The sequence below is a fragment of the Parapedobacter defluvii genome (assembly GCF_014642075.1).
In the GTDB taxonomy this organism is placed as follows: domain Bacteria; phylum Bacteroidota; class Bacteroidia; order Sphingobacteriales; family Sphingobacteriaceae; genus Parapedobacter; species Parapedobacter defluvii.
In genome coordinates, this window is record NZ_BMIK01000019.1 from 57672 (window position 1) to 101961 (window position 44290).

28 protein-coding genes (1 of these 28 running past the window's edge) are annotated in these 44290 nt (G+C 53.6%); 9 read left to right on the top strand and 19 right to left on the bottom strand.

Annotation, left to right across the window (positions count from 1 at the left end):
• Both IEX60_RS20010 and IEX60_RS20015 read right to left on the bottom strand, forming a co-directional pair.
• Positions 1–1056: the start of an AfsR/SARP family transcriptional regulator gene (locus tag IEX60_RS20010; protein WP_188753187.1), read on the bottom strand. The gene continues 1455 nt to the left of window position 1, outside the view; 1056 of the gene's 2511 nt are visible here — the first part of the coding sequence; it begins with the start codon at positions 1054–1056; the stop codon falls past the left edge of the window.
• A 165-nt stretch (positions 1057–1221) separates the two neighbouring features.
• The gene (locus IEX60_RS20015) at positions 1222–2652 is read right to left on the bottom strand and encodes a Gfo/Idh/MocA family protein (protein ID WP_188753188.1); all 1431 of its coding nucleotides are present in this window, start codon (positions 2650–2652) and stop codon (positions 1222–1224) included.
• Positions 2653–2888: 236 nt separating this feature from the next.
• Here IEX60_RS20015 and IEX60_RS20020 point away from each other — a divergent pair, with 236 nt between their 5' ends.
• The 5 genes from IEX60_RS20020 to IEX60_RS20040 all read left to right on the top strand — a co-directional run bounded on the left by IEX60_RS20020 (position 2889) and on the right by IEX60_RS20040 (position 11792).
• Positions 2889–3506, top strand: a complete 618-nt coding sequence (locus tag IEX60_RS20020; protein WP_188753189.1) for an RNA polymerase sigma factor — start codon at positions 2889–2891, stop codon at positions 3504–3506.
• Between the two features lie 69 nt (positions 3507–3575).
• Entirely contained in the window at positions 3576–4775 is a 1200-nt protein-coding gene (locus IEX60_RS20025) for a FecR family protein (RefSeq protein ID WP_188753190.1), read from the top strand.
• Positions 4776–4892: 117 nt separating this feature from the next.
• A complete protein-coding gene (locus IEX60_RS20030; RefSeq protein WP_188753191.1) occupies positions 4893–8195 on the top strand; it encodes a TonB-dependent receptor in 3303 nt (1100 codons plus the stop codon).
• 29 nt (positions 8196–8224) lie between these two features.
• Complete coding sequence (locus tag IEX60_RS20035; protein WP_188753192.1) at positions 8225–9874, top strand: RagB/SusD family nutrient uptake outer membrane protein; 1650 nt, start codon at positions 8225–8227, stop codon at positions 9872–9874.
• 10 nt (positions 9875–9884) lie between these two features.
• On the top strand, positions 9885–11792 hold the full coding sequence (locus IEX60_RS20040; protein WP_188753193.1) for a glycoside hydrolase family protein: 1908 nt from the start codon (positions 9885–9887) through the stop codon (positions 11790–11792).
• Between the two features lie 82 nt (positions 11793–11874).
• Here IEX60_RS20040 and IEX60_RS20045 read toward each other — a convergent pair whose 3' ends face one another.
• The 8 genes from IEX60_RS20045 to IEX60_RS20080 all read right to left on the bottom strand — a co-directional run bounded on the left by IEX60_RS20045 (position 11875) and on the right by IEX60_RS20080 (position 23290).
• The gene (locus IEX60_RS20045) at positions 11875–12576 is read right to left on the bottom strand and encodes a type 1 glutamine amidotransferase domain-containing protein (RefSeq protein ID WP_188753194.1); all 702 of its coding nucleotides are present in this window, start codon (positions 12574–12576) and stop codon (positions 11875–11877) included.
• A gap of 141 nt (positions 12577–12717) precedes the next feature.
• The gene (locus tag IEX60_RS20050; protein ID WP_229717667.1) at positions 12718–14226 is read right to left on the bottom strand and encodes a glycoside 3-dehydrogenase; all 1509 of its coding nucleotides are present in this window, start codon (positions 14224–14226) and stop codon (positions 12718–12720) included.
• Positions 14227–14229: 3 nt separating this feature from the next.
• Positions 14230–14961: a carbohydrate-binding family 9-like protein gene (locus IEX60_RS20055; protein WP_188753195.1), complete on the bottom strand. Its 732-nt coding sequence runs from the start codon at positions 14959–14961 to the stop codon at positions 14230–14232.
• Positions 14962–14972: 11 nt separating this feature from the next.
• Positions 14973–16061 carry a DUF4838 domain-containing protein gene (locus tag IEX60_RS20060; RefSeq protein ID WP_188753196.1) on the bottom strand — a complete coding sequence of 363 codons (1089 nt, stop codon included), beginning with the start codon at positions 16059–16061 and terminating at the stop codon, positions 14973–14975.
• A 31-nt stretch (positions 16062–16092) separates the two neighbouring features.
• The gene (locus IEX60_RS20065; RefSeq protein WP_188753197.1) at positions 16093–17799 is read right to left on the bottom strand and encodes a RagB/SusD family nutrient uptake outer membrane protein; all 1707 of its coding nucleotides are present in this window, start codon (positions 17797–17799) and stop codon (positions 16093–16095) included.
• Between the two features lie 11 nt (positions 17800–17810).
• The gene (locus tag IEX60_RS20070; protein WP_188753198.1) at positions 17811–21203 is read right to left on the bottom strand and encodes a TonB-dependent receptor; all 3393 of its coding nucleotides are present in this window, start codon (positions 21201–21203) and stop codon (positions 17811–17813) included.
• A gap of 264 nt (positions 21204–21467) precedes the next feature.
• On the bottom strand, positions 21468–22622 hold the full coding sequence (locus tag IEX60_RS20075; protein WP_188753199.1) for a FecR family protein: 1155 nt from the start codon (positions 22620–22622) through the stop codon (positions 21468–21470).
• A 98-nt stretch (positions 22623–22720) separates the two neighbouring features.
• The gene (locus tag IEX60_RS20080; protein WP_188753200.1) at positions 22721–23290 is read right to left on the bottom strand and encodes an RNA polymerase sigma-70 factor; all 570 of its coding nucleotides are present in this window, start codon (positions 23288–23290) and stop codon (positions 22721–22723) included.
• 334 nt (positions 23291–23624) lie between these two features.
• Here IEX60_RS20080 and IEX60_RS20085 point away from each other — a divergent pair, with 334 nt between their 5' ends.
• The 3 genes from IEX60_RS20085 to IEX60_RS20095 all read left to right on the top strand — a co-directional run bounded on the left by IEX60_RS20085 (position 23625) and on the right by IEX60_RS20095 (position 30132).
• Positions 23625–24236, top strand: a complete 612-nt coding sequence (locus IEX60_RS20085; RefSeq protein ID WP_188753201.1) for a TetR/AcrR family transcriptional regulator — start codon at positions 23625–23627, stop codon at positions 24234–24236.
• A gap of 100 nt (positions 24237–24336) precedes the next feature.
• Complete coding sequence (locus IEX60_RS20090; RefSeq protein ID WP_188753202.1) at positions 24337–25527, top strand: efflux RND transporter periplasmic adaptor subunit; 1191 nt, start codon at positions 24337–24339, stop codon at positions 25525–25527.
• A gap of 42 nt (positions 25528–25569) precedes the next feature.
• Positions 25570–30132 carry an efflux RND transporter permease subunit gene (locus IEX60_RS20095; RefSeq protein ID WP_188753203.1) on the top strand — a complete coding sequence of 1521 codons (4563 nt, stop codon included), beginning with the start codon at positions 25570–25572 and terminating at the stop codon, positions 30130–30132.
• 7 nt (positions 30133–30139) lie between these two features.
• Here the strand turns inward: IEX60_RS20095 and IEX60_RS20100 are convergent, their stop codons facing one another.
• A complete protein-coding gene (locus tag IEX60_RS20100; RefSeq protein WP_188753204.1) occupies positions 30140–31396 on the bottom strand; it encodes an alpha/beta hydrolase family protein in 1257 nt (418 codons plus the stop codon).
• A 21-nt stretch (positions 31397–31417) separates the two neighbouring features.
• Positions 31418–31708 (bottom strand): Smr/MutS family protein, encoded by a 291-nt coding sequence (locus IEX60_RS20105; protein WP_188753205.1) that lies wholly within the window; start codon positions 31706–31708, stop codon positions 31418–31420.
• A gap of 217 nt (positions 31709–31925) precedes the next feature.
• On the opposite strand from IEX60_RS20105, the gene IEX60_RS20110 reads away from it, so the two are divergent.
• Positions 31926–33212, top strand: a complete 1287-nt coding sequence (locus tag IEX60_RS20110; RefSeq protein WP_188753206.1) for an ATP-binding protein — start codon at positions 31926–31928, stop codon at positions 33210–33212.
• 59 nt (positions 33213–33271) lie between these two features.
• Here the strand turns inward: IEX60_RS20110 and IEX60_RS20115 are convergent, their stop codons facing one another.
• The 7 genes from IEX60_RS20115 to IEX60_RS20145 form a co-directional block, all read right to left on the bottom strand.
• Positions 33272–34762, bottom strand: a complete 1491-nt coding sequence (locus IEX60_RS20115; protein WP_188753207.1) for a sialate O-acetylesterase — start codon at positions 34760–34762, stop codon at positions 33272–33274.
• Positions 34759–36255: a hypothetical protein gene (locus IEX60_RS20120; protein ID WP_188753208.1), complete on the bottom strand. Its 1497-nt coding sequence runs from the start codon at positions 36253–36255 to the stop codon at positions 34759–34761. Before IEX60_RS20120 ends, IEX60_RS20115 begins: the two co-directional genes overlap by 4 nt.
• Positions 36256–36280: 25 nt before the next feature.
• On the bottom strand, positions 36281–37237 hold the full coding sequence (locus tag IEX60_RS20125; protein WP_188753209.1) for a hypothetical protein: 957 nt from the start codon (positions 37235–37237) through the stop codon (positions 36281–36283).
• Between the two features lie 4 nt (positions 37238–37241).
• Complete coding sequence (locus IEX60_RS20130; RefSeq protein WP_188753210.1) at positions 37242–38744, bottom strand: RagB/SusD family nutrient uptake outer membrane protein; 1503 nt, start codon at positions 38742–38744, stop codon at positions 37242–37244.
• A gap of 14 nt (positions 38745–38758) precedes the next feature.
• Entirely contained in the window at positions 38759–42184 is a 3426-nt protein-coding gene (locus IEX60_RS20135) for a SusC/RagA family TonB-linked outer membrane protein (RefSeq protein WP_229717668.1), read from the bottom strand.
• A gap of 161 nt (positions 42185–42345) precedes the next feature.
• Positions 42346–43482 carry a FecR family protein gene (locus IEX60_RS20140; protein ID WP_188753211.1) on the bottom strand — a complete coding sequence of 379 codons (1137 nt, stop codon included), beginning with the start codon at positions 43480–43482 and terminating at the stop codon, positions 42346–42348.
• 54 nt (positions 43483–43536) lie between these two features.
• Positions 43537–44127, bottom strand: a complete 591-nt coding sequence (locus tag IEX60_RS20145; RefSeq protein WP_188753212.1) for an RNA polymerase sigma factor — start codon at positions 44125–44127, stop codon at positions 43537–43539.
• Positions 44128–44290: the final 163 nt, after the last annotated feature.

Sequence of the window (44290 nt, forward strand, 5' to 3'; positions counted from 1 at the left end):
GTCATTGCCGAACCCGCCGAATAACAAATAGGGGATCCGCACGGTGGGCTGTCCCGTGTGATGATGCAATTGCATCGGGACAAAATCCGTGCTAATCACTGTTGAGCGCAGCGTAGTGAGGTCTACCTCTACAATTGTCGGTGAGTCAATCGGAAGATCGTTAACTTCATAAATATACAGCTTCTCCTGGCGTAAAAAACTAGTGCCAAGTCGGATATCGATAGGCAGGGGTGCCGTGAAACGGTGGTTGGATAGGGTATTAGACTGGAGGTCTAGCTCGAAAAGCTGATAACGATCAAAAAATAACAGGCGTCCGTTCGCCGCATCAAATTGATATCCACCTGCATCGGCCATTTCAATGACACGGCCAGATTGCCAGTAATACGATTCGTTGATCAGCCAAATGGGGTTTTCTACCTTACCAAGCGACTTACCCCCTAACGCATGAATGGTATTTCCGCTGCTTTCCCTAAGCGGGAACGTGAGGTGCTCGTTATCTAACGAGACCTTCAGGTTGCGTATCGAAAAATCTGCAATATCAATGCTGAAATCACTTTTGCCAAAAAAAACATTATTGTAGGTGATGGTTCGGTACGGAAACGGGATGACCAAAATCTTGTCAAGGACATGCCAGGTAATCGCTTGCTGGCCTAAATCAAAATTCAACAGCAGGTGAATCCATTGATCTTTCTCGAAATTTTTAGGGTCGAGGAAGATAGCGCCCAACTGATCGAGCCCTTCCTCGACCAGCTTGATCTCCAAACGTCCGTCATCTAATTTTCGACAGAAAACATTCAGTGTTTTATTGGGCGCTTCGAGCTTAAGCCGCATGAGGTTTCCATACCCTTGGGGCTGGTCTAACCTGAAATCAAATTGAAATGTAAACTGTTCGAGTAGTTTGCGGTGTTGGAACGAGGAACGGAAATGAAAAAGGTCGATGGCAGTACGATCCTCAATCGGGTAGCTATTGCCCTTAATGCGAAGCCCATGGCCAAAGCTACCTATTGCAGACAGCAATAGCAGTGTACATAAGCCGTATGAAAGCAATCTGCACATGAACGGTACAATATTACACTTCCACGGCGCAAATTGCAACTCAGTCGGGAGCTCGTTCAACTCTATACGTTGCCTGCCGTTCAGCGAAACTCATATTCATGATAGCCATCCCTCCCGCATAAAACATTCCCTTGATGCCGGCAGAGATGGCTATCCGCAAAACATTCAGAACTTCCGGTACTCGCCGCTGAGATACTGATTGGCCTTTTCTTCTTTGAACTGGGCCGTTTCAGCATCCCAGTGCAGGGTTTCACCGGGAAAACGCCCGGCAATGGTACCCAAAAGGATGGTCTCCGTAAGCCGTGAAGCATACTCAAAAGGTGCAGAACACTCCCCTTTACCCAAACAGGCATCCACAAACTGGTGGTAGTGCTTCGGCCCTTCGGTATCGTAGTTGCGGATCGGCTCGCCCAAACCATTGGCTTCACTCACCTTGGCTATTTCCTTTGAAATATCAACATACTTACCCTTAACGATTTTGCGGGGCAACTGCATGAAATGGGGCAGCAACAGGCGCCCCTTCGTACCCACAAACATGGCTCCCTGATCCGGCAACTCGTTTTCACCTGCTACCATCGGATCCAGTGAAACTTTCCCCTCGCTGTCTACGCTTGCAACTGACTTCTTCCCGTCTGCCTTGGCGTCCATGCCCGGCAGTACCAAGTCTTCGTGCTTAGCAGGGGCTCCCGGCCCATCGTACCAAATCCATTTCAGGGACTTGGCGGTATATTTCGTGCCCGGAAACTCATAGGTCACCGTATTGTGCTCCGGAAAGCCAAACCCGTTGGTAGGCCGGCACTCGTTGGTGATGGTGCGCGGCACATCCAGTTGCAGCGCATTGTAGGGCGTGTCAAAAATATGCACCCCCATATCGCCCAGGGTACCGCAGCCATAGTCCATCAATTTCCGCCACACTCCCGGGTGATAAAACCCTTCTTTGTAGGGCGGCTTGGGCGAGGTACCCGCCCACAGGTTCCAGTCCAGTTGTGTGGGTACCGGATCTTCGCCCTCCGGGGGAGGACCGTCGTACCCGTGGTTCTTCGGCGACCACGCGTGTACCGTATGTACCTTCCCGATAATGCCGGATTGGATCAACAGCGTGGCAAGCTTGTAGTCATAAAAAGAGTGTACCTGAATGCCCATTTGGGTAACCAACCCTTTTTCAGCCGCCAGCTTTTTCATCGCACGCGATTCAGATACATAGTGGGAGAGCGGCTTCTGGCAATACACGGGTTTATTTTTCTGCATGGCCAGCATGGAAGCCGGAGCATGGGTATGATCCGGCGTGGATACGATAACCGCATCAATTTCATCGGCCATCTCGTCCAGCATGGCACGGTAATCAAAAAACACCCGGGCCTTGGGATGCAGTTTGTGCGCGGTGGACAGATTCAGGGCGTCCACGTCGCAAAGGGCCACCACATCCACATCGGGATGGGAAGAAATGGCCTTCAGGTCTTCGGCCCCCATATTTCCTATGCCGATATGTGCGGTCCGCAAACGTTTCCCGGCCGGGAAAGCTCTCAATAAAGAAGGGGCCAGCATAATCCCCAGCGCGCCTATTGCACTATTTTTTAAGAATTCGCGTTTATTCATAATTTGGTGTTGATTCCATTTAATCGTAGCCGAAAATAGAACTATTGTCTGTTTATTCCAAATATCCGGATATTTTTTACGGGTTCTCATCTGCTGCACGTTGTGCTTGCCGTGCATGGAGCATTTTGTCGATATCACTCTTCACCTTCGTCGGGTATTGTTTCAGCCAATTGGATAGGTGATAAATGACGATGCTGATGGCTAATAAAACACTTGTGCAGAAATAATCGATACATTTGCGACAACGAATTCACAACGTGCCATCCGACACCACATACAACGAACGGGAAACACTCAGTCTGCTGCGTGATGGCAATGCACGGGCATTTGAGGCGATTTACCAGCGCCATAAACGCACGCTCGCCACGAATGTACTCGCCCTGGTCAAATCGGAAATACTGGCAGAGGAAATTCTTCAAGAGGTGTTTTTAAGGGTGTGGCGGCACCGCGAGCGGATTGATATCGATAAGCCTTTTGAACATTATCTGAATACCATCGGCCGGAACCTGGTGTATGATACATTTAGGAAATTAGTAAGGGATAAGCAATTAGCAAACGAACTCCAGACTTCACAGACAGAAAGTTACTTGCACGTGGAAGAAGCACTACTGAAAGCGGAAAATCGCCAGCTCCTGCACGCCGCAATCGAAAAGCTGCCACCGCAACGGAAAAAAGTATACACTCGCTTCGTGATCGATGAGAAAAGCTACAAAGAAATCAGTGAAGAGCTGGGTATATCCAAAGCAACCATCAACGAGCATATCCAACTAGCCAACCGTGCCATTGTGCTGTTCTTCAAGCAATCCGGCAATCACTGGATAGAAATCGTACTCATCACCTTGTTGCTTTCTTAAAAAAAATATTCAGCCCACCCCTTACTTTTTCTTTTCCAATCGTATTCTAATAAAATTGAGGGATACATTTTGGACCAACATATTGCCTATTTACTAGCTCAATACAAGGCAGGACGCTGTACAATGGAGGAACTCAGCGAGCTGCAACAGCTTTTCGAATCGGAAACGCACCGGGAAGTATTGGAATCAGCGCTGATGAAGATGCTGCAGGAGAAAGGGGAAGCCCATCCATCCGTAGAACAAGCGTTAGCCCGTGTGCTACAGCATACGGACCGCCGATTGTATGCACAATCGCCACTCAATGAGCTCAAATCAAAATCACGGAGCATCCAAAAGAGCGTAGTACACATCAATAACCGTTGGATAGCAGTGGCTGCCGCACTGCTACTGTGCGGTACAATAGGGTACTTCATCTGGCAGTATGAAAACCAGCCACAAGATACAGCCACGGTGGCACAGTCAAGTGCGCCTATCCAGCCGGCAAGCGGCAAAGCTACGCTGATGCTTCCCGACGGCCGGGTAATCAACCTCGGTAGCAATGGAAAGATTACGACCTTGGATATGGTCGAAGAAACAAAAGACCGTGTGATTTACCACTTGAATGACCAAGCTAAATCTAACATACCTCAACTGCACACCATCGCCACGCCAAGGGGTGGCACTTACCAGGTGCAGCTGGCCGATGGTACGGAAGTATGGCTGAATGCCGCTTCATCCATTACCTTCCCCACACGGTTTACGGGAGAGACAAGGGAAATCGAGATACAAGGTGAGGTCTTTATACAAGTAACCCCTCATAAAAATAGGCCGTTTTTGGTGCATACTGGCAGCCAGACAATCGAGGTGCTTGGTACGGCTTTCAATATTTCGGCATATGCCGACCAGCGGGAAATAACCACGGCCCTGGTAGAAGGCGGGCTGCGTGTCATCGATGGCGGCAACTCGGTACGGCTTACACCGGGTGAAATGGCCATCAATACACGAGGGAGCAGGCCCACGCTCGTGAAGGAAAAAGCAGATCTGGACCGGATACTGGCCTGGCGGAACGGTATTTTCCGATACAATGGTCAACCGATCGAAGACATTATGGCCGAAGTGGGGAGATGGTATGACGTAGACGTACGGTTTGAGGGCGACGTATTCGCAAAACGCTTTGCCGGCGAAATATCACGGTTCCAAAACGTTACAGACGTGCTGGATATCATCGCGCTTACCGGCTCGGTTAACATTAAATTGGAAGGGAGGGAAATTATAGTAAAACCGCGCTGAAATCTGAAAATTGAGGAGAAAAATACCTGAGGCGATAGCAGCGCCCCAGGTAAGATGTGGGTGCCTTACCCACATTGATCAATAACCGTATTAGAAACTATATTAATCAATTATCAAATGTATAAAAATTTATGTGCATTTAGATGGGGTAGCTATGCCTCAACGAAACTGATCATCATCATGAAATTAATAGCCTTGCTGATTCCCTTGTTCGTCCTCAAATCGTATGGTACTTCGATTGCCCAGCAAGTCTCCATCCAAGTGAAGAATGCGACGCTCGAAGAGGTGATCGCCAGGCTAAGACCGCAAACTCCCTATAAATTCTACTATGACGTAGACATGATCAAAAAGGCTAATCCGCTCACGCTGGATATCGTAAACACAACCCTTGAAAACGCGCTGGAAAAATGCTTCGAAGGACAGCCTCTTTATTACTCCATCCGAAAGGGCATCGTGGTCATTCATCCGCGCGGAAAAGAGGCAACACCAGCGGCGTCCGAACCCGCTCTCCAACAGCAGACCGTGCGCGGTACCGTGCTGGACGAAAACCGCCAGCCACTGGAGGGGGTGAACATAAAGGTAAAAAATACGTCTGCCACCGCATTTACCGGCCGGAATGGCACGTTTGAAATTGCAGCAGATGGCACGCAAAACACGCTCGTCTTTTCTTACCTCGGATACCGCACGCAAGAGCAAGTGATCGTAGGAGACGAGCAGGATTTGCTCGTACGTATGGAACCTGAGGAAAAGGATATAGAAGAAGTGGTGGTGGTTGGATATGGTACACAGCTGAAGCGCGATGTAACAGGTGCAATCACGTCCATCAAGGCGAAAGACCTGCGCGAACGGCCGGTTACCAGTGTGCGCCAGATGTTGCTTGGCAGGGGTGCCGGCGTATATGTAACAAACAACGGCAACAGGCCCGGAAACGAAGCAACGGTGCTCATCCGTGGCAGAAGGTCTTTCAATGCGGGTAACGATCCGCTCTACGTCATAGACGGCATACCGATAAACGGCGGATTCAACGATATCAATCCGGATGATGTCGCGTCTATCGAAATCCTTAAAGATGCTTCAGCGGTTGCCATCTACGGATCGCGGGGCGCTAACGGCGTGGTATTGATCACCACGAAACGCGGCGTATCCGGAGAGCCGTCCATCCGCTACAATGCATACTTCGGGCTGTCCAATCCCGTGCGCTATATCGACGTGATGGACGGTAATGCTTTTGCCGAGTACAAACGCGAATCACGCAGGGCATACGGACGGTACGATGACAGCGACCCCGAAGCGGACACCAAACTTTTTGAGCCTATTGAACTCGAAATGCTCCAACGCGGGCAATATACCGACTGGCAGCGTCTATTGGTGCAAAATGGCCAGCGGCAAAACCACGAGCTGAATATATCCGGTGGCAGTGATAAAACCAATTATTCCGTATCATTGGGTTACTTCAATGAAAAGGGATACCTGCCGGGGCAGTATTTTACGCGCTATACATCGCGTATTAACCTGGATCAGGAAATCGGCCGGCGCATTAAATTTGGTCTCTCCACCTTAGGGTCTTTCAGCCAGCAGAGCTCGGCAAACTCCTTTGGGTTGTCGCTGTTTTCCAACCCCTTATCAAAACCCTACGACGAAGCCGGCAACGTATTATTTTACCCTACAAACGATGTGACCATGCCAAACCCCATGGCAGATCTGGTAGATGGGGCGGTCATCAACCGGGCGAAGCGCTTCCGGTTGCTGACAAGCCTATACGGGCAGGTGAATTTTACCGATGACCTCTCCTACCGGATCAATGTAGGGCCAGACCTGATCTATGCAGGTGGAGGCGATTTCAGGGCTTCCAATACCTCGGCACGCAACCAAGGGCTGTCGTCTGCGGGCGTAAATGGCGACCTTACACTGCTTTACACCATTGAAAATTTACTTAACTATAAGAAAACTGTTGCCAATAAGCACCGGTTTGACGTCACTGCTCTCTACAGCATATCGGCACGCACCAACGAAGGGATGACAGCCGCTGTACAGGATCTTCCCGTAGACCAGTTTGAGTACTACAACCTAGGGGCTGCGTCACAGATAAACGGCGTGGGCAGCAGCTATGAGAAATGGAGCATCCTTTCCTACATGGGCCGGATAAATTATTCGTTTGCCGATCGCTTGTCGCTCACGCTGACGGGGCGCGCAGACGGTTCTTCGCGTTTTTCAACCGAGGAAAAGTGGGGCTTCTTCCCTTCCGCAGCCATTGCTTACAACCTGCACGAAGAGGCATTCCTGCGGCGACTGCCTGCACTCGATCAATTCAAAATAAGGCTGAGCTACGGCAAGGTGGGTAATACGGGTATCAGTCCGTATGCCACGCAGGGTTTATTGGGTCGTACGGTGTACGAATTCGGTGGCTCGGAGGCTTATGGGTATCGCCCCATATCCATACGAAACGACCAACTGCGATGGGAATCTACAGCGTCTGCCAACTTAGGGATAGATTTTGCCTGGTTTGACAACCGCCTGAGCGGTACGCTGGAATTCTACCGTTCCAAAACGACCGACCTGTTGCTGCCCCGCGTGCTGCCCATCTCAGGTGGATTCGGTGAGGTATTGGAAAATGTGGGAGCTACGCGCAATACGGGTGTGGAAATTACCCTGTCTTCTACCAACATCCGCCGGGAGAACAGGGGTAACTTCACATGGATGACGGACTTCAATATCGCCACCAATAAGGAGGAGATACTCGAACTATCGCAGGGCAAGGTAGACGACGTGGGCAACCTGCGGTTCATCGGTAGGCCGATATCGGTCTATTACGACTATAATAAAATAGGGATCTGGCAACTCGGGGAAGAGGAAGAGGCTGCAAAATTCAACTCATCAGTGGGCCAGGTACGGGTATTGGATCGCAATGGCAATGGCGCGGTAGACCAGGATGACCGCATGTATCTCGGCACAAGTGTGCCCAAATGGACGGGCGGGATGAACAACCGTTTCCAATATCGGGGTTTCGAACTTTCGATTTTCGTGCAGGGACGCTGGGGGAACAAGTTCCGGAGCGAACCGCACCAAGGGAATACATTTGCCCTTCAGGGGCGGTATAACAACCTCGATGTGGATTACTGGACCGAGAGCAACCCTACAAATGCCTATCCCCGGCCTAACTTTAACCAGGCACGTCAGTACGCATCTACACTCAACCTCTTTGATGCATCGTTCCTGCGGGTGCGGAATATCTATTTGGGATATGACTTCGCTCCCGGTATCGTCCGGCGTATTGCGGCACGTGCGCTCAATGTATATGCCAGCGTACAGGACCCATTCATTGTATCGCCTTATGTGCAACAGCACAACGGTACCGACCCCGAAATATCGGGTAGCCCGTCACTGGTAACTTACACCTTGGGGATTAGGGCTAATTTTTAATACCTGCTTTATTATCAAATATGAATATCATGCAAAAAAAAGTTATATACTTCGTCGGAATCGCCGTCATTTGCCTTTCTTGCCACAAGGAACTCAACGAAGATGCGCGCAGCCAAGTCACCGACAACTACCTCAGCACACCGGAAGGGTTTGAAAGCGGGGTAAACGCCGCTTACAGCTTCTTAAGAAACTACTACGGTAACGCTGCAGGTACCTTTCTAACCGAGGCAGGCACTGATACGTATACCATCGCTATAGGTGGCGACCGCGATTTTAATAATTACTCGCCAAATCTGGGTCCCACAAAAAGCCTGATCACGTCAACGTGGAATAATTTCTATATCGCTATAAACGCTTGCAATGCGGTCATCAGCCGGGGCCCCGGGATTCCGGGGCTGGATGAGGAGCTCCGGAACAGGCGGGTGGCCGAAGCCCGATTTCTGCGTGGGCTGTACTATTTCATACTGGTGCAAACATTTGGTCCTGTACATCTCTCGCTGGAGGAAACGCAGGGCGTGGTTACCACCGCTCAACGGGCGCCGTTGGCAACTATTTACGAAGCCATCGTGGCCGATTTGTCCTATGCGGTAGACAACTTGCTGCCGGTAGCCGACCAGTACGGCCGGGCGACTAAGCCTGCGGCACAGCATCTGCTGGCGAAAGTGTACCTCACCCGTGGCTGGAGCGAAGCAAAAGCTCCGAATGACTTTGCCAATGCGGCCCTACTGGCCGAGCAGGTAATCAACGACAGCAAACATCAACTCTTGGAAGATTTTGCTAGTGTATTTGCTATCGGTACCGGCGAGCAAAACGATGAGGTGATTTTTTCCGTGCAATACGGACAAAATGTGCTCACGAATGGTGCCGGCAACCAAACTCACCTGCATTTCGTTCCAAAATACGATATTTTGCCCGGCATGAAGCGCGATGTGGAACTCGGCAGGCCGTTTTCTTACCTTCGCCCCACTGATTTTTCGCTGAACGAATTATATAAGCTCGGACCCGATGCCCGCGAAGAAAAGACGTTTATCCGGCTGTACCGCGCTAACAATCCGGGCACCTATACCATCCACGGCAGGCAGGTAGCGCTCCAGATGGGAGATACGGCAATATTTTTCCCGAAAACCGAATTGACACCCGAAGAAGTGCTGGCAACAAATTACTCGGTATTCCCGCCGAGTAAGGTGGATGAGGGAAATTTCCCGACTTTGCGCAAACACTTGGATCCAAACCGCCCCGACCTGAATTACGAAGCGGGTTCACGGGATTTTATTGTGATGCGCCTCGCCGAGACGTACCTGATTGCTGCCGAAGCGTACCTAATGGCAGGGCAGCCCGAGAAGGCATTGCCCTTTGTAAACGCGGTGCGCAGACGCGCAGCAGCATGGGGTAAGAATCCCGATGAAACCGCCAGCAATAAAGTGGCTATGGAAGTTGGGGTGAGCGACCTTTCCATCGATTTCATCCTGGATGAACGGGGGCGCGAGCTTTCAGGCGAGTGCTTGCGCTGGTTTGATCTTACGCGCGCCGGTAAACTGCTGGAACGGGTGAAAGCACACAATGAACTGGCAGCGGCCAACATAAAAGAGTACCATGTGCTACGCCCCATCCCTCAATCGCAAATTGACCGTACCGACGGTGGCAACGCTGCCTTTCCACAAAACGAAGGTTACCAATAAACAGAGCAGCATGTCAATATCAAACAATAACTACCACAGGGCTTTCCTTGCGATAGGGCTATGCCTACTCCTTGTGGTAACCGCGCATAGTCAACAACGGCGGCAGTCTGCTGCTACCGATTTATTCAGTCCCTGGGGTGTTTCAGCACACCCCTTGGCTGACCGCGAGTGGAATAAGATCGATTTTGCACTTACCAAAGTACGCGAGGCTGGAATCCGGTGGTTGCGTGAAGACTTCCGCTTTTCACGGATTTGCCGCGACGCTGTGGATACATACTATTTTGAGGACTACGATAAATTGCTGGAAAAGGCCGAAAAAAACGGAATCCATGTGCTGCCCATATTGCAGGCATACGACAATGAACTGGCGCAGCATAGGCCCGACTTGGTGTCCATTTACGAGCACCCGGAGGAGTGGCGGCGGTTTGTGCGGGCCACAGTAGCCCACTATAGGGGAAAGCTGCGTCATTGGGAAATCTGGAATGAACCCGATGGCGGATTCTGGAAGCCCGCGCCGGATGCATCGCAATATGTACGGTTATTGAAGATCGCTTATGAAGAAATCAAAAAAATAGACACGGCAAACCGCGTGATCATCGGTGGGCTTATCTCCTGGAACGCCGAATATATGCAATCGCTGTACAATGCCGGGGCAAAGGGTTATTTTGATGCAGTGGCGGTGCATCCCTACCATCTTGGCCCCGATGCGAACCCCCAAGTGGCTTGGGAATACACTGATTTCCGGAAAGTATTGGCATCCAACGGCCAGCAGGATATCGAAATCTGGATAACCGAATCGGGAGGGACTTCGTTCAAAGGTCAGCTTATCAGCCAAAACCCCCGATTCATGCTGGATGCAATCGGGTTTGCCTTGAACAAATTGGACAGCCAACGTGCCGAGCCTGCTTCCATCGGGCTGGTTGTGTCTCCGCGTATTCCGAAAGGTAGCGTGCTAACACGCAAGCGGCCCTGGCTGCCCGGAGTTACCTTGAAACCGCTAACGCTAGTAGAACTTGCTGACATACCCCTTGCAGAATGCCCGGTGGTACTTGGCGCAGAGGGCCTCAACATTGATGAACCGGTACTCCAGGCATTGACGGCCTATGTAAAACGGGGCGGATTGCTGTTAGCAGTCAACAAGGTGCCCCTGCATACGGTTCACTTCCAGATAAGTGACGGCACCTGGCAGCGGGCAGACCGTTACAAACAGACCTATGCAGCCCTCCGTATGGGACTCGATGCGTTTTGGACGGCCCCGCATGTTCCTCCGTACACATCGGACGTAACGCTCGGACCGGATGCGCGCGCGGCCGGTCTGCCATCCGTAGAAAACCTATATGTGGATCGGTTCCTGCATGGACGGAATATGCAAAAGGGAGATACGTATTTCCCGATTGTCAAAGCATTTCATGCGGGCAACTATATCGGTGATGGGATGGCTTTGTATACGTACGGCGACTGGAAAGGCGGTATTTTGATTAGTACGCTCGCTGTGGAAACTGGTTATTCGGAACGCGAGCAGGCTAACCTGCTCCAGCGGATGTATCTGACCTACCTTGCCGAGGGTATCCAAAAGATTTTTTGGTACGACCTTCACAACGATGGGGCCAACGAAGCGGAACGGGAACATAATTTTGGCTTGCTGCAATGGGATTGGACAGAAAAAGAGGCTTATCGTGCCTACCGCGAGATGACCGAACAACTGGGAGCCAATCCGAAATTCCTGCAATCAGTGCCCACAGGCAACGAGGCCGTCCGCGCGCTGTTGTTTCAACGGGGGGAGGACGATGCCATGGTGTTAACATCGTGGGCCAATGAAGATAACCTCCCGTATCAGTTTGAATTGGGTGGTTACCGGATTGAGGGCAAAGGGAACGAGGTGCGTTTTCAAGTGATCAGCAACCTTGGGTTTGATTAGCTGATTGCGTAACGCCAAGAGAAAACGCAAAGACGAACCGAATATAGGAATTGGCACGCTGAGCTTTCATCTTCAAACGGGCTTAATCGCAGCAAAGCTGCTCCACTGCCATTCGCGCTACCAGTGCCTGTGCGGCCATTGCTGTCGACGCAGGGTTCTGCCCGGTGATAAAAATGCCGTCTGTCTCGACATGCGGCGTAAACGGTATAATGGCATGGCCGAATTGGGCGCCGGATGCCTTAAGCCGATCCGTCAGACTGAACGGCAGATAGGGATGCCTTTTTAACAGGGCTTCTTCCGTAGGGGTAAATCCCGTGATGCGCACACCGTTCAATACGGCCGGGCGAAGCTTGGATAACGACAATACAGCTGCTACGCCGTGCCCTACCATCGCTACGGGGGTATCATTCAACAAGCATTCATACAACAGCTTTCCTACCTGCCGGTTGTCTGCCAAATCCCACAGCGCGCCGTGTCCATCGGCAATATACACGGCATCATAAACCGTTGATCCGACCTCTTCGAGGCTCCAGGTATTGCCCATCTCCATCTGCGCCATGAAATCGTCCCGATAGGTTCTCACTTCGTCCGTGGTATGTTCGTCTTGTTCACTCAACGGATCTAAGGGTGGTCTGCCGCCCTTGGGACTGGCAACGGTAACTTCAAATCCAGCTCTAATAAACACATAGTAGGCATCGGTAAATGTACTCAACCATGCACCGGTCTGTTCTTTTTCGTCCGCCAGATCCGCATGGGACGTCAGGATCATCAAAAGTTTCTTCATACGCCTTGTTAACGGCAAAATCAATGCAGTGTTTATGCCTTGGCACAAGTTTTAGCATTTTTTAACAATTCCATGAAGAAACGTTAATCCGGCCGAAAAAATGGCAGGGTTGTACCGTCAATTTTGCACCCCGCCGATTTTTTAGTCCTTGGGCATGGCCGGCAGGGTAAAACCATTGTGATACGTATGGTTGATCCATTCCCTAGCAGCATCCGCGGCATCCAGTTCGGTAAACTGCCGGTCGAAGCGGGGATCTCCGTCGATCACCTCAAACTTATCCACGGAAACTACCTGAATTTTCTCCCCGGGGCTGATGTTGGTAAACTCCATGCGCGCACCGTCCCATTGGAGTTCCCGGTTCAGCCCCTGCAGCCTCACGGCTAGTACACCCATGACGACGGTCTCATTGAAGGGGCCGGAGAATCCGAAATGCGAAGTGGCTTCTTTCCGGTGCCGTGGCGATTCCTTAGCAGCCCGTATCCAATCCTGCTCGTGGGCGTTGGTGTCCCAGATGTCTCCGCTACCGCCCGGTATGCGGGGAATCCACGGGGTCGGCTCCTCAAAATGATCCATCTCCGTCGCCGGCAGCAACGTCGGATTCATACCGAAGCAGCCGGTCATGATTTTACCTTTGGTGCCGACGAAGATGATGCCCCCATTGGGATCGCCCATCATTTGGCCCGGCGCTAGCTCTGCCGGACGTTCGGGCAGCAGGCCGCCATCGTACCAGGTAACCTTCACCTCAGGCATGCCTACCTTATCCGTTGCCGGCCGGGCGGGAAAGGTGTAATGTACTTTCTGCGCATGGGGTGGCGAATACAGGTTGGCGAGGGTGGAACTGCCGCTTACCTTTGTGGGATATTGCAGTTCAAGCGCCCAATAAATCGGATCCATGATGTGGCAGGCCATATCGCCTAAGGCACCGGTGCCAAAATCCCACCATCCGCGCCAATTCCAGGGAGTATACACCGAATGGTAGGGCCGTTTAACCGCTGGCCCTATAAACAGGTCCCAGTCAAGCGTGGGGGGTACAGGTTCACCAGCGGCAGGTGCGATAAGTCCTTGCGGCCAGATAGGGCGGTCTGTCCAGCAGTGCACTTCATACACGTCGCCGATTACCCCGGATTGGATCCACTCGGTGACCCGCCGGCACCAGTCGAAGGAATTTCCCTGATTGCCCATCTGCGTGGCTACCCGGTACCTCTTGGCCAGTTTGGTCAGCAACCGCGATTCATAGACGGAGTGGGTGAGTGGTTTTTGTGTATACGTGTGCTTGCCTAGCGTGATGGCATGTGCCGTGACACCGGCATGGGTGTGATCCGGTGTAGCTACCATCACGGCATCGATGGATTTGCCGAACTCATCAAACATCACGCGCCAGTCCTTGAATCGGCGGGCCTTGGGGTAGTCGTCAAACGTCTTGGCGGCATACCGCCAGTCGACATCGCAGAGTGCCACAATGTTTTCAGTAGCCATGCTGGCGAGGTTGCGGCGGCCCACGCCGCCTACACCGATGCCGGCGATGTTGAGCTTGTCACTGGGTGCCACATGGCCGGTTACCTTGCCCAGTACGTGGCTGGAAACGATCGAAAAACCAGCGACGGCTGAGGCATTGCGAATAAATTTTCTTCTGGACAACATAGCGTTCATAATTTATCTGTTTAAGGGTTCTTGGATTTCAATGGGATGGAAAGAGGTCGGTACATGGAAGTCGGGGTCGGCAGTGTTCGGATCAATCCAGGTAAGCCACTGCACGGGGTCAGCTTCGGTATGGGCTTTGTGGTATTCGGCACGGTACAATCCCATGTGTACGGTGAAATTTCCGGTAGTCAGCGTATCGCCGGACAACCCGCGGAGGAAACCGAGGGGAATCCGGCCTTCTACCGCGTATCCACCGGGGATGGCCTGTGCAACGACAGCAAGATCCGGCAAATCCCACGTGTCGTCGAACTGCCGATAATAGGTTGCACGGTAATCCAGTACATCCCCGTATGGACCCATTTCCAGGCAATAATACGTGTTTAATGTGCTGTCGCCCGAAAGGAAAATCTCCACCCGGTCGCCCGAAGCGACATCCGATTCCTGAACAAAAGGACGTGCTACAAGCAAGCTGTCCGTTGCCTCAAAGGCGAAGTAAAACCAGGCGGAGTCCGCAATGGCGCAGAACCGGGTTAGACCGAATGGCAAGTCGCTCCAGGGCGAATGGAAATCGCTGACTTCAAAGACTGCATCGAGCGCATCCCAGTCCTGCAGGTGCCCGTCTATGGCAACGGGAGCGTGCACAATCGCAGCAACGGATGGCAAGCGCGCTGATTGCTGCTGTGAACAGGCCAGCATGGCTGCCAGAAGAAGCACCGCTAACAGGTATCGCGTCTGTTTTTGCATTTGAGGCCAGTTTATTGACGTAAACGGTAGTATTCCAGTCCCTTCCCATATTCATTAACAAATGTCAGGTCGGGATGGTTCTTGATATATTGATCGTCGATATATACGCCAAAGCTGGTGATGTGCCGGATACCGCGCTTGGCATAAACATCTATATCTTCCAAAAACACCTCCGGATGCCACGGCAGGGCAACCGCCGGCTTCTTCCAGCCGCTGAACAGCGATACATCCAGCCAGTACTCGAGCACCTGTGCCGTTTCTGCGGGAAATACCTTTAGGTTTTCATCCAGTAGCCTCAGATGCTCACCATGGGTGATCGTTTGCGTGTCATTCCAGCCGGTAGCGCCCGTGTCAAGCAGGGATTTGTCCCACCTGCGGTAGATGGGGGCAAATTCAAGGAAGATGCCCGGCGCCGGTTTCACCTTCACGGGCGCTTCGAGGGTATTGACGTATGCCAGGTGTGCCAGCATGGCCTCGGGATCTACTTCCTTCCGCAACGCGTTTACGATGGCATTTTCGAGTAGCAGGGCCTGCTCGCTGTCGGAATAGGGGCTGCATTCCGGACATCGGCACATCGGTACGGCATCGTCAATCCAATAAAAGTACCTGCCGGTGGTAGGGGTAAGGATTTTGGCGTATTTCACCGCGTTGTCGCACACGGTCTTGACGGCCTTCTCGGAATGCACACAGAGGTTATAGTCAGCAACCCGCTTTCCTTCCTCATTCATACGGAACATCGTGGAATCTTCTTCAAACAGGCTTCTCGGCAACAGGTCGCCCATGGAATGCAGCTCGTGCTCAACCTCGATGCCGTGTGTTTTGCATTCCTGAAGAAACTGCCGGCCGCGCTCGGACTGGATAAATTCGGCGACCTGGCTGGGGGTAATGTGCGTGGCCAGGGTGGTAAGGCCCGCCTCCTTGGCTCGTCTTGGCCAGTCTACGGTACTCAGGTCGTGGACGTCAAGTACCAAACCGCGGGTCTTGAAATGACTTGCTTCCTGCTTTTCTGCCTGCGTGGAGCAGGAAACCAGTAAGACAAGGATCAACAGTAAGGGTGCAAAAGATTTCCAAGGGAAACAGATTCGATTTGTAGGGTTCATTGTAGGGTTATTTGAGGGTATCATGTTCGTGTTACTGATTTGGCCAACCGGGATTTTGGACGAGGTTCTTATTGATGAGCAGCTCATTCACCGGCAGCGGATCAAGATAGTCCCGATCGGCCTTAAACTGGTATCCGTTGGGCAAAATCTCCCGGTAATAGTCAATATACCCGTTTTCATCCAGGTCAATATTGGTAAAACCCGGATAGTCCGAGGGGTTGAATTTCGCGCCTTTGGGCCGCTTGTTCACAAAAAGGTCGTGCGCCCGCCAACGCATCAGATCGGCGAGGCGGTATCCCTCACAGGCCAGCTCTACACGGCGTTCACGGCGTATCTCGTTCAACACCGGTGTCAGCGTGGGGAAGTCCCATGCTGGATCCACCGTAATTGAACCCATCACCAGATCCGGCATCTGCACACGGCGGCGCAGCAGGTTTACGGATTTATTGATGTCGTCCTGGTTCAGCGATCCTAGCTCGGCCTTGGCCTCGGCGTAGTTGAGCAATACCTCGGCATAACGGAAGATGATGGCGGCCGTGGTCGAGCCGAAATCGGCCTGCTGCAATTGCTTGTTGGGCAACGCTCCTTTTTGGATCTGGTACCCGGTGGTGGTATTCGCTTCCCCGCCGAGGTGCACAGGTGCCCGCTCAAAAACCAGGTCTTCATTGATCGGATCGCCCGGGGCAAAGACAATGGCGTCCAAACGGGGGTCCCGATGGGTGAACTCAGTGGTCAGGTCCGCATCGCCTTCATACAGGGAACTGACTGCAATGGGCTTCCCGTCGGTACAGAGATAGGCCTCCACCAGCGACTTGCTGACCCCGGTGGCACCACCGATGATGGAAAGAAACCGCTGCCCGTTGTGCGCATTGAAACCCAAGACGTAACGCTTCCAGAATATCACCTCAGGGTTGGCGCTGAGATCGCTCTGGTTGAACAGTGAAACGTAATCGGCCACGCCGTTTCCGGCCACTTGGTACCTTCCGGCATTCATAACCTGCAGCGATGCGGCTACAGCCTGCTCGAAATACGTCTCGGGGGTGGCATTCTGCACCCCGAATGGGGTGCCGGCATGGTATTTCTGCCACGTACCTTCATACAGGGCAACGCGTGATTTCAGTGCCAACGCTACGTATTTGTTGATCCGGAAGGCCGGTGCATCCGGCTTCAGGTATTGGATGGCCTGGTCCAGGTCTGCCAGTATCCGGTCGGCAATGACATTGCGGGGTTCGCGCGGACTGTACAATGCCTCGTCGTCCGTGCCCAACGGCCGATCATACCATGGCAAGCCGCCGAAGCGCTGCAGCAGATCGAAATAAATGTAAGCCCGGAAAAAGAACCCTTCGCCTATGTACTGGTCAACATCCGCGGTCCGCCCGCCCAGATTATCGATAACCCGCTGGTAGTTGGCATGGAATACGTTGATGTCACGGACAGCGTTCCAAGCCCATCCCCCGCCCGTCTGCGGCAGGGCACGGACTCCCCCCAGGCGCGTATTGTAGACGCTCGGCACCATGTTGTCGCTGTTATTGTCCCGCCAGAAGGGACCGCCATCGTGGGAGAACCATCCCGGAAACAGTTCGTAAAAGGGGTTGAGAAACAGCTCCAAATCTTGGTTGGTTTTCCAGAAATTGGCCTCGGTAATCGCGTCAAGCGGCGTTTTATTCAAAAATTCACTTTTTTCACACGATAGCGCCGTGGCGAAAAAAGCAAAAAGTACGATGTATTTTGTGTTCATAATCCTTTTCTTTAAAAATTAATATTCAACCCGAGTGAGAGCGTTTTCTGGATGGGATAAACCTTGCCCCTGCCGAAATTGCCGTCGGTACCTTCTGGATCAAGAAACCGCTCGATACCCGAAAAGGTGAGCAGGTTTTCGGCATTGAAGAAAATCCGGGTGTTTGAAATGGATAGCCGGTTGGTCAGCTGTTGCGGAAGCGTGTAGCCGAGCGACAGGTTCTTCAGCCGGGCATACGCGGCATTCTGTAGGTAGCGTGTCGAAGTTTGCCGATTCTTATGCGTTTCGGCGCTGATATAGGGATTGGGCCAATAGGCTCCGGGATTATCTGCCCGGTAATAATCCATATGCTGCTCAAATACACTGGTACCCCACACGTTGTCTGCATGCCCCCAGAAAACCCAATCGCCGCCGCCTGAAAAATCGACATCCCGTTTTCCCACGCCGTTCCAGAACATATTGAAGTCAAACCGCTTATAACGCATGCCCAGAGTAAGGCTGTATAAATACCGGGGGTTGGAATTGCCGATGATGCGCAGGTCTCCCGGATTGTCAACCGTATTCAGACCGGGGCCTATTTCACCGTTCCCGTCCACATCTTCATACCGCACATCGCCGGGCTTCCATACCCCGAAAAAGCGCGACTGATCGGGCGCTGAAGCAATTTCTTCTTCCGATTGGAACAGCCCGTTGGAATGATACCCCCATATTTCGCCCAGTACGCGACCCTCGTAATTTTGGGAAAGTACACGGTTGGGATTGTTCCACCGGGTGATGACCGTCTTGTAGTCGGTGAGACCAACCGTGAGATCGTACTGGAAGTCTTCCTGTATCTTTCCCTTATAAGTGACGCTGAGCTCCCATCCCGTGTTCTTCTGCGCCGCATTGTTTTCCTGCGGCACGCTGGTACCCAGCGTGGCGGGCAACGGATTGGGGGTGCCGATCATATCCGAAATCTCCCGCTTGAACAGATCGAACGTAACCAAGACCCGATTGTTCATCAGTCCTGCATCGAAACCCACATTCGTGGTGCTGATCGTTTCCCAGGTGAGCGACGAACTCACGATGCCGGGGGCATTGATTCCGATCACCGGCGTATTGCCCGCTACCCACGATACCTGCGGCTTTACCGGCATGACCGGAAGGTAGAGGAAGTTGGCAACGTTGTGATTGCCCAATGAACCATAGGAAGCCCGTAGCTTAAATTCGTTGAGGGTATTTTTCAACGGGGCCCAATAGTTTTCTTCCGAAAGGCGGTATGCCACGGAAAGCGACGGGAAAAATCCGAACCGCGATGCTTCATCGAAACGGGAACTGCCCTGGTAACGGCCGTTGAACTCCAGCAGGTATTTGCCGCGGTAATCGTAATTGAGCCGCGCAAATGTACCCATGGTAGACCACTCGTTCATATGGTCAAACAACCGGGTCGACCCGGTGGCCAGCAAAATAGCGGGAACATAGTCCGTCAGCAGGTTATCGCGATAGCCCGATAGGTCTTCAAATCTGCCGAACTCACGCTGATGGCCCACGAGCAGCTTGAAATTATGATCCGAAACATGGGTTTCGTACGAGGAGTAAATATTGGCATTCCAATAGTTGTTGCGCGCATACGTCTTGGTCAGGCTATTGATGGGCGTGGTATCGAAATGGGTGTACAACGTTCCGTCGGGGCCAACCGCATCTACTTTGGCACGGTGGAGCGAAGACATCGAAGCCTTGTTGTTCCAACCGTAATCGCCCTTGATCAGCCAACCCTTAATGGGTTCGAATTCGGCTTCAATCTTCGTCCAGAAATCGTTGGTGATGTGCTTTTCCCTACCGCCATCTTCGAACACCTGGAAGCGGGACATTTCGCTCCAGGTACCGTTAGGGTATCTTACCGGGTCTGTAGGAAACCGCCGCGGGAAATCGTGCCACATAACCGAACGGTCCAGGCCGTATCCGTCGTTGGGATAATCGATATCACTGTTGGAAAACTTGGTCAGGAAATTCACCCGCATCCAATCGGTAATCGTGGCGCTCATCTTCGCATCGATGTTATACCGTTTGTAGCCTTCGTTGGCGTGGCGCATTTGCCCGCGGTGATCGAAGAGTCCCAACGACACGTAGTAGTTGAAATGCTGCCCGCCCCCGTTCATGCTAAGGTCGTGCTTCTGGCGCAACGCCCACGGCTTGAGGAGTTCCTCATACCAATTGGTATTGCCGTTCGCGTTCTCGCGCTTTGCCCACTTGGAGGGGTCCAATGGGTCCGGCCCCACGGCGGGAACGCTCGTCGGGTCCTGCATGTACTGCTTGATCCGGGCAATTACCTCATCGGAAAACAGGGGTGCACTGCCGGCATTGACGGTAGCGGCATTGAGGTAGGTAGAGAAATCCAGCGAGTTTACCGGATGCGGTAACCGCGTCGGTGCACCCATGGTTAGGGTGTTGTTGTAGTTAAACCGAGGCTTCCCTTCACTGAATTGGCCCTTTTTTGTCGTGATAAGGATGACCCCGTAAGGTGCGTTCGCACCGTAGATGGCCGCCGATGAAGCATCTTTGATGACCGAAATGTTCTCAATGTCTTCGGGGTTCACCAGGTTGATGTCTACCGGCAGCCCATCAACCAACACCAGCGGATTGCCCATCCCCCGGATATTGAAGTTCATGGTGGCATCCGGCTGCCCTCCGGAATTATTCGTAAACACATTGAGGCCGGGGCTTATGCCCTGCAAGGCTTGGCTCACATTGCCGATCGGGCGGTCTGCAAGCCGCTTGCCGTCCACCATTTCCACCGCCCCGGAGAGGTTGGCCTTTCGCTGCGTACCGTACCCCACCACGATTACCTCATCCAGGTCGCTGATGGAATTTGCCAGCGTAACCTGCACCGAACGTTGATTGGAAACGGTTACCTCCCGGGATTCAAAGCCGACGTTGCTGAACACCAGGGTCTGATCGCCCGGTGGCAGCGCAAGCCTGAAACTGCCCTGGGTGTCTGTGGTGGTAACGGAGTTGCTGCCCTTTACCGACACCGTAACACCGGGAAGCGGGGCTCCCTCTGCGTCGACCACCCTGCCGGCGATTTCACGTTGCAGGGCTTCCGCCGGCACAGGCACAACGGCCCTGCGTTCCGTGGCTTTCGGCTTGATGACGATGGTCCCGTCTTTCAATGCCCACTCCAGGGGTTCATCCGCTAAAATTGCGGCCATCGCCTCTTCCAGGTTTGCGCGTTCTACATGCACGCTTACCCGGGTTTGTGCAATGCGGTCTCCCCGGAAAAAAAAGGAATACCCTTGTTGCAGCTGGATCTGCTTCATCACGTCACGCAGCGTTTTGCTTTCTACATTCAACGTAATGTGTTGTGCTTTTACGTCTGCAGAGGTCTGTAGAACGAACCCCAGGATTAAAAAAGCCACTAGCTTCATGATGATGAATATTCGAATTGCCAAAGGCAATGTCATGCCTTTAACAGATGGTATAAAAATCATATATTTGTATGGTTTGAATGGTTACAATTCAGTTTGCTGACGCAGTTGCAATAACTGCCGGAGCCATATCAGACAGCTTTCCGGATGGTGTGACCGCACCGTCCGGCTTTCTTTTTCTGTTGCTCCTGTTTGGGGTGTTATGTTTCTCTTTTCATACGTTAGGATTTTGGTTCAACATGTTTGGTTATTACTGAAATGCGTTTACTCATTAATGACCAGCAGCTTCCTTTTGCCGCCCTGTTGGGTGATTTTAAAATCCAACCCACTTTCTTTTAACATGGCCAATACCGAAGATAGCGGTTTACCACGCTTGAACACGCCAAAAAACCGCATCGTGGGAACTTTCCCCTGGTAAACCACTTCGATATCATACCAGCGCTCAAGTTGTGTAAATGCGGCGGCGGGCGTAAGACCATCGAAATTGAAATATCCATTTTTCCACGCGGTATAGCTATCGGTGTCAACTGTATGCAATGCCAGAACCGAACCGGATTTCGTAGCCTGCTGACCGGGTGCCAGGATACGCGAAGAGCCTGCGTCACGATCGGAATCCGGGTTGAGCAACGTCACTTTCACCCGGCCTTCCACCAACGTCGTTTTCGTTTCGGGTTGACTGGAGTAGGCAGAAATGTTGAAGGCGGTACCCAGTACTTCTACTTCCTGACCCAAGGTCTTTACTTTGAATGGCACCGTCGATTTGGCCACTTCAAAATAACCTTCTCCCTCCAGCTCCACGATCCGTTCATCTCCAATGAATCTGCTCGGATAAGTTAAGGTGGAAGCCGCGTTTAACCATACGACCGTACCATCCGACAAGGTCAACTGATAGGTGCCGCCCCTCGGTGTGGACAATGCCAGCGGATTGACAACGCCTGCCTTTAGATTGACGATTTCTTCAGGCTGATTTTGATAGGTAATACCGTTGTCGCCCACCACGATTCCGGATTGGGCTTCGCTGAGGCTGATCGTACGTCCATCCGCCAGGGTGAGGGTGGCCTTGTTGCCGCCCGGTCTGACGTCCTGAACGTCTAAGGTTACCCATTCGTCATTCGGTGTTGGTGCCAGGAAACTCCAGGTTACGGCAATACCGGCGAGCACAATGGCTGCGGCATACGGAAGCCAACGGGTAATTTTCCGCTTGGGCGCTTCACCGTCAATACGGCTCAGAATCCGGGTATAGAGCCGTTGCTTGTGCTCGTCTTCACTTTGGGCATGGAAGGACGGAACGTCGATGGGTGCGTCGCTGACCTCGTTGAACCAGTGCTCAAATTCCTGCTGTTCTTCTTTACTGAGGGTGCCGGTAAGCCATTTATTGGCCAACTCCTGCAGCCTGACCGTATCTACTTGTTTTGCCATATGCCGTTGGGCCCTTTTTTCAATAGGTACCCCGCAGACAGGAAATGACACACCACTTTCAAAAAAAAATCACAACTTATTGCACAACAGCGAGATAATTACAGCAAAAATCCCGTAAGAAAGGTGTCTAATCCGGTGCGCAGCTGCTTTTTTATCCGGACCAAGCGGGCGTTGACCGCTTTTTCCGATATCCCCAGTTTCTCGGCAATCTCGTGGTGGCTCCGGCCTTCTTCTTTCCGCATCAGGTAGATCAGCCTGCTCTGCTCCGGTAACGTGCCAATGAATGCTTCGAGCTGCTGCCGGAGTTCTTCGAAATTCAGGTACTCCTGCGTCGAATCGTCGAGCACGTCCCCGCTCACTGCTTGGGCTTCTGCATGGAGACGCCGCGTGCGCTGACTGTCGAGTAACTTGATGATGCGGTATTTAACAGACACATAAAGGTAGTTGTTCAGCGTCGAGGTAAGTTGCAGCGTGGCACGTTTTTCCCACAACGACACAAAAATGTCCTGCACGATATTCTCGGCGTCTGCGAGCGTTGCGGTACGCTGCGCCGCAAAATACAGCAGCTTTTTCCAATACCGTTCATAAAGCGCTGAAAATGCAGGCTGATTATCGGTTCGTAATAGCGCAATCAATTCGAGATCTGTAAGGTTTTTGAGTGCTTCCATAGCTTTATCTGACGTAAACAAACAACCCGCTAATTACGATGCAACGAACTCCGAATGGTTAGTAAAATGCATCACCTATGATAGGTGCATATGCCTATAAAAAGACAATAATGGGGAAAAATTTTGAATCGATCAAGGGGAATCGGCATGCAAACGGTTGCTCTGCTTTCTCGGCCTACCCGGAAAGATGCTTGTCTTCCTTCGCTTCGCTGATTGCAGCCGGCCTCCCATTACCGAGCGCCCCGTGTCATCTAATCTTCAGGTTTTGAAAAATCCCTTGCACCGTTAACCAAACCCTGTTACTTTTGCTAACACTGTTAGGTAAAGGAAGCAGATGAGTATTACCGCTGAACGGAGAATTCGGGAAAAAGAGGCCATGCGCACCAACATCCTCACCACGGCATGGCATATCGTGAAGGAGGAAGGGTGGCAGTCGCTGTCCATCCGCAAGATTGCCGATGCAATCCAATACAGTGTGCCCGTTATCTACGACTACTTTGAAAACAAGGAGGCCATCCTGCTCGAGTTTGGCAAACAGGGGTTCGAGCGGGTCATCGCGGAACTGAAGGCGGCAAAGGCCAGCTCCTCAGATCCAGCGGAACAACTCAAGGCGATAGCCGATGCCTACTGGGCGTTTGCCTTTGCCAACAAGGAATACTACCAACTGATGTGGGGAATGAGTGCCCCCTCCTGCGAAATGGACAAATGCATGCCCGAACGTTCGGTATTCAGGGATCTGGTGATGGCATCCATCATCGAAATCATCGAAAAAGCAAACCCGGGCGATGCCGAAAACAATGCATGCCTTAAGTACCACACCTTTTGGTCCATACTGCACGGATTGATTTCCATTAAGATGGTGGCACCGGCGGACGATACCGAGCAGCTTAATAAACTGGTGCTCGACGATGCCATCACCGGATTTATCAAAAATCTGAAGTCCTGATTTTTTTTGGCCCTATGTCCTAACAGTGTTAGGAAATATAATAGCGATAGGAAATAGAAGAACAATAACCATTTACATCATTAATAATAAGTAACAGACCATGAACAGTATCTTTTCAACGCGCGCGAAATATAATCCGACCCGGTACCTGCTGCCACTCATCGGACTATCCGTGCTGATCATTGCCCAGGCATGCAGCACTTCTTCCGGAAACGAACAGGTGGCTGACGCGCCGCAGCGCCTGCCGGTATTGACGCTGCATCCGCAATCCGCGACTACCTACAACGAGTATCCGGCAGCCTTGGAGGGCAGCAAAGACATCGAAATACGGCCACAGGTAGATGGCCAACTCGAACATATTTATGTAGACGAAGGGGCCTACGTACAGCAGGGGCAACCGCTCTTCCGCATCAATGCACGGGTATACACCGAGCAGCTCAACAACGCCAAAGCATCCCTGGCAGCAGCCGAGGCAAACCTGACCAACGCACGCATCGACGTGGGTAAACTGACCCCGCTGGTGAAAAACCAGGTGCTCTCAAATGTGCAGCTGAATGCTGCCCTGGCAGCCGAACGGGCGGCCGAAGCCAATGTGGAGCAGGCGAAAGCCCTGGTGGAGAGCGCACAGATAAACCTCGGCTATACCGTGATATCGGCCCCGGTAGCGGGCTACATCGGCCGCATCCCCTTCAAAATGGGCAGCCTGGTCGGTACCACGACGCCCGAGCCGCTGACCGTGCTTTCGGAAATCCGCAACGTATTTGCCTATTTCTCCCTGAGCGAGAACGACTTCATCGGGTTTAAAAACCGGGTGGCGGGCACCACGATCGCCGACAAGATCAGCCATCTGCCGCCGGTGGAACTGGTGCTGTCCGATGGAAGTACCTACCCCGAAAAAGGAAAAGTGGAGATTGCCTTGGGGCAGTTTGACGACCGCACGGGCACCATCACGTTCCGGGCCGCATTTCCCAACGAGGATGGCCTGCTGCGCTCCGGCAATACGGGGAAAATCCGCATTCCGAACGTCTCATCTTCGGTGATCCTCATCCCGCAGGAAGCCACTTTCGAGCTGCAGGATAAGGTATTCGTGTTTGCCCTGGCCGATAGCAACCGCGTGGAAAGCCGACCGATACCCATTGCGGGAAGGAGCGGAACGTATTACCTCGTCGAACAGGGTGTGAAGCCAGGCGACCGCATCGTGTACGCCGGATTGGACCGACTGCAGGACGGCACGCGCATCATACCGGAGCCAGTTGCCCCGGACAGCCTCATCGCCCGAGCGACGCTGTAAAGCAGGCATAGTCATTTTTCTTAGTTAAAACAACGCGATTCGATGTTACAAAAATTTATCGAACGGCCGGTACTGTCGACCGTTATATCCATCCTATTGATTATACTCGGCGCTATTTCAGCGCTTACACTGCCCATCTCCCAATTCCCGGATATCGCACCGCCCACGGTCGTGGTAACGGCATCCTACCCCGGGGCCAATGCCGAAGCCGTGGCCCGCTCGGTGGCCACGCCCATCGAGGAGGCGGTAAACGGCGTGGAAAACATGACCTACATGACCTCCAACTCCAGCAACGACGGGAGCATGACACTGACCGTGTTTTTCAAACAGGGAACCGACCCGGATATCGCGGCCGTAAACGTGCAGAACCGGGTGTCCAAAGCGAGCAACAAAATTCCGCAGGAGGTGATCCAGGCGGGCATATCGACACAGAAGCAGCAAAACAGTTTCCTGATGTTCGTGGCGCTCACCAGCAAGGACAGCCAGTATGACGAGGCATTCATCCAGAATTACCTCAAGATCAATGTTATCCCGCAGATGCAGCGGATACCGGGCGTGGCGGAGGTACAGCCCTTCGGCGGGCGGGAATACGCGATGCGCATCTGGCTGAAGCCAGACCGGCTCGTGGCGTACAACCTGTCGCCTCAGGACGTCATGCGCGCCATTACCGACCAGAACGTGGAAGCATCACCCGGAAGGCTGGGACAAAGCAGCCCCGAAATGTTTGAATACGTGCTGAAATACAAGGGCAAGCTCAGCCAGAACGAAGACTACGAGAACATCATCATCACGGCAACAAACGAGGGGCAGCTCATCCACCTGAAAGACGTGGCCCGGGTGTCGTTCGGTTCGTTCTCCTATGCGGCCAACAGCCGCCTGAACGGGGGCGCCACCTCGGGCATCGCCCTCCTGCAAACCGCCGGCTCCAACGCCAACGAGATCCTCATCGAAGCGAAACGGCAGATCGATGTGCTCTCGGAAACGCTGCCAAAGGGCATCGAGCCGGTCGTCATGTTCAACGCGAAGGATTTCCTGGATGAATCCATCAGCCAGGTAAACCATACGCTCATCGAGGCTTTTCTCCTGGTTTTCCTGGTGGTGTTCATTTTCCTGCAGGACTTCCGCTCCACGCTCATCCCGGCCATCGCGGTGCCCGTCGCCATCATCGGCACGTTTTTCTTCATGCAGCTTTTCGGATTCAGCATCAACCTGCTTACGCTGTTTGCCCTGGTGCTGGCCATTGGCATCGTGGTAGACGACGCAATCGTGGTGGTGGAGGCCGTCCATTCGAAAATGGAACGGACGGGCCTCTCCCCCGGGGACGCCACCCGGGAGTCGATGAAAGAAATATCGGGGGCCATTGTATCCATCACGCTGGTGATGGTGGCCGTATTCGTACCGGTCACCTTCATGCAGGGGCCGGCCGGCGTGTTTTATACACAGTTTGCCTTTACACTGGCCGTGGCCATCGGCATTTCGGCACTAAACGCGCTCACACTCAGCCCGGCATTATGTGCCCTATTCCTGAAAAACCCGCATGCGGAGGGTGCGGAATCCGGCAGCAACGGCGGGTTCCTGAAACGGTTCTTCAAGGCGTTCAACGTGGCCTTTACGGCCATCACCAACAAGTACCTGAAATCCCTGCAACTGCTGATGCGCCGCAAATGGGTGGTGGTATCGGGCCTGGCGCTGGTAACCGCCGTGACCGTGCTGATGATCCAGCGCACCCCCACGGGATTCATCCCCACGGAAGACCAGGGTTTCGTGCTGTACGCGGTCAATACGCCGCCGGGCAGCTCCCTGGCCCGGACGGAACGGGCGATGAAACAGATCGAGGAAATCGTGGCCAACGAGCCTTTTACGCTGAACCACTACCAAGTGGATGGCCTGAACTTCATCTCAAACGCCAATGCAGCTCCCTATGGCGCGGGATTCATCCGCACGAAGCCGAAAGACCAGCGCGGCCCAGTCAAAGACTATGAGGCCATCGCGGCAAGCCTTACCCAAAAGGTGGCGGCCGAGGTAAAGGGTGCACAGGCCGTGTTCTTTACCTTCCCCACGGTATCCGGATTCGGCAACGTGGACGGCTTCGAATTCATGCTGCAGGATCGCGGCAACGGATCGCTGGAAAAGCTGGACGCCACGGCAAAGGAGTTTATCGGCGCACTATTCAAAAGGAAGGAAATTGCCTTTGCCTTTACGACGTTTGCGGCCAACAACCCGCAGTACGAACTGGTGGTCGACGAAGAAAAGGCCAAGCAGCTGGGCGTCAACGTAAGCGACCTGCTGCAAACCGTGCAGATCTATTTCGGGAGCAGCTTCGTCTCGGACTTCAACCGCTTCGGGAAATTCTACCGGGTGATTGCACAAGCCGATGCCCCCTACCGCGCCAGCGCTTCGTCCCTCAACGAGATTTATGTCAAAAATACCGAAGGCGGCATGGTGGCGGCCAATACGATGGTGACACTGAACCGCGTATACGGCCCCGAAACGGTAACCCGGAATAACCTGTACAACGCGGTGACCATCAACGGCAAGCCCAATGTGGGATACAGCACGGGCGACGCCATCATAGCCATCGAAGAGACGGCCCGCGAAGTGCTGCCGCGCAACTTCGCCTACGAATGGACGGGCATGACCCGCGAAGAGAAAAGTGCAGGCTCCCAGCTCACCCTCATCTTCATCATGAGCCTGGTATTCGTCTTCTTCCTGCTGGCGGCGCAGTACGAAAGTTACATCCTCCCGCTGGCGGTGGTCATTACCATACCCCTGGGGATATTCGGCGTCATGCTGTTCATCAACCTGATGGGCATCGAAAATAACATCTATGTGCAGGTGGCCATGATCATGCTGATCGGGTTGCTGGCGAAAAATGCCATCCTCATCGTGGAGTATGCCCTGCAGCGGCGAAAGTCAGGCATGGGGCTTATCGAATCGGCACTGGAAGCTTCCCGCCTGCGGCTCCGTCCCATACTGATGACTTCCTTCGCTTTCATCGTGGGGATGATCCCGTTGTTGCGTGCCACCGGCGGATCTGCCCAGGGCAACCATTCCATCGGCGCAGGCGCCGTGGGAGGCATGCTGACGGGCGTGGCACTGGGCATATTCGTCATCCCCGTGCTCTTCGTGATTTTCCAATACCTGCAGGAACGGGTGAGTGCCAAGCGGGAAGGCAAATTGGCCATCCAACCGGCCGTACTCCTGCTGGCGGTATCGGCTTTTGCCTACGCTTGCAGCACCGGCAGGGAAACCACGCGCCCCGATGGGGCTTTGCCGGCATTCCGGACGGTGGCCACTCCGTCTGCCGATGCTCAGGCGGATGACTCCACCAGCATCGCCCAGCTGGAATGGAAACAGTTTTTTACCGACCCGGCCCTGCAGGAAATCGTCGACAGCGTATTGACCCGCAACTACGATATGCAGGTGGCCTTGAATACGATTACGCTGAACGAGGCATACCTCAAACAGGCCAAAGCCGCCTGGCTGCCCACGGTGCAGGCCGACCTATCGGCCAATACGTCGCGGCCATCGGAAAACAGCCTGAATGGCCTAAGCCTCGGCAGTTTTATAAGGACCAACCACATCGAAGACTACACGGCAGCCCTGGGAGTGAGCTGGGAGGTGGATGTATGGGGCAAAATACGGCAGCAGAAACAGGCTTCCCTCGCGGCTTACCTGCAAAGCACCGAAGCGGTAAAGTCCCTCCAGACCCGCTTGATTACCGCGTCGGCCTCTGCCTACTACACGCTGCTGATGCTGCACGAGCAACTGGGGATTACCCGGCGCAATATCGCGCTGAGTGATAGCACGCTGCGTGCCATCCGCCTCCAATACAATGCAGGCCAGGCCTCCATCCTGGCGGTGCAGCAGGCCGAGGTGCAGCTGGAGAAAACGAAAGCATGGATCCCCAAACTTGAGCAGGCGCTCCTCATGCAGGAAAATGCCCTGAGCATCCTGATGGCCGCCGAACCGCGGGATATCAAGACCGGAACCCCGTTGCACGGCTTCGCGGTGCCGGAACAGTTTGCCATCGGCGTACCTGCGGCCATGGTGAGCCGCCGCCCGGATGTCAAAGAAAGCGAATATGTACTCGACATTGCCAATGCGCAGGTGGGAATTGCGCAGGCCAACCGTTACCCGGCTTTGCGCATCACGGCTGCCGGTGGGCTGAATGCGTTTCAGGCAAGCAACTGGCTTGTCATGCCCGCCTCGTTGTTTGGCAACCTGGCCGGAAACGTGATGCAGCCCGTATTCAACGGCCGTAAACTGAAAACACAGTTTGAAGCGGCCAAGATACAGCGGGAGAATGCCGTAATCCGCTTTAGGCAAACGGTGCTGAACGCCGTAGGTGAGGTATCGGATGCCCTGGCACAGCTCGACAAGCTGAAGGAGCAGATCGAAATCACCCAATCGCAGAGAGACAAGCTCGAAAAGGCCATTCCCAATGCACAGCTGCTTTTCACCAATGGAATGGCGTCTTACCTGGAGGTGATTACCGCCCAGCAAAACGCGTTGCAAAGCGAATTGGAGCTGGCCGACCTGAAACGCCAGCAGGTCGAAGCCTACGTGTTGCTATACAGGAGCCTAGGCGGTGGGGTGGATTGAGTGGCCTTCAAAAATGCTGATCCGCAAAATCCAGAAAGCGCAACCAATCGTACCGCGTCACATCGTGTACACCTTCGCGTATGTGGTAGCCGATGTCGTTCATGACCGGCTCATGGATGCCGGGCATTTCGTCAGAATCCAGCCCTCTGAGGCCATATAACCGGTACACCGGGCTGGCATGGTAGGCCGCCAGGTACTCCCCTTTGGGGTCTGCCCAGCGGTCTTCCACGGCACTGGCTACATAGACCGCCCGGGGTGCCATCAGTGCGATCAATTGGTGCTGATCGATCGGCCGCTCCTGCTCCTTACCCCGGTATTGGTTAAAAGCAGGGCAGAACCAGGCCGGCTGGATGCTGCTCACCCGCTCGATGCTCTCTCCATATTCCCGGCGCGACAGCGCTGCGCCGCCTTCGCCGGAGTCGTTGGAAATCACAATTTTAAAACGTGTATCCTGTGCACCCGCCCACAATGCGGCTTTGCCCTGCCGGGAGTGGCCCATGATGGCAATTTTGCCGGTATCGATGCGCGGTTCGGTGGCGAGGTAATCAACGATACGGCTCGAACCCCACGCCCATGCCCCGATGGCCTGCCATTCATCCGATGCCTCCGGCCCTTTGCCATACCCCTTGAACAAGGATACCACGCTGTGGTCCTTGAAGCCGGGTTTATCCGGAAAGATGTCGTGGTAACATAGAGTGGCCACCGCATAACCACGGCCGATGATGTCATCGTAAGACCACCGGCTGGCTTGGCCACCGCGCTGCCAATCCGGGTGCCCCGGCTCCCTCACCAGGGCGAAGTTTTTGGAATACAGAATCGTGCTATCGCTGAGGGTACTGTGATTGCCCTTGTAATTATAACCTACAAACACCGGAACCTTACCCGTACTGCCGTTCGGAATGAGCAAAAGCAACAGGGCCTCCAGTTCTTTTTCACCGTTGCTGAAAATAAATTTTACCTGCTTGCTGGTCGCTTTGCCCCCCAAAGCAGACGGATTTTCGGTCAGCAGTTCATAGCGTACCGTAATTCCGGCATCGTCCGGCGTACGGCCATACATCTGCGAAGCGAAAAGCTCCAGCAATTCCGGTCGCCGCAATTCTTCCCATTGCCTTGCCGACGCGATGGTCTTTCCTTTGGAAGTGACCAGCAGTTCAGGCAATACATAATCCGGCACTTTTGACTCCTCGTAGTTGGCATCTTGCTGGGCTTGCAATGAACAGCTGACCAACAAGGCAAGAAATAGGACGGTTACATTCGTTTGCATGGATAATAATCTTTTAAAGGCCTAATATCGAATAATCACATTCACCACTGCGGGATTGAAAAAAGAAGGCTCGAACGATTCAATAAGGCCGTTTTTCTGGTAAACGCGCAGTTCATGGTACACACGCTCGCGCAGCGTACCTGTGCCGTGGCCATGGATGAAACGAATTTCCCGCTGCCCCCGCTCAATGGCTTGGTCCAGTGCCGCGCGCATACGGTCAAGGCTCAGCCGTACCCTATCTTCGTTGCTGAGACCCGAGGTGTTGCGCATAAACGCACTGAGATGCAGATCCACTGCCTGAACAGCCGCCATGATACAAAGGTAGAGAATGCAGGCAACATTCACCTAAAATTGGCCTGGGTGTAAGCACAAAAACGCACATCAAAACCTTTCATACACGTAAATTCGCTTGCTTTACCGAGGTAACCTCAACAAAACTCCTACATAAAAATGTATTATATAACAAAAACTCGTACATAAAAATGTAATCATACCCATTATTTCATACGAGTTTAGGTAACTTTGCCTAATGGAACGTGATCTCTATGCCGATTTGAAAAACTGGAAAGCCCGTGCTAACCGCAAACCACTCATCATAAGAGGAGCCCGCCAAGTTGGAAAAACATGGCTGATGCGCGAATTTGGACGTAACGAGTATAAACAGGTGGCTTACGTAAATATGGAAAGTAATCCACTCATGAAAAACTTATTCTCAGCAGATTTCGATATTCCCCGGATCTTACTGGGGCTTCAAATTGAGACTGGAATAGCCATAACCTCCGATACCTTGCTGATATTGGATGAAATACAGGAAGTGCCCGAGGCCATTACCTCACTTAAGTATTTCCAAGAAAACGCTCCGGAATATGATATCCTCTGTGCAGGGTCCCTTTTGGGCGTTGCACTTAACCGCCACACTTCATTCCCGGTTGGGAAAGTCGAATTCCTGGATTTGCTCCCGCTTACCTTTATTGAATTTCTGGCAGCAATAGGTGAAGCACCACTGACGCAATTACTGCACAACAAAGACTGGGCGCTCATTAACAGCTTTGCGCCCCGATTTACGGAACGGTTGCGCCAATACTATTACGTAGGCGGTATGCCAGAGGCCGTCAGCGCATTTGCGGAAAACCAAAACTTCGAGGAGGTCAGAGCGATTCAAAAACGCATCCTGACAGCATATGAACAAGATTTCTCCAAACACGCTCCGCATGAAATCGTACCACGTATCCGCATGTTATGGAACTCCATCCCGGCACAACTGGCAAAGGAAAACAGAAAGTTTATATATGGTATCATCCGGCAAGGTGCCCGCGCAAAGGATTATGAACTAGCCATGGCGTGGTTGAAAGATTGTGGACTGGTGCATCAAGTACATAACGTGACCAAACCGGCTATCCCACTGAAAGCGTACGAAGATTTCAATGCCTTTAAACTTTTTATGGTGGACGTGGGGCTACTCGGTGCCATGACCGACCTGGATATGCGCACATTGCTGGAAGGCAACACTGTCTTCCAGGAATTCAAAGGCGCGTTGACAGAACAATATGTGTTGCAGCAACTCACTGCGCGAAACGATATCCAAACGTATTACTGGTCGCCTGATAATTCGCGGGTAGAGATCGATTTTTTGATCCAGTACCAACGCGAAGTAATCCCGTTGGAGGTGAAGGCAGAAGAAAATCTCCAGGCGAAAAGTCTACGTGTATATTGTGAAAAATATAAACCCAAGCGGGCTCTCCGTGCATCCATGAGCAATTACCGCGAAGAAAGCTGGATGATTAACCTGCCGTTGTTTGCATTGACTACGCTGTGATGCAAATCCATTTCCGGTGCATATTTTGCCGTGCCTTGCCCGTTAAACCCCGGCAGAGCCTACGGCTCTTCCGTAGGCTCCACCCAATCATAGGTCTTAAAAACACTCACCGGTAAACCGCCCTTGCCCCGAAGGTTGGTGGTGTGCGTATAACTCCAGCCCAGTCGGGCAAAAGCAGGCTCCGGCACGGCAGCGGCGGTAAGCCGGACGGTATGGCCACTGATCTCGGCTGTCGCCGGATGGAAAATGCGATCGGCGCCTGCCACTTCAAAATAGGTGGGAGATGTGCCATCGGCAGTTTCCAGCCCCGCTCCGGCGTAGCTGAAATCCACTTCCAGCACACGGCCGTTGATGCGGAGGCCTGCATAAATGGGCGACCTGGGCTGGCCTGCCTTTCCATACTTTTCCTCCAACGCCAAAAATGCAAAGCGCTTGCCTACGTCCTGTTTGTTCCGGGGGTGGATGTTATGAATGTCGCCGATGTCGTCATTGCAGATCACCCCACTGTTAGCGATCAGCTTGCTGGCCTGCTGCTGCGCGAACCGCATGGCTGGGTTGGCATAGGGAACCCGGTAGTCAAATGCCCGCTCATAGGGGCATATCTGGGCAATGTAAAACGGAAAGTCAGCGGCTTCGGCTTTCCACAGCTTACGCCAGCTGGCAGCCAGCGTGGCCAACAATTCCGGGTACGTACCGGGAGCATCCATATTGGATTCCCCCTGATACCAGATGGCTCCGGCCACCGGAATGTCCCGCAATGGGTAGATCATCGCATGGAAGGCCGATCCGATGCGGTAGGGTGCCTGGGCGTCTGCCCGGGGCGTGGCATCCTGCTTAAGTGCCTGCTCACGGATGGCATCATTGGCCAATACAGCGTCCCGCTCTGCCCACACTTCAGCGGTGGTATCTCCCCAACTGGCGTTGATCAGCCCCACCGGTACCTGCAGTGCCTCTACGAGTTGCTTACCGAAGAAATAGGCCACCGCACTGAACCACTCCAGCGAACCGGCTGTGCAGGGCTGCCACCTGGCAGACAGCGAAGCCACGGGTGCCGACGCCTGTTCCTGTGGCACATGCAGCAGCCGGATGGGCAGGCTGGCATTGGCGCCGATCATCTCGGAAAGCCCGCCTTCGGCATCTTTTAGTGGCCACCACATATTGGACTGGCCACTGCACACCCATACCTCACCCACAAGGATATTGTCAAACGTAAACGTCTGTTTGCCCGACACGGTAACCTGTTGGGCATCAAAACCGCCCTCAGGTGTGGTCACCGTATACTGCCAGCTACCATCCGCCGATACCTGCACCCGGCCCGGCTTCCCTTCCCAACTGCAGGAAATCTCGACATATTGACCCGCGGTGCCGGTTCCCGAAATCGTAAACGGCTTGTTTTGCTGCATGACCATGTGTGCCTGAAGGGTAGGGCTCACCGTCAGTTTTTCGGAAAGCCCGCCGTTCCCTCCCTCGGGAACGGCAGGTTCTCCCTTGCCCGAACAACCCACGGCACAGCACAACAGCAGCGCAATCAAAAAGTCTATCCGTTTCATGGCAGGGTGGTTATCAACACGAACGTATGGCCCGGAAGCGTAATTGTACGGGACTGGCCACTGCCGAGTTGGATGGTTTCTACGCTTTCCGGAACCGCAAAGCCTTTGGCATCCACCGGGCCCTCAAAGGCGGCTCCCTGCCCGGCAGTAAACCGGTATACCTTTGCGTTGCTGAGCGTCATCTGCTCGTCTGCCTTCAGTTGCAGGGTATATGCCGCAGCATGCGAGTTGGCAATGGCGATGGTATAGGCTCCTGATTTCTCAGCAGCGATGGCCTGAAGTCCTTTTTTCTCGGGAATTGATACCTGCAACAGGTTTGACCCCGCCGGAAAATAACGGCACAGCAACGACATGGGGTAAAACCAGGGCCGGATCGCTTCATCGGCTGCCCCGCCAAAACGCTCTTCGCCCAGGATGTTCCAGAAGCCCCACCGTTTCAGTTCATCGCGCTGGTCTTCATACATCGCATCGTCCATGTTCCAGAGGATAATGCCGTTGTAGCCGGCCAGCATGTTCTGGATCACGGCATCAGCCACGTCCACCCCGTAAAAAGCATCGTAAACCATCATGTTCGAGTCATCGCCCGCATAGGGATCTTCCGCGATACGGGCCAGGTTTTTAGCACCCAGTGCTGAGTTGGGGTTGTACTTGAAACCCAGCTCGCCCATGATCATGGGTTTACCGGCCGGAGCCACACCCCGGTAAGCCTCGATCACGCTGCGGTAGCTGCCTCCCTTTACCTGGTCGTCTGTGGGATAGGAGTGGATGTCATAGGCACCGATGCGGTCGCCGAAATGCGCGGCCGGGCGGGTAATCCAATCGGAAAGGCTGGTGTCATTCCAAATGGCAACATCGGGAGCGATAACCGTGATTCGGCCCGACAGTCCCTTCTGTTCCATCAGGGAAAAGATCTGATCGTAAGTTTGCTGCCACAGATCGTAGTTGCCACCGATAGACGACCAGTCGCCCGCAGGCTCGTTGCACATGTTATAATATTTCAGGCAGGTATAACCTTTCACGTCAAGCAGGTATTTCAGGAAGTCGGTAGACCGGTTCAGCCAGTCGGTATCCACGCTGCCATCTTCCAGGGCGCGTTCGCCCCATTCCCCGTACATCACCTGTATGCCCTGGTCCTGGCAGAAATCGAGTATCCGGAAAAGCACACCGGCACTTTTCTCGGGGTGATAAGCCCCATCTGTCAGGTAATTCCATCCCTGGGAGGCCATAATGCGTACCAGCCCCGGTTTGAGGAAAGATACGCGCTCGCGCAGGGTAGCCCAATCGGCCTCCGTGAACGTGGCATTGCCCGTCCAGCGCTCGATGTTGTCGTATCCGCCCCATTGCGGGCCGATGCCTTCGAAAGGCAGGTTGGTAACCGGTGTGGTCTTCACCACGATGTCGTTGTCGATATTTTTGGGTTCAAGCCGGACGTCCTGGCAGGCAGACGATACGCCTGCCAGCATCAATCCGAGTAAACAGCCCTGTAGTTTCATGAGTTTCTTAATTTGTGTGAATAGTTTATTGATCAGCCACCTTGGTTACCTGCACCCAGTATTTCTTTGCATTTTCGACAAAACGCTCCCGGTCTTTGTAGATATCTATCCAGACGTAAGATGGCGTCAGTTCGAATACGAAAGCATGGTCAGGTAACGTAAGCTGGTTGTTGTAGTCGTCCAGCTTTTCGGTTCCGCTGCCCACAAACCGGCCCGTAGATACGGTGCTGCCTCCCGAGAACGTAACGGTACCCTGACGGGAGTTGCGCTTCCAAGTACCTTCGCCCACGGGAATCTGGCGGTACTTCGAATTGACATCGATGGGGGTACGTGCCCCATCCGGATCGTCGATGAAAATAAAGTCGGCATACCGCTCATCGGGCCCGGCATGATTGATAACCTTGCCATAGGCATCGCCTTCCTCGGTAATACCTTCCAGCGTAAACGTGAGGGTATTGTCGTATTCGGCTGCCGGTCCGGTACCGTCCTGTTTCCAGTTCCATGCCCGTTCGGCCATATCCGGATAGGCAGCGGACCCCCCGTATTCCGGCCATGCGCCACCGTATACCGATAAGGTGGTGATTTGCCAGGTGCCTACCAATTCATCGGTAAACGGAACGTACTGGATGGTCCACACGCGCGTTTTACCGGATTTGGACGTTACCTCCAGCTGGGCGGTATGGTTACCGTCGAAAATGAGTTCATCGCCCTCGGACACTTCCGACTGCGCACCGTAGGAAAGTTCCAGGCTTTTGATGATCAGCCGGTTGGCGTCGCCTGCCGTCGCGTTATACATAAACGATACGGACCCTTCGTTCTGCTCATCGCGTTGGATCGTTGCGGTGCCCACCTGATTTTCAAACACGATATCGATGATGGCCCGCTCGTGGTTCCACTGTTGGTCACGTACATCCTGCATGATGTCCCGCTTGCAACCGGCCAGCAGCAGCAGGCAATACGTATATAAAAGATACTTGTTCATTTGTTTAGTTTCTTGGAATACTCGGATTGAGATCTATTTCTTTCTGCGGAAGGGGGTAAAACGCGGCCTGCGCTTCCGAAATACCCGATGCTGCGGCACGGGGATCGGCCTCGGTAACCCTCGCTTTGCGCCGCAGATCATGCAGGTGCTTGCCCTCAAAGGCGAGCTCAAAAGCCCGCTCGGCAAACACGGCCTCCCGGAACTGCGCAACGCCAAGGCCCTGCGGCAATCCGTCAAGACCTGCGCGCTGCCGGATGGCATCTACCCATTGGTACCCTTCGGCCGTTGGCCCCACAGCCTCCGCAAACGTGAGGGCGATGTCCGAAAACCGGATGAGGAAAGGGCGGGTGCTGGATTTGACGCCCACGAAATCGGGGTCCACGTACTTGCGCGTGAGGTAGTAGTCATTGTCCTCCCATGCCGACCCGTCGGCCTTCGTATAATAACGTTTGGCCATGAGCTGGCTTTTGCGCTGATCGCCGTCGGCAAAGCTGTTGGCAAACAGGTCGGTCGTGACGAATACCCCCCACCCCATGTTGGTTGCCTGTGTGTAAGTTCCGTCCGGGTTGGGAAACCATAGGCTCCCCCCGTTTTTATAGGGGATGAACATCTTGTCGATGGAGGAAAAATTACCCTCGTTGATACCGGATTTATCCATTGACATAATAAAAATATGCTCCGGTCCTTCGGGCTTCCGCGTATCGTAGATGCTCAGCAGATCGGGCGACAGGCCGTACTCCGACTGGTCGTAAAGCACTTTGCGGCTCCAATAGGCGGCGCTGTCATACATAAGCGTGACGTCACGTTGCATGTCGCGGTACAGGCTCACCTGGCTTTCTTTAGACGAGGCAATACTCAGGTACGCTTTGGCCAGCAGCGCCTGCGCGGCAACCTGGTCAGCCCGGCCCACAATACGCTGTACCGGCAACTGTTCTACGGCAATGCGGAGGTCGGCGATGATGAAGTCATACAGCTCGTCCATATTGGCGGCCAGCGGCGCGGCCGTTTGCGATGCCGCCGTTATGGTCTCCTTATGCAGCGGCACCAGTCCAAAGGTTTGTGCCAGGTAGTAGTAGTTCCAGGCGCGGAGAAAATGGGCTTCGCCCAGCACGCGCGACTTGAAATCGTCGGGCAGGTTGCTGGCCGTGATGTTGTCGATCACGGCATTGGCGCGGTTGATGGCAATATAGCCGTATTTATAAAAAAGCTCCAGCTGTTCGTTTTCACCGAACAGTTGGTAGTCCCAACGGTTGATCTCCTGCGAGCCGAACCCTTCTTCGCCTTTGACGTCGCAGGTCTCCGTGGCCAGTTCGTGGATGTAGAAAATGGCACGTACATACTCGTTGTACGAGAAGGTATTATATGCATAGTACAGGGCCGACTCGGCATCTTCCACGGTACGGTAAAAATTGTCTTCGGAATAAAACCCGTACGGTTCTTCCTCCAGGCTGCATCCGCTGAGGCAAAGGCCCAGTGACAGCATCAATATATACAGGTATTTGCTCATGATTCGATTACGTGTTAGAGGGTGAAATCTATTCCAAATGTGAAAGTCCGCAGCTTCGGATACCCCCCACTGTACCGCCCATTAAGCGGCACCTCGGGGTCGTACCCCTCAAAAGAAGTAAACGTAAACAGGTTTTCCGCATTCACCGAAAGCCGCGCCTGCTGGATCCACGATGCATGGGGGAAACGCAGGGTGTATCCGAGGTTGACATTTTGGATACGCAGGAAACTTCCGTCTTTGACAAACCAGTCTGAGGTGTAATACAACCGGCCCTGCCGCGCACTGGGATACTGCTGGGTGGGGTTATCGGGTGTCCAACGCAGCGGCACATACCGAGCGGAGTTGTACATGCCGCTCCAAAGCACGTCGTTGCCAAACACACCGTTGAGGAATACACTCGCGTCAAAATTCTTGTAGCGCGACCGCAGGTTGAGGCTTGCCAGGAAGTCGGGATTGGGATCACCGATAACGGTACGGTCCCGCGTGTCAAACACACCGTCCTGGCTCAGATCCATATACCGGTATTCACCTGCCCCCGCTTCCGCCCCCAGCAGCCCGGCGGCGGCGCCCTCCTCGGCTGATTGCAGGATGCCGTTTACGCGGTAGCCATAGAATACGTTGACCGGTAGCCCCACGGCCAGGATGTTGGGCGACGGCTCCCTAAAAGGATCTACCCCGTTGCCGTAGTACTCGTACTGCACACCCGAAAGGTAGTCGGTATTCAGCCCCGACGTAATGGCGTCGCCAAGGCTCACCACTTTATTTACATTACGCGAAAAGATAAACGTGCCGGAAAAATCCCAGTCGCGCGTGCGGGCAATGTCTGCATCCACCGTCAGTTCCACACCGCGGTTGGCAATCTCTCCATCGTTTACCCACATGCGGTCGTACCCCGAACTGAGGGCAAGGTACCGCTCCCGCAACAGATCGAACGTATGCTTGTCGTAGTAGTCGGCCGTAAGCCGCAACCGGTTCCGTAGGAAAGAAACGTCAAGCCCCAGGTTGTACTGTGCGGTGGTTTCCCATTTCAGGTCGCGGTTGGGGATGCCACCCCATTCTTTGTACCGGCCGCCCACGCCGGTGAAACCGATGACATAGCCGGGGCCGATGGCGGTATTCCAGGCACCGTCGGTAAAGAACGTTTCGATGCCATAACGGCTGAGGGTCTGGTAAGGGGAAATGCCCTGGTTGCCGGATATCCCGTAGCTGGCACGGAGCTTTAGCTCGTCAAAAATGCCAAGGTCTTTGATAAAGTCTTCTTCGTGCAGTTTCCAGCTGAGCGCGCCTGAGGGGAAATAGGCCCACTTATGGTTGGCGCTGAATTTGGAGGAACCGTCGGCACGCAGGGTTAAGGTGAGCAGGTACCGGTTTTTATAGGCATAGTTCATACGGCCGAAAAACGACAGCAGCTTGGTCAGCGTCTGCCCGTTGGTATGCCGATTAAGCTCGGGGGTACCCGATGCCATGTTTTCGTTGTTCAGGGCTCCGTTTTTGAAATTGTAGGATTCCAGCGCGGAGGAGCGCGCCAACGAATATTCATACGAATGGCCCAGCATGGCGGTCAGTGCGTGGTCGCCGCCAAAGGTCCTGTCGTATGTCAGGTATGTATCTGCGGTATATACCTGCCCCATCCAGTTGTCCAGAAATGCTGCTCCCTTGTTGTTGGTACCGGTTTCGGTATATACATCGGGTTCGTACCGGTCTGTGATGGATGCGCCGTATTTATAATTGAACTGCGACCGCAGGTTCAGTCCGTCGACCACATCCAGGTCAAGGAGCCAGGACGAAATGAAATCCGTACCCTTGTTGATGTTCTTCCGGTGCTCGGTCCATGCGAGGGGATGCTCGTAGTCGGTAGCACCGGCCAGGAAGTAACCTCCCTCGTCGTTGTATACCGGCCACAACGGATTGCGCCAGTAAGGAAGCCCGCTGTTGGCGGTCCGGGTATCGCGCGAGAGGTTGTTGAAGGCACTCACCGTAAGCCGTTTGCTGATTTCGTGTTTGATGTTCAGGTTCAGGATCTGTTTGTTGTAGGCATCTTTGATGTACACGCCGTCCTGTGCGAAGTTGTTGGCACTGAGGTTGAATGAGGTCTTGTCATTGGCATTGGCCAGCGAAACGGTGGTGGTATTCGTGAGGGCGTTGTCCCTGAAAACCACGTCTGCCCAATCGGTGAAATGGGGCCAGGTGCCGTCCTGTATTTCACGCACCGAAGGATAGTAGATGCCCGTAGAATTGACGGCTCCGACGTAGAGCGGGGGCATGCTTCCATTGATTTTTGCTTCGTTGTCCAGTTGGGCCATGAGGGCGGGATCCGTCCATTGGATGATGTCAGACGCAAACTGTGACAACGTAGTCTGGTGCTTGGCATTGACTTCTGTTTTGCCGGCAGCGGCTTTGCGCGTGGTGACCATGATCACGCCATTGGCGCCGCGCGAGCCGTAAATGGAGGATGCCGACGCATCTTTCATCACTTCGATCGATACGATATCCGCAGGGTTGATCTGCTTGAGGTTACCCGCATCGCCAAGGGGAAATCCGTCTACCACCAGCAAAGGTGCATTGGATCCGCGCAGTGAACTGCCCCCACGTATGCGTACCGTGGTACCCGCACCGGGGTCCTGCGAGGTCTTGACAATCTGCAGGCCCGATGCACGCCCCTGCAAAAGGTTCTCGATGGAGTTGGCGGGAATATCCTTGAAATCCTGTGTCTGTACGGAGGCAACCGATCCGGTGAGGTCTTTTTTCTTGACAGCTCCATAGCCCACGACGACTACTTCCTCCAGGTCGCTCACCGTGGCCCGCAACACGACGTCCAGGGTGGCCAGCCCCGCGAGGGAATATTCCCGGGATTCAAACCCCACCATCCGAAAGGATACCTGCTGGCCTTCCGCAGGCACGGTGATGACATACGCCCCGTTTTCATCGGAAGTCGTTGCGACCGTCGTACCGGGTATGCTGACCGTCACGCCTACAAGGGGTTGCCCATTTTCATCGGTAATCCGGCCGCGCAGCGGCTGTTGCTGTATTTCGGTGGCTCCTGCATTTTCTGCCGCTCGATGGCCGAACGCACGGTTGTCTTTAGCCTTGATCAGGATGTTGGTATGCGCTACCGTATAGGTAAGGGCGAGCGGTGTCAGAACCTGATTCAGGAAGTCCTTCAGCGGCATGTTGGTTGCTTCAATCGTAACCGGCTCCGCTGCGTGGACCAGCCGGTCGTTATACATCACCCAATATCCGGTCTGCTTTTCGATCGCCGCAAATACGTCTTCTATCGGCTGCCGTTTGGCATGCAACGTAATGGTTTGCGACAGGGAAGTAGCACTTACGTGCAGAAATCCGAGGAGTACGAACAGCGTGGTTATCCGCATCACAAGTAATAATTGGTTGAGCGCTGTGGGAATTTTCAGGCCACAGCGGGACATTACATAATTTATCATTAAATTTGTTTGTTTGGATAGTTTATAATCCGGTTTCAATACAAAGCTTTATCGGCATATCCGAACATCGCGAGGAGGTGGTTGCAACACTTCCTCGTTCTGTTTTGAGCAGTGGTAATTTTTATTCCTTCATATTTTTACCTCCTTGGTCTAAACATTGGTTATTGATAAGTCAGCCCCTCGATGATCAGATGCCGTCCCTCCAAACGGTATTTGATGCCCGAACCGGACAGAAAGTCCAGTACATTGCCTAAGCTGACATTCCGTTCCATCTTTCCTGAAAAAGTTTCTCCCGGCAGGCTGGCTTCGTACCTTACGTCGATGTTGTACCAACGGCTCAGCTGATTCATCACCTCCCGGATTTCCGTTTGCCGGAAATGGAAAAAGCCGCTTTTCCACGCGATGAAGGGGGCCGTATCGACCGCTACCACCGCCAGTTGTGACTGCTGGAAAACCGACTGCTGCCCCGGCTGTAGCACAACCGCCGGCTGCTGCCCTGTATACACGGCAACTTTGACTGAGCCGTCTACCAGGGTAGTCTTCGTATCGGTATCTTCGGGATAGGCGCAGATATTGAATTGCGTACCCAGCACCGATACCTCCTGCCCTTTGCTCTTCACTTTAAAAGGCATATGTTGGAGGCTTTTTACCTCGAAATAGGCCTCGCCCTCCAGCTCTACCAGGCGCTCCCGGCCATCAAAACGGGCTGGGTACTTCAGGGTGGTGCCCGAATTGAGCCACACCTGGCTGCCGTCGGGCAGGGTAATTTGGTAGGTACCGCCCCGGGGGGTGGTCAGCTGCAATAATTCGTTGCCGGTACCCGTATTGGCAGACCTGTCCAGCACCGCGGTCCCATCGCTGTAGGTAATGCCATCGGCCACCACAATGCCAGACTGCGCCTCGCTTAGGTCAATCGTGCGCCCATCTGCCAGCATCAGTGTGGCGCGGTTGCCGCCGGGATGGATCGCATAGGCGTTCTCCGCAACGACCTGCGGATGTGCCTCCCGTTCGCTGACGAAGAACCACGTACCCGCAAGCACCGCAATCAGCACGGCAGCGGCATAGGGGAGCCAACGCACCAGTCTCCGCTTGCCTGCGCCGACGGGGCGCCTGCGTTGAATACCCGCCCACAGCGTACGGCGCACGTATGCCCTGGCCTCGGGCTGGTGTTCCAGGTTGCCATGATCGGGGCCGTGAATGGTGTCGTACCACTGTTCCACTTGCCGCCGCTCTTCGGGCGTTGCCGTGCCATCGTTGTACCGTTGGATGAGCCGTTGTATGTCTTTCAGATTGGCCATATACCTACTTATCCGGCATCGGTCAAAAAAGTACTAGGCTACAATGAATTTTTTTTAAACGGCTTGTTGCATCCACAGGGTGGTGCCCGCCATGATGAGGGAAAGACCGTAGCCCGTGAAGCGGTCGCGCAGCCGGTTCGTGGCGGTATGCAGCTGATTTTTGACGGTCTGTTCCGACAGGTTCAGCCGCTCGGCAATCTCCCGGATGCTCAGTCCTTCGTCATGCCGGAGCTGGTAGATTTGCCGCATACGCTCGGGAAGTGCACCGATCTCATCGGCAAGGATAGCCCGGAGTTCCTTGGTGAGCAGTTGCTGCTGCGGATCAATACCGGTCGCTGCATCATCGGCGGCATGTTGCAGGGCGTAGCGCAGTCTGACTTCATCTTTTTCAAACAGCTTGAGTACCTTGTTGCGCAATACAGCATATAGATAGGGTTGAAGGTGTTCCTGCTCGGATAGCTTGCCCAGGTTGTCCCAACAGGTGATAAACACCTCCTGTACCAGGTCCTTGGCGGTTTCCGCCGAATCGACCCTGCGGCATGCATGTCGGTACAGCTCTTCCCAATACTGGCCGAAAATCCAATGGAAAGCTTTACGCGGGTCTGTCCGTGCCAATTGGAGGATGTCTTTATCGGTTACCTTCATTGCAAGCGATAAAAGTACAGTTTTTCACCAAGAGCGGTACATTCCCAAGCCGAAAATTACGGTACCCGGGTGTATATACCCAAAAAGAGGCTGTCTCAAAAGTAATTTCTTGAGGCAGCCTTTTTGTTTCTGCAAGTTTGTTATTCCGGCGTTTTCCACAATA

What these genes read in the sequence shown, in the direction of transcription:
- IEX60_RS20060 (WP_188753196.1), bottom strand. Translation starts at nt 16,061, where the DNA reads ATGAACCCTACAAATCGAATCTGTTTCCCTTGGAAATCTTTTGCACCC.
- IEX60_RS20090 (WP_188753202.1), top strand. Translation starts at nt 24,337, where the DNA reads ATGAACAGTATCTTTTCAACGCGCGCGAAATATAATCCGACCCGGTAC.
- IEX60_RS20110 (WP_188753206.1), top strand. Translation starts at nt 31,926, where the DNA reads ATGGAACGTGATCTCTATGCCGATTTGAAAAACTGGAAAGCCCGTGCT.
- IEX60_RS20140 (WP_188753211.1), bottom strand. Translation starts at nt 43,482, where the DNA reads ATGGCCAATCTGAAAGACATACAACGGCTCATCCAACGGTACAACGAT.
- IEX60_RS20100 (WP_188753204.1), bottom strand. Translation starts at nt 31,396, where the DNA reads ATGCAAACGAATGTAACCGTCCTATTTCTTGCCTTGTTGGTCAGCTGT.
- IEX60_RS20045 (WP_188753194.1), bottom strand. Translation starts at nt 12,576, where the DNA reads ATGAAGAAACTTTTGATGATCCTGACGTCCCATGCGGATCTGGCGGAC.
- IEX60_RS20070 (WP_188753198.1), bottom strand. Translation starts at nt 21,203, where the DNA reads ATGAAGCTAGTGGCTTTTTTAATCCTGGGGTTCGTTCTACAGACCTCT.
- IEX60_RS20085 (WP_188753201.1), top strand. Translation starts at nt 23,625, where the DNA reads ATGAGTATTACCGCTGAACGGAGAATTCGGGAAAAAGAGGCCATGCGC.
- IEX60_RS20065 (WP_188753197.1), bottom strand. Translation starts at nt 17,799, where the DNA reads ATGAACACAAAATACATCGTACTTTTTGCTTTTTTCGCCACGGCGCTA.
- IEX60_RS20125 (WP_188753209.1), bottom strand. Translation starts at nt 37,237, where the DNA reads ATGAACAAGTATCTTTTATATACGTATTGCCTGCTGCTGCTGGCCGGT.
- IEX60_RS20120 (WP_188753208.1), bottom strand. Translation starts at nt 36,255, where the DNA reads ATGAAACTACAGGGCTGTTTACTCGGATTGATGCTGGCAGGCGTATCG.
- IEX60_RS20135 (WP_229717668.1), bottom strand. Translation starts at nt 42,184, where the DNA reads ATGATAAATTATGTAATGTCCCGCTGTGGCCTGAAAATTCCCACAGCG.
- IEX60_RS20115 (WP_188753207.1), bottom strand. Translation starts at nt 34,762, where the DNA reads ATGAAACGGATAGACTTTTTGATTGCGCTGCTGTTGTGCTGTGCCGTG.
- IEX60_RS20080 (WP_188753200.1), bottom strand. Translation starts at nt 23,290, where the DNA reads ATGGAAGCACTCAAAAACCTTACAGATCTCGAATTGATTGCGCTATTA.
- IEX60_RS20075 (WP_188753199.1), bottom strand. Translation starts at nt 22,622, where the DNA reads ATGGCAAAACAAGTAGATACGGTCAGGCTGCAGGAGTTGGCCAATAAA.
- IEX60_RS20055 (WP_188753195.1), bottom strand. Translation starts at nt 14,961, where the DNA reads ATGCAAAAACAGACGCGATACCTGTTAGCGGTGCTTCTTCTGGCAGCC.
- IEX60_RS20145 (WP_188753212.1), bottom strand. Translation starts at nt 44,127, where the DNA reads ATGAAGGTAACCGATAAAGACATCCTCCAATTGGCACGGACAGACCCG.
- IEX60_RS20040 (WP_188753193.1), top strand. Translation starts at nt 9,885, where the DNA reads ATGTCAATATCAAACAATAACTACCACAGGGCTTTCCTTGCGATAGGG.
- IEX60_RS20130 (WP_188753210.1), bottom strand. Translation starts at nt 38,744, where the DNA reads ATGAGCAAATACCTGTATATATTGATGCTGTCACTGGGCCTTTGCCTC.
- IEX60_RS20050 (WP_229717667.1), bottom strand. Translation starts at nt 14,226, where the DNA reads ATGAACGCTATGTTGTCCAGAAGAAAATTTATTCGCAATGCCTCAGCC.
- IEX60_RS20015 (WP_188753188.1), bottom strand. Translation starts at nt 2,652, where the DNA reads ATGAATAAACGCGAATTCTTAAAAAATAGTGCAATAGGCGCGCTGGGG.
- IEX60_RS20105 (WP_188753205.1), bottom strand. Translation starts at nt 31,708, where the DNA reads ATGGCGGCTGTTCAGGCAGTGGATCTGCATCTCAGTGCGTTTATGCGC.
- IEX60_RS20095 (WP_188753203.1), top strand. Translation starts at nt 25,570, where the DNA reads ATGTTACAAAAATTTATCGAACGGCCGGTACTGTCGACCGTTATATCC.
- IEX60_RS20035 (WP_188753192.1), top strand. Translation starts at nt 8,225, where the DNA reads ATGCAAAAAAAAGTTATATACTTCGTCGGAATCGCCGTCATTTGCCTT.
- IEX60_RS20030 (WP_188753191.1), top strand. Translation starts at nt 4,893, where the DNA reads ATGTATAAAAATTTATGTGCATTTAGATGGGGTAGCTATGCCTCAACG.